Raw genomic sequence first — 57,671 nt, forward strand, 5'->3', positions numbered from 1 at the left:
GGTCTCATGCTGGGGAATTATAGGGAAATTTTCAAGACGTTAAGAGTCAGATTAGACTTGGGCTATTTGAGTGAAATTAAAAGCTTCATGAAGCGTACTCGAGGAGAGCTTTCGTTTCTGATACGGGCTTTCTTTTTTGTTTTTCTCGGACTCATCTATGGAGTCGGTAGAGGCGAATTTCCCATTTGGCTTGGTATTCTTATAGCCGTCTTGATTGTTGCAGTGAATTTAGTGTTTCGTCACGTCGCTACTACTGTTGCAACGTGGAGAAGCGATATGTTTCAGTATCGCCGTTTCATGACTTTTATGTGCGGGATAGGATTGGCGAACGCCACCCTAAGTATTCTGCTTTACAGAGAGTTGAGCCCAACTTTGTCTTATGCCTATCTTTACCCTGTCATAGCCACAAACGTCATCATAGTGACAAATATAATTACTTCAATCGCACCATTTTTAATCAAACTCCGCAAATAAACAAGCTGTGGCGATTATGAGTAAGGCAAATGCTTTCGTTAGGTTGATTCGACCTGTCAACTGTGTAATGATGGGTTTTGCAGTGATTGTTGGCGTTGCTCTAGCCGAAAAAGAAGTTCTCTCCCAACAGCCCCATAGCTTGTTGCTTGGCTTTGTAACTGGCTTTTTATTGACTGGTGCAGCCATGGCGATAAATGATTATTATGACAGGAAAATCGATGCAGTTAATGAACCTGAACGACCGATTCCAAGTGGTGCAGTCAGCCCGAACGGGGCTTTAGTGTTTGCTTCATTTTTAACGTTTATTGGTCTTACAGCAGCTTTGTTAACAGGGCTATCTCCGAATTGGCAATGCTTTGCCATAGCTTTTGTTTCTTGGGTTATTGTTATTATATACGTGACAAAAGGGAAAAGCACTGGTTTCCCTGGAAACTTGCTGGTCAGCGCTTGCGTTGCAGTACCCTTTGTGTATGGAGGCTTTGTGGTTGGAAAGGGCTTCTTGATGACGACTGGTCTTTTTGTTGCTATGGTTTTTCTTTCAAACACGGGGCGTGAAATTACGAAGGGAATCGTAGATGTTCAGGGCGACAAAGAGGCGAACATAAGAACGATTGCGGTGTTGTATGGAGATCGAAAGGCAGCGGCTATCGCTGCTATGTTCTATCTCTCCGCCGTCTCCATAACTCCTTTGCCATGGATTTTAGGAATTGTTTCTTTCTGGTTTCTCCCGTTTATATTCTGGACAGACATGGGACTAATTTTAACATCTATTCTACTTCTCTCGAATCCCTCAAGAGAAAACGCCAGGAGAATTAAGAATCGAAACCTATTTTGGTTCTTAAGCGGATTGCTGGCGTTTATCGCTGGAAGTCCAGGTTGAAGAATGCCAAGACTGTAAATATTTAGGTTAGAACTATGAAAGAGGAGAGGGATAACCATGTCCTTCACACCAATCCAAAACGTCCTTGCGGGCAAGCACGAGAGCGAACAAGTTAGCATTCGAGGGTGGGTCTACAGAAAACGAGAAAGCAAAAAAACCATCTTTCTACTAATACGCGACGCAACTGGAATAATACAGTCCACTGTCAAGGAGGGAACGCAAGCTTGGAATGAGGCAGAAAAAATAACTATCGAATCCTCCACCACGCTCAGCGGAACAGTAAAAAAAGACAAGCGGGCACCCGGCGGATACGAGATCTCTACAAATGAAATAACAATTATTGGTTTGGCTGAAACATTCCCAATTGCTAAGGATCAGAGCGAAGAGTTTCTCCGAGACGTTAGGCATCTGTGGCTACGCAGCAGAAAAATGAATCTTATCATGAGAGTAAGAAGCGAAGTCTTGTGGCTTACGCACAAGTTCTTCAGAGAGAAAGGCTTCATAGAAATCTCCCCGCCCATGTTCATAACCAGCGCATGCGAAGGCGGCGCCACTCTATTTGAAACAAAATACTTCGACCGAAACCTATTCTTGACACAGAGTGCCCAGCTGTATTCGGAGATTCTTATCCACTCCTTAGAGAAGGTTTACACATGTGCACCCTCTTTTAGAGCAGAGAAAAGCAGAACAATTCGTCATCTTTGCGAATACTGGCATGTAGAACCAGAGTGGGCATTTGCTGACATGGATGATGTCATGCGGATTGAAGAAGAACTCGTAAGCTACATCTGCCGAAAAGTGGCAAAACATTGCAAGCGAGAGCTGCAAGAGCTGGGGGTTGACCCGAAAAAACTATTGAAGATCAAGCCGCCTTTCCCAAGAATAACCTATAAAGAGGCAATTGAAAAACTGCGAAAAAAAGGTTTAGACATAAAGTGGGGTGAAGACCTGGGCTATGATGAAGAGAAGGCGTTGGCTGAAGATTTTAAGGGCCCCTTCTTCGTCCATGACTATCCAAAGAAGATAAAGGCGTTTTACTGCAAAACTTACAGAGACAAGCCGGAAATAGCTATGTCTGTGGACATGCTGGTGCCTAGAATAGGGGAGTTGACAACGGGTGGTGCCAGAGAAGATGACAAGGACGAGTTGATTAGAAGGGTTAAGGAGCTAGGCTTGCAAGTGGAAGATTACGACTGGTACATTGATATGCGAAGATATGGCACAGTTCCCCATGCAGGATTTGGATTAGGTGTAGAACGACTGCTTATGTGGATGCTTGACTTGGACAACATCATAGATACCATTCCATTTCCACGAACCTTGCGGAGAAGCTATCCCTAGCTGGCATGCGCATGCTAGAATTAGCAAATCTGTTTCAACTTTGTTTTTAAGCAGCCTATCTTCACTCTTAGTTTGAGTGCTTGAATGTGAAACGTCGATTCGGCAAAGCAAAGAAGCATGTCGTGGGTAAAGCTAATCCTTGGATATTAGATGTTCTTGATGACCAAAGCCTCAATGAGCTTAATAACAATAGAGATGTGTGGACCACAAGGCAGACCGATGCTAGTTTGTGCGTAGCATGCAAGGGCTCACGAATGTTGTGTGGCAAAACTCGTTGCCCAGTCATGGTTCGCGTAAATTCTTTCATTCGAGCGATGCCGCTTATCAAAAGTTTGGACATCGATGGATCTTCGCCACCCAGCGTTTTTGTAGGGCGCGTTGGATATCCCTACGTTTATGCAGGTCCCATGGTGCCACCAATTCACGAAGACACAAGCCTCTATGATTCGCCAGAGTTATGGTTTGGCAAAACAATTGACGAAATAGTTAGCTTCCGCTCCATGCTCATCCGGGGAAAATACCGAGTTCACGTTCGTCGCATTAAAGAAGCAGGCAAAATTATGGATCTGACTCGCGAGTTAGCTTTAGCCTCTGCAGCAACTGATGTAGAACTGGCTTTGAAAAAGCGACCACGCGGCTTTCTAGTATTAAACGACGACGTTCAGCCTTTTGGGCCATCCGCGCCAATCAGAGATTTGCGAGTGGATTCAGCACGTTGGGATCACCATGTTGAAAAGGCATATTATGACACGGATTTAAAAGCCAAACCAGCTGTTTTAGAGCTCTACGACAAGAATGTGATGGTGACAAGGATTCAAAGAGCTTTCAGCGTCGGAGCTTTCGGAGTTGAAAAGCAGAGACGTTTGGTGCCGACACGTTGGAGCATAACAGCAGTTGACAGCATGATCTCCAAAGAGTTAATGAATAAGGTGAAGACATTTCCATTAATTGACGAGTATCATCTCTTCGAGTCTTCTTATTTGGATAACCAGTTTGAAGTTTTGATGATGCCTGATGTTTGGAGCTACGAAGCCATTGAGGCTTGGTATCCGGGCACCGTTTGGAATCCTAGTGGCAAATATGTTGTGATGTATGGGGATTGGGAGGGCTTTGATGGACGAACCACCTATGCGGACATTGGAGGATGTTACTACGCGGCTAGGTTGGCTGTGTGCGAATATTTAATGAAAGAACGTCGTCAGGCAACCGTTATTGTGTTGCGAGAAGCGAGACCTGGCTATATTATGCCTGTGGGCGTGTGGCAGGTGCGGGAGAATGTGCGGAATGCTATGCGACAGCGACCACTGAAGTTTGCCACTTTAGAGCAGGCGCTGCAGAGGATTTCAAGCAGATTCAACATTCCAATACAACGGTGGATCGACAGGAGTAAGCTAATTATGAATGCTAAGATTCAGAGGAAGATAACGCAATACGCTTAGACACTTTCATGTTCTACTCGAGCTTTTTGCCGCACTTGTAACAGAACATGGCATCAGCACGATTCTCTTCTCCGCAATCGGAGCAGACAACTGGTTCTCTGGTGGTTGCTTCCTTAATCTTTTCTTTTGCTGTTTTGAAGGCTTTCTCCATTTCTTTGCCAGCTGTCGAAAATGCTTTCTCTATCTCTTCTCCCATTCTAGAAAAGGCTTCTCTCAACTCTTCCCATGGAGTGGAAATGCCTGCTTCTACGCCCTTTCTAGTTCTCACGCCGCATTTGGGGCAGAAATATGCGTTTTCAGGTAGCTCTTTGCCACAATTTGAGCAAAACACTTTGAATATCACCTAAGTCAAGAATGGAATAGAAGAATTTAAACGTATATCCTATAAGAGTTGCTTTCTAAGTTTCGTTAGTGCTTTTTGGTTTGTATCTTCTTTCCACATTTCGAACAGTATTTCAAGCTTTTTTCCACTTTTGTGCCGCACCGAGGACATACGTTTATTGGAGGAGGCTTCTCTTTTTTCTTCGTCTCCGTTTTTAGAGCCCTTGCATATTGCCACTTCAGAGTAGCGAGGAAAGAGGTTACGCTCGTGCAAATTATGAAAATCGTGAACCCTGGTACGAAGAGTGGTTCAAACATTAATAATCCTAGGACAATTAGGACTATGCCTATGATCAAACCTAATAACGCTATCCTCTTGAAGCGATCTGCCTCGGAGATTTTTTCTTGTAGTTCTTTTTTCTTCTTGCTCAACGTTAACCTGTTCCTCTGTTTTGACACAGTGCGAAATGATTCTCAAATGCGAGTTAGGTTGGAATTGTCAAGGATTCTAAATCTCTTGGGTAATAGGTAATCATTTCTGTGCTGTCTTCAGTGATTAGAACTGTGTCGGAATGTCTAAAGCCGCCATAACCGGGTTCGTAAATGCCTGGCTCGCAACTTACAATCATCCCTGGCTTTAGTACTACTTCGTTTCCAATGTCTAACCATGGCAGTTCATGTCCCTCTAACCCCAAGCCGTGACCAGTATGATGTCTCATCAGTCTACCCAAGCCAGCTTTCTTAAAAACTTTCGATGTCGCTTTGTCTACGCTGCTGCATTTTACGCATGGTCTTAAGGCTTTAAAGGCTGCTTCTTGCGCCTTCAACATGATTTCGAAGTATTTCTGTTGTTTCAAGGTTGGTTCGCCCAGTATCATAGTACGCTCAAGTTCACAGCTGTAGCCGCCTATTTCTGCTCCGGCTCCCGTTACAAGTACGTCGCCGTCTTTCATAGGTCGCTTTGTTGCTATCGAGTGGGGAATAGCAGACATTTCGCCAACCTGCCCTCGAAAGCCTGCGCCCGCTGGGAACCTCCCCCAACGTTGAGGCACATAGTTTGGTCCGAGAGCTTTTTTCATGATCACTGACGCTTCATGGCTGGCAGCTATAGCCACGTCAAAGTCCCATAACCCTGGCATAGTGTATTCTTGCAGCAGTGAATGTGCTAGGTTTGCCCATTTTGCGCTTTCTCGGATGAGTTCGATTTCTTCTTTGGATTTTATCAAGCGCATGCTTTCAATAATGTCTTTAGCAAGGATAAACTTGGCTTTTGGCAGCTTCTCAGTAATTGGAGGCCCACTATATCCCCAAATTCCCGCAGCACCTGCCATGTTGTCAGTGCCTATTCGTTTTCTTGCTAAGCCTATGTCTTTCATGAATTGGACGAAATGGTCAATGGGATGCTTCTTTCCTGGGTAGTCTGGGTAGGTTTTGATGCTTTTTACGAGACGTGTTTTTAATGGAATGTGGTCAGTTTCCAGTAGCGGTCCCATAAAGGTGATTTCGCCGTTCAGTGGAATGACCAGTGCTGCTGGGCGTTCAGTGGCGATGTAGGAATAACCCGTTAAGTAGAAAAAGCTGACACCACTTGTAAGGTAGAGGGCATCAAGTTTTCTTTTGGAAAGCGTTTCTTTAACGCGTTCTATTCGTCTTTTGTGCCCGTTTTCACTTATGGTTAACCTTACCATTTGACTCTCCTTAAACACCTTTTGAGTGAGCACATAAAGAGTTTACGACTATTCAGCACCCTCGAAGAAGTCAGCAAGCTTGCGTGTTTGTGATTTATGAAGGATTTCAGCGCATTTTCTTGGGTCTAAGGGCTTAAAGGTTAGCCCGAGTGTTACTAGTATCGTCTGTGTTCCCTTTGCAATGTTTGGAGCTGCAAGTATTCCTCTCACTTCCCGGTTGACTATGCCTTGCACAGCCTTCACGTATCTGGACAGTTGCAGCGCAGCATTCCGTCCAGCAGTTTTCCGTTTAATCTCCACAACAACTAATTTGCCTTCGCCATCTATTCCGTAAACATCCACAAAGCCAGGCTCAACTTTCTTCTCAAAGCTAATTGGCTTAAATCCTTCTTCTATGATTGAGGGCTTCAGTAGAACTGCCTTCTGCATGTCTTCCTCGCTTGCATGAAGCGAAAACTCGCCTGTGTCTTTTAGCTTCAGTGTTGAAAGTAAGTAGATGCGGTCAAAGTATATGCGTAGAGATTCTGCAGGCTTGCGACGTACAGCCGTAATCTGCAAGACACCATCTTTAACATGCGATTGAAAAATGCATCCAGGTGGTTGCCAGTTTACAGCCTCATAACCGCATGGGCGGTGAACTAAAACAGAGCCATCTTCCTTTATTATGACAATACGTTCTCCAGGTTCAAGCTTGCTACTGGCTCGCCCTTTATAGTTAACCCAGCAGTTTCCAACCAAAAGCAAGAGTTTACGTTGAGCAAGTGCTTCCTTTATCGACCTCTGTGTTTCTTCATCAATTCTTGGATTCTCAAGAACGAGAGCGTGCTTTCGACTAACCACTGTATTCGCCAACAAGTTTTAGTAAAACTCTTTTTACATAAGACTTCTGATATTAAATGACTGAGTGGAAGCAAAAACTCCAACACATACACTATTACAATCGCACTGCAAGCCTCTATAACCTCCGCTATACAGAGGAGCAGAATCTTAAGATTAAGGCTGCTGTAGAAAACCTGGACCTTGAGAAACAAGGTTCGATTCTCGACATGGGCTGCGGAACCGGGCTACTTCTTCCGAGAATACGAAAAATGGCGGAAAACGTTGTTGGTTTAGACATATCTAAGGGTATGCTAGGAGAGGCAAAATTCTCCATAAAGCGTTCAGCGAATGTTCATTTCGTTTTGGCCGACGCAGACAACACTCCTTTCCGTAACAACTACTTTGATATGGCTTTTGCCATAACCTTGCTGCAAAACATGCCTAACCCACGTCATACCCTTCAAGAAGTAAAACGCATCACAAAGCCCAACGCTACCATAATCGTTACAGCGTTGAAAAAGCGTTTCACTGAACATTCCTTTCTAAAGCTTTTAGAAGAAGCAGATTTAAAGCCTAAATTATTGAAGACGGGTCCCAATCTGAAATGTCACATTGCACCATGCAATAAGCGTAACTAAGATTTGCCCAAGGGCGTAAACCTAGGACCTTAGGTTTTGTCGAATTCTAACAAAGAAATCAGTTAAATCAATGTTTCCTCCACTGATTATTATCCCCACTCTTTTGGACTCCAACTCTATTTGCCTCGATAACACTCCTGCCAGTGAAACTGCTCCAGAAGGTTCAACCACCAGTTTCATTCTTTCCCAAATGAACTGCATTGCGCCAACAATCTCTTGTTCTGAAACCGTAATTATCTGATCAACATTCTCTCTTATTATTCTGAAAGTGTTGCTTCCAAGAGAGCTTCTTAAACCATCCGCTATCGTGTCTGGATTCTCAACTGGTATGATTTTCCCAGCTTTGAATGACTGATATGCGTCATCCGCGTTTTCGGGTTCAACGCCAATAACTTTAGCTGACGGAAGCAGGCCTTTGGTTGCAACTGCCGTTCCGCTCAGCAATCCACCACCGCCAACAGGACAGAAAACATAATCGAGTCTACCTATTTCCCTGACTAATTCATAAGCAGCGGTCCCAGCGCCAGCAATAATATCAAGATCATCAGATGGATGTATGAGAGTGTAGCCATGTTTTTCGATTAGTGGTTCAACGGCCCTTTCTCTGTCAGTTGGATGAGGACCGCAAGTAATTATTTCCGCCCCATAGCCTTTTGTTGCAGTCACTTTCACTTGAGAAGCATTTCTAGGCATAACAACAACTGCTCTAATTCGCAGAAGTTTAGCAGCTAAGGCGAGTGCCTGTGCATGATTCCCAGAAGAGTGCGTTATTACTCCTTTCTTCTTCTGTTCTAGAGATAGTTGTGACAGGGCATTGTAGGCACCTCTGAATTTGAAAGCCCCAGTTTTCTGGAAATTCTCACACTTCAAGAAACAGTAACTACCGGTTATTGTATCAAGGGTCGAGGAAGTCATTACTGGAGTAAGATTGACAACTCCTTTTAGTCGCTTGTAGGCTTCCTCTACTTCTTTGAACATTTAGACCGAGGAAGAATCATCACAACAGCTAAAAAAGTTAATGTGTGTGTCCCATGTGTGTTTTCTCATATTTCCATCTATTAAAAGCCCATTCTAAGCGTTAAGCAGAGAGTCCAATCTGGAAGGGACACATATCATAGGCTTTGTTCTAACGCAACAAACCCAGCGATTGTTTAAGTACCTTCACATTGACTTCTCCAACTTGGAAAACATTGCCCGTTGTAACATTGTTCACGATGAACTTTGCAGGGGCGAAAAGGTTTGGATCGATTTGGTAGAAGTCGTAGTTGGCTTCTTTGAAGATTTCTTTAAATGGTTTGCCATATTGTTTGGAGGCTGATGAAGGAGCCTTCTCTAATAGAGCCTTTAGTTTCTCATCATTTTTGTGTTTTAACGCGTAGTAGCTAACGCCGCCATATAGAATTGCGTCGTTCGTTTTTCCCATGGCTTCTGTAAATTTCGGACCAACTGGAGCGATAGGTGCATATCCCCATGCATGCTGAATAGATAATGGATCAACTCCCAACTTGAACAGCTTGTGTACACCTGTCTCTACAATTCTCCCAGAAATTTGTGTTGACCCTGCTGCACTTGTTGTGGGAACTAGGATAATGTATAGCTGGTTGGGTGCAACTTTACATTCAGAAGATAATTCTTTAATGAGTGATTCCGAGGGCTCTTTGCTGGTTTCTAGAACTATCACTGCAACGTCTGCTTTATCCTCATATTTTATCTTGTCAAAAATGTCGTGAGGCTTCAAAGCTAATGCGCGGGCTGGACCAGAACCTATTGCGAAGAAATCGCCAGATTTTATTTGCCATCCTGCGAATTGGGAACCTAAAGTGGCTACTGCGGGGTTGTCGGTTTGGACGAATATTGCGGGAAGTTCAAAGTTGTCGTAGCGTTTCGAAAATATGCGTGCTTCGCCAAGACCGCCCATGCAGATTTCTGTGATCGTTTTGCCTGCGTTGAAGCCGCCCTTTGAATGTATTCCTGCGTCAATTAATGTTGTTCCTGGCTTTGTTTTTTTGACTGATACGCAGTATTCGGCAGATTCCTCGCACAACGTCTGAACTAGTTCATAGGCTTTTTGGTTTACGCTCAACATGGGTGACTAGTTCCTTCAGATGTGAATATAAATCGAACGCATTGGTTTGTCAGAGTATTTCTTCGCAGTTTTTTAGATGTTCGTTTTTGTTTTTTGATACATAGAGCTTTCCGTTTCCATGTTCAGTGAGGTCGCCGATAAACAGGTAAAAGGGGCCTTTGATTTTTTCTTCTTCTGCTTTTGCTTTGCTCTTTATGCTGTCGATTGTAAATGTAGGTAGAACAGATGCAACGGAGCTGCATAAGATTATTTTTCCGCCTATCATGAATGCTCCAGCTCTTTCTTTGGCGTTGCCGTGAACAATTATGTTTCCCTTTCTCATGCGAATGCCTACAAATTGATCGACATCACCGTAGACTTTGATTAAGCCTTTCCTCATGTAGCACCCGACTTCTGTTCCGGCATTTCCGCGTATAATGATTGTTCCACCTTGCATGCCTTTGGTGCTTCCTCGATAGGCTCCGCCGATGTAGTCTCCTGCGTCTTTTTTCACTTCAATTGTTCCACCTTTCATTGCAGAACCAACCCAAGAATCAGCGTTGCCTTCTACTGTGATTTTTCCGCCTTTCATCTCTTCGCCAAGATGCATTCCAACGTCTCCTTGAACTTTTACTTCGCCGTCAGTCATACCTACACCTATTCTGTGAACCTTAGACAGATTCCCAATGAGACGGATGGTTACGTCACTAGGCGTTTTCCCGCAGTTTCCTTCTATCTCAAAAACATCGTTTATTCTTCGTTTGCGGTTTCCTTCCCAAAGCTGAAGCTTCGCTATTTCCTCTAATGACTTTCCAGCAAAGATGTTTGGGGAGAGACATTTTCCGCTAATTGGTACTTTTAGCTCCTTTTTTAGTCGCAGCGTTATAGCCATTTTTTACACCTTTGCTTGTATCGGAATTGGGGCTGCAGCTGCTAAGTGATGCTCTGGCACGAGATAGTTTTCATATTTAACCGTATAATATTCCTCGAAGACTTTCTGAAGCTCCGGCTCAAGCTCTAAAAGGCTTGGAGAAGCCTTTACATTAACCCAATACGTTTTCCCGCTAACGGATTTGACGATTTCTCCGTTTTTCACTACAACTTCTCCACCTTTTATAGTGTAAGCAGCGCTTTTGAAGGCACGTCTAATTCGTTTAGGATGCTTCGGCAGATTCGTTTTTTCTGGATCCATATCATAGATAGTTATGTCTGCGTCAGCCCCAACCCCTAGATGCCCCTTGTTCTTCAAGCCCAGAGCCTTAGCCTGACCAGCCCTGGTAACTACTGCAATTTCGTAGAGCGTGTATTCTCTGTCTATTGCAGGGAGCAGAGCTCTACGTCTTGCCCTCTTGCTTATTTTTTCCATAATTGCAATTCTTGCTTTTTGGCTCATGAGCCATGATATAACCTTCGGATATGCCGTGAATGGTCCAGCGTTGGGGTGATCTGTCGTTAGGAATACTTTCCATGGGTCTTTTATTTGAAGGGCAAGTTCTAGCCCTATTGTCCATTGAGTGGCGTGAACGTAACTTTTTCGTTTGTAATGGAATGGCACTATTCCAGAGGTAGTTTCAGCCTCTACATCGTTGTTTACCCATTTGTTGCCAGTCATTTGGTAGAGAATGAACTGGAATGGGCCGTCAGCTGTCATTGTTGTCGTGTTTGTGAAAATGATTTGTCCCATGTCTATAGTGACGTGTCGGTGAGAATTTACGTATTTAGAGATTTCTTCTGAAGCAGATTTGAAAGTGCGCCAGTTTTCGCCTGCAAAGGAGCTGAACTGACAATGAGTTAAGTGAATTACAGGCTTTTCGTCGGTTGCCAAGTTCTCAACGCATTTCATGGTTTCTAAGGTTGTGAGGTAGTTGCCTGGTTTTCCGAGATTGTTTGTGTGCACATGTATGGTGTGTGGCATGTTGAGAAGTTTATTCACTTTGCACAAGCCTTGGATGATTTCGCGTGGAGTTATGTCAAAGTTTGGCACAGTATCATCAATGTCGCGGACATTCCTGCCAAAGCCCCACGCTTCGAGTCCTCCAGGGTTAACGATTTTGATGGCGTATCCTTTGGTGGCGTTCATCATCCAAGCTACGTAGGCAGCGCATTCCTCATACTCCTTTGCTCTCAGATGTTCTAACACGAACCAGTTGCTGCCTAAGAGAGGATATGAGCCTTTGTCTATCATGGGTGTGTCATTCAATTCTTCATGTGTGTGTTTAGCTTTTAGTGGAGGCATTGCCGGGTCCATTACAGTAGTCCACCCCATTCTTGCGTAACGATAGCCCGTTGTAAAAGTTGAGGGAATTGAATAGCCAACTCCTGACCGCGTTTGAGTTGTTTTAGGCTCCACATCTTTGTAGTGGTCTTCTGGCCGTAGTAATCTGCCTAGGTTTACTTTAGCGCCCGCAATGTGAGAGTGCATGTCTACGCCGCCAGGCATCACAACCATTCCAGAAGCATCAATCACCTTAGCGTTTTCCGATTTCTCCACAATCTTGCCATTATAAACAGCAATATCCATTTTTTCTCCATCGATATTGTTCAACGGATCGTAGACAAAACCGTTCTTGATTAAGAGTCCTTTCATTCTATGCTTTTCTCCTCAGTCGCTTTACGCATCTAGCTTGCCGCAAAATTCTCTGTGGAGCTGGATGGACATGGTCTATGCATATATGAAAAACGGGCTGGTTCACTTCTTCCATCCTGCAAGCTAGTTTCTCTCCAGCATTTTATGCCACATTGATTTCTATTTAGCTTCAAGACTGTTTCAGTTCATCTATTGGCGTCGCACACCAGACAGTTTATTCTTTTCAAGGTCTATTTATTTGTTCTCTACTGCTTGAGTATGGCAAACGCTATAGACATTGATTTGACCACTGCAGTCTTGAATAAAATCGAGCAAAACAAAATGAAATACCCAGCAGCGGATTTCAAAGGTAAAGCCTACCTAGACGAGTGATCAGGGCGCGTTGTTAACGGGCGCGGGGTTCACTAGAAAGTGCGGGGGGTGGGATTCGAACCCAACCAACCAACCGCTTATGCGACTGCGCGTGCGTTGTAATGAGTGTATGTGAATTTTGAATTCACAATTCTTTTATGTTCTCGCGTTTACACGAACATTGGTTATAAAGATGAGAAATGGAACATGGAAGCTTTTTGCCATAGCATTAATTGTCGGACTATTTGCAGGTCTTATAGGAGGAATACTGAGCGCTCAATTCTTTATAAAACCAGGTCCAACTGGTCCTCAAGGTGAAAAAGGTGACAGAGGGGATACAGGAGCGATTGGTTCTCAAGGAATTCAAGGAGAGGATGGTTCTCAAGGAATTCAGGGAGAGGATGGTTCTCAAGGAATTCCAGGGATAAATGGAACTGATGCAATTCTCCAAGTAATCCAAAAGAGAAACACTACTGAGATAATTACTGCTGGTCTTAACTTAACGCAATGGTATAATATTTCTGACTTGGACTCATCAATGGAGATTGTAGTCAGCAGTCAACAGGAGTCCAGAATCTTCGTGCAATTCTCAACTTCTCACACACTAGAACCACCAGCATCAATTTGGGTAAGAATCGTTGTCGATGGCGTTCTTAATAGCAGTAAATATATATGTTCAATCGGACCACCAGCCAGCGGAACCTACAATATACCAGGTCACATAGAATTCTTAACAGACTCACTGGATGCAGGAGTACATACAATAAACGTGCAGTTTCTAGTGGAAACAGGATCTCCTACACTGCGTGAAAGAACACTCACCGTCACTGAAATCCTAGCTTAGAATTTCAGTTGAGCTACCAAAAGCTTCTCGCATTCCCTTTTTTGCAATTGATGAAGAAGCGGTAATTGATATTATTCAATACCTTTATTCATACACTACATTTCAGCAGTATGCGTTGAGTCAGCGTTTTTTGGGTTGATTGGTTGGGATTTGAACCCTCCCCACAAGAGAGATATCACCCAACCTCCTTTTTCTTTGCCATAGCGCGCGCGACAAGACGAAAGTAAGTGCTAAACGCTCCTGAAGGAATCTCTTGCTCATAGTTGCTAAAGCGTTTTATACAACCTTGAAGTGAATTTCATGCCATCAATTCTGGTATAAAGGGAGAGTTACCGTGAAGATCAATTTACTGAATCCTATGATTCTGGCGGAGAATTATGAAGAGCTTGCCGAGTGGTATGAAAAGACATTTGATCTTGCGATTAAGACTAGAGTTGAGGAAGGAGAAGAATATATGGAATTAGGCGCCCCGAGCAAGATTCTCTTTGGATTTGCCAGAGCCAAGGAAATGGGTGTAAAACCATCCACTCCAAGAAACAACACCGTCATAATTCAGCTTTCAGTGAACGATATCAATGAGTTGTTTGATAAAGTGAAGAAAGCAGGAGGAAAAATCCTGTTCGGTCCATCCATAGACGAAGAAGAAGGATACTTGTACGGGGGATTAGCAGACATCGAAGGAAACCAAATCTGGGTCATCGAAAAGAGAGGTGATTGAGAACTGTACATCGAAACTCATGTCTACAAAGTACCTAACGATAAAATTGATCAACACCTCGACATCCAGCGAAGAACCAAAGAGATCTATCTTAGATATGGATGCATAGATTATGAAATCTTTAAACTGATGATGACTGGTGCTTAGAAATTAGCAGATTCAAGGACAGAAAGCACTATGAAAATATCATGCGCGCGCGCATATCACAAGTCTGTAGACGTAGATCCTAGAATCAAAACTCTAAGGAAGGAATTCTGCTCAATTGTGCAAAAAGACAGATTAGGCACCAAGAAAAATGAAAAAATACTTTGATACCGCAGATGTGCTACGCTCAAAGCCAAGCTTTAAGTTGAGTTGCGTGCGCCCTCTTTAAAGAAGCTAGTTTCTTGTACACCTCGTCTGAGAGACTTATTGTCTTATGCTCCATACAACATCAACCTTATGCATAGATCATACACAGCTCAAAGCTTTCTCAAGGCTAAAAACGTCTTAAGCATTTATAATCCCTCCAGAGATATGTCTTGAGGAGTCGAGAAGCTTTCCTTAGCTACTTATCTACATCTCTGCTTATTTCACCGCGCGCATTCCAATTTGACAGGATTCCATTGTTAAACATACTTAATTTCTGCAAAAAGCTATCAGAAAAAATGCGCGCAGGGGAGTTAAATAATTAGTTTTTTTGGTTCTGTGTGGACTATCTGTAATCATTGACTTCATCCGTGTACATATCAAGATGAAAGATTCGACTCGACTTTTTCGGTGAAGTGGAAGAGAAGCACAATCTAATGATTTCTTACGCGAGATCTGTATGAAAGCATTTAGTGATGTTTGAACCTCTTCACGTCCTTAAGAATCCTTTGTAGAATTTCCTTGTCAGGTAGAACTCCTTCTGGCGGTTCAACAACTTTCTTGAGCGGTAGGGGCACTCCATCCATTCTGTAAGCGGTTGAGTTTCCAACCTCGATCCCTACGAAGGCGGAAGGAAGTACTACGTCGGCCATCATTGTTGTTGGGGAGATCACGGGGTCGATGGCGATTAAAGGGTTTTTCACTAAGTTTTGAACTGCTTCTTTTGGAAAATTGGAAACAGGGTCGGACGCCACAATTAGGCCTGCATCAGCGTCGTCACGACAAAGTATGTCCACTACAGATGTTTCGCCAGGGTTGTAACGTGGATAGCCTTGCGAGAAATCTACGGCGAAGGGATAACCTGTTTGCCAAGTAGAAACGATATTTGAACCTGCAACATTGAAGTGGCCTCGCATTGGCATGATAACGAATTTTGTGCGGTAGTTCAGGTCTCGCGTCAAAGCAATTGCGGCGTCAATATTTTGTAGTTTCCCGTAGCTCATGGTTAAACCAACTCCGAAGAACACGACGCCGAAGTTGCATTTTATCATCGTATCTGCGAGCTCTTCAAGCAGATCAACAGGCACGCCGGCGACTTCGTCGACTTCGAGTTCCTCATCCCTTACTAATAAACGGAGAGCTTGAAGGAGTTCAAAGTCTTTATTCGGTTCGACTTGAATGAAGAAATCGGCAAATTCTGCGGAACGAGTTTTTCGGACATCTACAACGACTAGCTTTCGCTTTTCCGTTTCAAACTCAGGTGGCAGTTTTTGTCCCGTGACAGCTGGCAATGAAATTTCCTTCGTTGACACCAGCTCTGAAGCTCTGCGTAGTCTTTTCTTGCCCAATATGCCCCGTAGACGCCCGACATAATGTTCCCATTCACTTTCTTGGAAGCGACCATCTGAAAAAGCCGTGTAACGTTCCATGTGGCGAGGGTGGGCACTGTAAGGGTCGCATCCCCAATAAATAATTAGGTCAGCGCGATGGCGGATTTGACCTAGGGTGCAGGTTGATATGCCGATATCTTGGATGCTTAGTATTGAGGGCCCGTGGCAGACGGTGGAAGTGTTGTCTATGACTCCTCCAACTTCTTCAGTCAGTTCTAGCCCTATCCGAATGGCTTCGCAACTCGTGCAGCTCCAGCCGTAGAGTATTGGGTATGATGCGTCGGCGAGGATCTTAGCGCTTTTTTCTACCGCTTCGTCTAAAGAAACCTCTCTCAGTTCTCCTCCTTTTCTTACAAGAGGTTTTAGGTTTCGATGTTCTGGGTTGGAGAAGTTCATGAATTTTGCTTCGCCAATTGCACATGCATTTTTAACATCGATTATAACGTTTTTCTCTACTGTAATTTCGAGATCGTCGCACAATGTTCCGCAAACTGGACATGTAACATTTTTGATTACTGACATTGCTATTCTTTCCCGTAAACTTGTCTCAGAAGTTCTGGAACACTTGGAACGTTTTCTGTTGGGGCAGGTTGTATTTCTGCAGGAATCCCCTTGAAAGAGGGCATACCTGTTCCGTGTGTCCGAGGGTTAACTATGATGTTTGCCCAAATTCCATAGGGCATGTAAACAATCTTCGGATGAGGCCCCCTTTTTGACTTTTTGGCTTTCACGACCACCGATCCTTGTTTCGTTGTCACACTCACGTTGGAGTTTTCCTTCACGCCCAGTTCCTTCAAATCGTCAGGATCTATTTCGCAGATGGCCACGCTTTCACGGTACTCGTTCGAGAGTTTGCTTCGTTCCTTTGCAGTGCCTTGATCTATTGTTCTTCCACTTAGAAGGGTGACTTGGAGCCTTGACATTGCCTCTCTCCTGTTGCTAGTATTATTTTGTAGTTAGAATGAAGTCCTTCTTAAGGAGTTTCCCGCCTTTTTGAATAATAACCTTGAGAACGTAATGCTTGTGGCTTTAACTAAACTTTGCAGTGATCAGCATTATGGAGTTTTTGTTGTAGAACGATGTTTGTAGTTGTTACAGAAGGCAATTGAAAAACTTCGTAAGGAAGGAAAAATACCCTACAGATATCCATTGTCACCGCATTTTGGACAACTAGGCATAAAGTATTGTCTGGTTCTACTGTGTCTCATACTTTTATTTTGGGCTTTTATCTTATGTTTTTTGTTTAAGTACTTCTGTCGAGGTTGTCTAGGGTTGGGTTTGAACCAGGCTCCGCAACCGCAAGCACATAAAATCTGCCCAAGCTTACTCACATTATGCCTTCTACATTATAGCCAATTGTATATCCAAACGTGTAATGACCTCACTCAATCCGTTGCCTATAACCTAGCAGAAATATGAAATCTATTCTATGAATTCTTGGTCAATAATTGTGGTGCAGGTGGAGATGATCCTCCACTTCATTTCCTTCCATTCATTAACTGTTGGTTCTCTCTTTCTACGTCATTCACTTTTTTGCTATGATAAACAATTTATTGTATTTCAATTCCTCTTTGCTTAATGACTTTCTTCTTGCAGTACAGAGAATTTTAAATTTGCAGGTTTGAATTTGTTAAAGGTTTTCTATGACTTCCCTATGTTCCTTCGGGAGGGCATATAGAAAACTTGAGGGATTATAGAACTTCAAGCCTCGAGCTGGTTTACCCTTAAGTGCCTTGCAATAACACAGGAAAAGCTCTTGTCTAGCTCTTGTCATTGCTACATAGCATAATCGTCTTTGTTCATTAAGATCCTGCGTTGGGTTTGGGAAGATTCCCTCTTCTAAGCCTAGAAGAAATGCGACTTCGTATGTAAGCCCTTTTGAAGAATGCATGCTCATTATAGTCACAGCTTCTTTTTCGTCTTCTGGTTCTGCAACCCCTCCCGCAAGATCGAGCCCTCGATTTCTATTTACCTCTCCCATAAAATCTTCAAGGTCCATTTCCTCTGTCAATGAAGCAGCGAACTTGTTTAAGCGGTCTACGGCACTCCCAGAGGCGCCGATTTCTTTTGCTATCATCTTTATTGTTTCGCTGACTCTCTGGTCTGACGACACATCCTCCATCTTTTGAATTCTGTTCACAAAACCCTCTATCGAATCCCGCCATCTCTGAAGCTTAGAATATTGATGAACGTTGAGCATTATTTCCCATAAGGAACATGAATGTTTCTCAGCCAAACGTCTAATAATCATTACTCCTCTCTTCCCAACACCCCGACCTGTGGGAGTGTCAACGCATCTTCGAAGTGCCAGGTTATCTTCCTTATCTACTATGAGTCGAACATGAGCAAGAATGTTCAAGGTTATCTCGTTCGTGAAGAGCCTGCTTGGTCTCCAATAAACTGTGTCTATTCCAACAATCCTCAGTTGTTCTCCTAGGAAATCAGCAAGTTTAATGACCTTGCACAAGATGACAATTTCTGAGGGTTTAAATTGACCTTTTGAAATGCTGTTGCCAATCCAATTAGCAATCCAAATTCCTTCAGCTGTCCAGCTTTTGGAAACCACTATGTGGATAGGAGAACCATCTCCTTTGACTGAATAGATAGGCTTGTATTGATATTGTGGATCTTTAGAAACAATGGCTTGGGCTCCTTCTAAGATATGGCCTGTACAACGGTGTGATTCCTCAAGAATTTCACCATGAGCACCGCTGAAGTCTTTCTTGAAACTTCGAATAATATTTGGGTCAGCACCTCGCCAGCCATAGATGCTTTGGTCATCATCACCTACGACAAAAAGACTATCTACATTTTGTGCAAGGATTTTGATAAACTGAAACTCTGCTTGATTGATGTCTTGGTATTCATCAACCAGCAGATGTCTAGTTTCGCTCTTGAAGTTGTTTTCACCAGACGATAGAGCTCCAACTGCTTTCATGATAAGCCCGTCTAACCCAATTGCATGGTTGAAGCTAAGGAGCTCCTCATAGCGTTCAAAAAGCTTCTTTAGATTTTTAGTTTGCTCATCAATACACAGAATGTGATTAGGGCCTTTGCAATTGGCCTTTAAGAGTCCGATGTCCCGTTGCAGCCTCTTTAGTTCCCTTGCCTTAACTTTGAGACCCAAGTCTAAGGCAGCGTCCATCAATAAAAGGCGAGTTTCCTCCCCTCCCAAAAGATATCTTTTGCTGGCATCTATATCGTTCATCACACGGAAAGCTTCTGCATGGAGCGTAGATGTCCTAGGCTGATTCTCTTCAAATCCTTCAAACTTTTCTAATCGTTCAGTCATTTCTCGGGTGGCTTTTCTGCTGAAAGTTATTGCCAGTATCTCTGCAGGGTTTACACCGCAACAATTAGTCAAAAATGCAGTTCGATGCGTTAAGACTTCAGTCTTCCCTGTTCCAGGACCTGCAAGAACAAGCAAAGGACCACCCTTGTGAATGACAACTTCTTTCTGTTTTGGGTAAAGTTTCTCAAATGGAATTGGCAAAGGGGCAACCTCCGTCTTCCATACTACGCACTTCAATGATATTTTTCGTATTAATACTTTTCAAATAGAAGCACTTTAGAGTTGTTGGTACTGCTTGGAGAGAGGGTGTTGGAAAGCTTCACCTTTTCAGTCTTTGACCAAAGCGCGCGCTTTTGCTCTTCTTCCTTGCACTGGTTTGGAAATCGCCTAAGCTAGATCACGTGTTAATCTGTAGAATCCTTTGACAGGTTCATAGATTATACCATCTCTTAGACAGTCTTTTATTAAAACGTCAGTTTCCAAGGGAGATATCTCCGCCTCTCTAAGTATGTCTTCTTTACTTACACCTGGAAGTCGAGTCGATTGATATCTCCTTATGATTCTGATGATATCTCGGTATTTCACTCGCAAGGATGCCAGTGGTTTTTTCCCAACTAAGGGGTGCGCTAATAGATCTTCCCAGATCTCATATACGTAATTAAAGTTCCACTTGAAGTAATCTTCAAAAACTTCCGAAACCAAGTTGTGGTCTACAACGCTAATATTTTGAGCACGAGCATAAGCTAGACTTTTACGTATGACGGATGTAGGTCTAGCATTGTAATTGGCGTTCAGAAATCCGTACTTTGTGAGGTGGTCAGGGTCTAGACCCCAACTTTCTGTAAGTTTCTCCAGACTATTCACAACATGGGTTAAGGACTTCTTGAAGTCTTTTACTACCGGAGTTTTCATATGGCTTACAATAATGTACTTGATAGCGTCGAATTGGTCCATGCTTGGTCTTTCACGGAGGATGGCTATTTCCTCAGGCACTACAGTGGGAATATCGCTGAAACTACAGGGAGGATCCTCTATTGTAATTGGTCTATCTTTTTTGCTAAACAGTGAAAGGGAAGCTTCGCTGTAATCTTTTATGTATTTAGAGGTTCTATGAGTAAGGAATGCATCTGTAGTTCTGGATAAAGGTTTGTCGGCGTCTTCTGCAATATGAGTATATTTGTATCTCATTCCAAATTTTCCGAATGGGGTTTCTATTGTGCAGAGTTTTCCTATATCTGTGGGGATGGCCCTTTTCAGTTCTCGAATCACGAGTCTAGGAATGCCAGATTTCGTTGAGTCATACAATGTTAGGTTTACTCCACCAATGTTCTCGAAAAACATTGGTGTGCTAATAACGGTGAAAGCAAGAAAATCTTCTATTTGGGGCTCTAATCCTTCAATTCGAAAGGTCAAGTTTCTTTTGAAATCTCCAAAATTGAGAACGGTTTTTGGGATTCTGAAATCCGTTTTGGCATTTTTCCAACCGTCAACTTCTACTATTATATGACCCTTGTACAAGGTTCCGTCAGTCTGCAGCCTATTCAGTCCAGCCCATCTCGTCGTTCCTGATACCGTAATATAAGAATTCTCCGTCGGCCTTCTCTCTGTGTTATTTACACACAAAAGGTGGATTTGATTCGAGAAAAGAGTAGGAACCAACGCAAACGATTTGTTGCTTATCCATTTCACGTAACCGCTGATCGTGATTCTCTCGTTTGCTTTCACTATGGAGAACTCGATGATCTTCTCGTGTTCAAACGGATCCCAGAGAGCCCCAAATTCACGTTTCCATAATCTAAGATTTGAGTGGTAAGGGGGCTTTTTCTTTGCTTCAACAAACATTTATTTACCTCTTAATGGCTGTTCACGTCAAACCTATTATTGCAGAGCAGATATAAGAACTGCAGTTTAAAAACTTAGATTGAAGAGTTTAAGAAAATTCGAGTTTACAGACAAAACAAAAATAAATTAATGAACCCTAAGGGACTCTTGGAGCAAGGTGAGGTCAAATGTCAAGGTTACCTAATACTGACAAAGATACGATACCCCTTATGAAGCGCTATAGAAAAAAAGGGTTTTGCAGGAGATATCTCTCCCTAGGGTCTTAAACCAAGCTAGATGACTACCTTGCGAAATGCCTAAGAAAAATGGGGACTAGTTTAAACCCTTCCAGAAGGACTCCAAATATGAATGGTTAAGAGAAGCTTAAAAGAGAAAGGGGGGTTGATGTTTATTTCTGTGGCTTGAAGTATTTGATGTCGTTTATGTTTCCGGTTCTTTCAGCTTGCGGCTTAAACGCAGCTTCTACGTGCATGCCTATTTTGACTTCGCAGGGTTCTATCTCGCCGAGTTTATGGACAAGGCCGCCTTCTGCGTTGCCAAATTTTATCAAGGCGTATATTACTGGTTCTTTCAGTTTGGCGCCATTAATGTCAACGTGGGCCACTGTGAACGTGTGCACTACGCCCTTTGTGCCTACATTTATCCACTCTGTGATTTTGTTGAAGCATTTTTCGCAGTAAATCCTTGGAGGCACAAAAATGTTGTCGCAACGTTTGCATTTGGCACCTAGGATTCTTCCGTTTTCTTTGATTTCCATGAAGAATTTTTCGTTAGCTATGCCCAAAGTGTAAATGTGGTCTGTTTCCATGTGTCCGGGCCAATGGGTCATTCGTCTTACGTCAATAATTTTTTCTGTTGCCATGTTTAGCCCTCCCTGAGGGGTCGGAAATACTTGATATCTGTGATTGCGCCAGTTCGTTCTTCTGGAGGCTTCCAGACAGCTTTGACTTTCATGCCGAACTTTATTTGTTTCCAATCGTCGATTTCACCTAGCAGGTGTAGTATTCCCATTCCTTTTGATGCCCCATGTAAATCAATGACTGCGACTAGTATTGGCTCCTTTATTCGGCTTGCGTCTCCTGCAACGTAGGAGGCTGACCAAGTGTTGATTGTGCCTGTATCCTTTACATATGTATATCCGTCGGTTGGCTTGAAGCATTGTTCACAGAAAGCTCTAGGAGGGACCATGGTCCGACCGCATTTCTTGCAGGTGGAGCCTACGATTTTGCCTTTTTTCATTCCTTCTAAGAATCGGCTCATTGCAACGCCTGCGCTCCACAAATACTTGATGTTAGGTTGATGCTTTACAGCTGGGATTTTGCCCTCTCTTATGTCGCTGCTTTTCAATGATTCGCCTGGAAAATGCTTAATCTTTTCACTCATGTTCTCTCAACTCCGCATTATTACGACGGAACCGTACTGCATTAGGTCACCCCAAGCCTGCGCTAATCCTGTTCTCGGATCACCTTTCACTTGTCTTTTGCCGGCTTCGCCTCGCAGTTGCCAGAAGATTTCACAACATTTCATTGTACCAGCTGCAGCAATAGGATTGCCAACACCTAGTAAGCCGCCTGACGGGTTTATTGGCAAGTCTCCGTCTCTTTGAGTCACGCCGTCTACTGTCAGTTTCGCGGCTTGTCCTTTGCGGCAGAGCATCAAGCCTTCCATGTGATGCAGTTCTTTGTAGTCGAATGGGTCGTAGACCTCTGCGACATCAATTTCTTTCGGTGGGTTTTTGATTCCTGCCATCTTGTAAGCCATCTGAGCCGCACATTGCACGTACTTAGGATAGTAAAGGTCGCGGTTTGTCCAGAAGGTTGAGTCAATGCACCAGCCCACACCGTCAATCCAAACTGGGTTATCCGTAAGTTTTTTGGCAACGTCTTCAGAAGCCAAAACTAACGCAGCTGCACCGTCGCTTGTCGGGCTGATATCAAGTCTCTGAACCGGCCAGCACAGAACCTCTGAGTTAAGCACGTCTTCAACCGTGATGTTAGCGCCCAACTGCGCACATGGATGATCTAAAGCGTTACGTTTGTTCTTCACTGAAACCAGCGCAATTTCCTCCTTTGTTATGCCATGAACATGCATGTACCTATTCATTTCAAGAGCAAATATCCAAATCAACGTTACACCTAGCGGTCTGCTGTAGATCGGGTCAAAGATCGTTGTGAAGGCGTATGCTGGATGTGGATAACAAGAAGACATTTTCTCCTCTCCCACAACCAAGCAAGTGTCAAACTGACCTGAAGCAACATGCCACCAACCAGCGTCAACCGCAAAGACTCCAGTTCCACCGCCAACAAACACTCTTGAGTAAGGTTTCCGCCACGCCCCTGCACCATCGGCCAAATATTCTCCCTTCATATGGACGCCGTCAAAAGCGTCTGGAGCTGTCCCCATGACGACACTTTGCATGTCCTTCAGCTCAAGCCCAGCCTGGTCCAAAGCCATCTTAGAGGCTTCCCAAGACAACTCTTTACCTGTTTCTTTCAAGTTTCGCCTAAACAACGTCATGCCTGCGCCTATAACTGCAACTCTTTTCTTTCCAAACATTTTCATTTTTCACCTCTAACAATTACTTAAAACCGCAACGGCACCAGTGGCTGTTGGAACTCCGCGCCACGATTGTGCTACCCCGACTTCCACATCTGCCAATTGCCTACTTCCTGCTTCTCCTCGGAGTTGCAGAACAACCTCCAGCAAACGTTGCAAGCCAGATGCCTCTAATGCCCAACCCATTCCCAGTGTTCCCCCTGAGGGGTTTATAGGAAGATAGCCATCAATCTGAGTTATGCCTTCTTCAGTTAGTTTACCTGCTTTACCAGTTCTACAGAGCTTAAGCGCTTCCATGTGCTGAAGTTCCTTGTAAGAAAATAGGTCGTCTACTTCGGCAAAGTCAACCTCTTTGCTCGGAGTATTTATTCCAGCCTTCTTGTACGCCATTTCCGCAGCGATTCGCGCATAAACTGCTTCACTCCAGCATCTGGTTTCTAGCGAAGGCGTCTCACATGCCCAGCCCACACCTCTCACCCAGACCGGGTTGTCGTTGAGTTTCGTGGCAACTTCATCTGACGCCAGCACCATTACGATGCCGCCATCTGCAGGTTGGCTAATATCAAGTCGATTCAAAGGATAAAAGTATGAATCAGAACGTAGTGCATCTTCAATATCGACGTCTGCACCATAAGCGGCAAACGGGTTGCCCAGCGCGTTTCTTTTGTTCTTTGACACGACCATTGCACATTGTTCTTTAGTGCTGCCTGTCGTGTAGAGGAAGCGGTTCATTTCCATACCTGCAACGTAAAACGGGTGTCCTCCAAGCGGTCTATTAAGTATAGGGTCCATTGCAAATGAAACAATATCATATAGAGTGAGTATGTCTGAAGGCTTGCCGTGTGATTCCAGCGCGACTACATCGAAGTATCCTGTTTTAATGAGCATGTAGGCCGTTGCCAACCCTATGATGCTGTCGCCTGAAACCGTAAACAAATGCCGCAGTACAGCGCCCATCTGATCTGGAACGAATTCGTCGAATATACTGAAGCCTTCCCAGTAGTCTTCAGCAACTGAAATGAAGGCGTCGATGTCTTTACGAGGACTAATGTTTCCAGCATCTTGATAAGCTCTTGTTGCAGCTTCGAACATCATTTCTTTGTAAGAAATGTCTGGCATAACCGACTTGAAACCTGTGCACCCGATACCAACAATAGCAACTTCTCCCAAATTTTCACCTCATTTTTAATGAAAGGAATAGTTTAATGGTAAGTCAATAAGTATAAGTTTTTTGCAGACATGTATGAGGCAGAAAAACTAGGAGAAAGATCCATGCACTTAGAAGAAATGAAGAAGAAAATAGAGGAACTAGTTTTGGAAAAAGGCTTCTACAACAAGCCTGAAGATATTCCAAAGAAGCTGCTTTTTGCTTTCGTAGAATTAGGTGAAGCAAGCGATGCTTGGAAAAAGGGTAAAAGCGAAGAGGAAATCGCTGAAGAACTAGCTGACGTAATATTCTACGTCCTAGACGCGAGTAGACTAGCTTGCCCCACGATTAATATGGACGAAATGTTCCTCAAAAAGCTAGAGAAAAACAAAAGAAGAACATATCAATACGGCGAAGGACATCGACTGAAATGCAAGTAGCGGATGCAGACAGAATGTTCAACTGTTCCCTAAACTAAGTGAAAGTATAGTTCAATCACGGAAAAACGCGCGCAAATGATTTAACTGGATAAGTTATTGAATCTAACGGTGGCAACGTGTATATTTGGTTTTTCATCTGCGTATTAGGTGCGATTGCAATAGTACCACTTCATTTTTTGTCAGTTGAGCACTTAAAACTTGAAAAGAGATACGGAAAGGAGAAAGGAACCGGAATCGGAGAGATTCTTGGTCTAATTTCAGGATGGGGCTTTTTCCTTTTCTGGATAGGAATCTGGGTTTCGCCTCAACCTAGATTTGTTGTACCGATTCTTCAGAATCTGTTAATCACGGTACCACTATTCAATTCCCTTATTCCTTCTATTCACCTGATAGTTTGCATGATTTTCCTCTTGCCAGGCGCTTGGCTAGCAATCAATGGTGTAAAGGAGATAACCCTGAAAGCAGCAGAAATTCATCGAACAGAGAAACTTGTCACTGAAGGCGTCTATTCCGTTGTTAGACATCCACAATATCTTGGCGGGCTGCTAGCACATGTAGGAATTTCATTTCTATTATCTTCATTATATTCTCAGCTCTCTACTCCCTTGATGATTGTGCTTATTTATGTCATCTCATGGAAAGAGGAGAAAGAGCTGATCAGAGAATTTGGCGAAGAATATGAAGCGTATAAGAAAAAGGTGCCAATGATAATACCAAGATTAAGAGGATGAACTTTCCCACCAGTATTTACGCGCGTGAGGATTGCACAGGCACGTAACGATTAAATGCATCAACTTAAGGTCAAAAGGCCGTCCAAAACATTATGGGAGAAAAGGCGATATGTCATCAACTTAATAAAGATTTGAGGTCCTGAAGAAATCACTCCATATTTATATATGTAAATATAACAATATTAATCATGAAACAGGAAATTAAGTTGCTAAAGTCTCTAGCAGATGAAACAAGAATAAAAATAATTCAGTGCTTGTTGGATGAAGAAAAATGTGCATGTTCAATTGTGCCGAGCGTTAATAGAGCCCAACCTACTGTTTCTCACCATCTCAGAATTTTGGAAGAAGCGGGAGTACTAGAATCGAGAAGGGTTGGTATCAATATCTGGTATAAAATAAAGAGTAAAGAAACAAAAGAGATCATGAAAATTCTGAATATCAGAAAAATCAAAACTAAGGCGAAATGTTAGTATGGAAAAAACTCTTGGAACCTTTGAAAAATATCTTTACATTTGGATAGCTGTATGTATGATTGTAGGTTTAGTTTTGTCACAAGTGTTCCCAGCACTCAGTATTGCAATCAATAATTGGCAAATATATGGAATCTCAATCCCTATCGGTATATGTTTGTTTTTAATGATGTATCCCGCTCTTCTGAATTTGCAAATGTCAGAATTGAAGAAATTATCTAAGAATCCTAAACCAGTTATTTTAACTATTTTTTCGAATTGGATTGTTGCCCCGATTGTCACAGTAGTTTTGGCTTACATATTTCTACAAGGACATGATCAACTTATTGTTTCCCTTATTTTGTTGGGATCTAGTCCTTGTACAGCAATGGTTTTAGTCTGGGGTTCTTTAGCTAGGGGAAATCAAGAGCAGAATATGATCAATACAACGCTAAATACGTTAACAATCATGTTCCTATATGCCCCTGTTGTCTCTTTATTGACTGGAATTCAAGACATTCCAATCGATAGAATTGCACTCTTGATTACAGTATTTGTTTTCATAGGAACCCCGTTAATACTTGGATATATCTCAAAAGAATACATTACTAAGAAAAGGGGGAAGAAATGGTTCCTTAATGTTTATAGACCAAGAGTTGGAAAAATAGCAATACTTGCATTATTGACGACCCTAGTCGTTCTATTTTCTCTGAATGGGGATGTACTGGTAAAACATCCAGAGGAAATGATTTTAGTTTCAATTCCTTTGTTGGTAGGTTTCTCCATCGTGGTTGGATATAACTTGATTGTTACGAAAATGGCGGGTCTCAAATATAGAGAGGGAATAATAACCGTAATTATAGGTTCATCTAGCCATTTTGAAATTGCAATTGCATCGGCAATCGGTCTATATGGGTTGGGTTCTCTAGCTGCCTTAGGAACTACTATGGGATTGTTTTGGGAAGTCCCCATCATGCTTGGTCTTGTTTACCTAGGCAAAAAATTAAACGAGAGGGGATTTTGGGTAAAAGAATAATCGACTTGACTTTTTGCGCGTGCCCTGAACTGCACTTTGACTATTCGCACTCACATAATTGATGCTTGGGAATAGAAGTCTATTCTATCAGATTTTCTGTGCCTCTTCAGAGAAGTATTGTAAGAGGAGATGGAAGATTTAGGAAAGAAATCTATCAAGAAAAAGGACGGTGTAGGTTGGCGAGACTTTACTTGAATTGCCGGGTCATTGGTGGTGGGTGGTAGTGGAGAGTTCTAGAGGAGAGCACCTTACTTGACCGAATTGGCTGTGTTGGTTCCTGAAGTGTTTGCGGTACATACTTTCTAACGGTTTCTCTAAGCTTGAGTAAGAGGTTAGTGTTTCTAACAGGTTCTTGGGTTCGTGTCTCAGCTTCTATGGACTTAATGAAGCCTTTTGCAAGCTTAACCATGGCTCTAGCTTGTTTTTTCGTTAACTCTTCAGCTTGTCCTTCCTCAAGCTCTTTCACATATTCGTTGAGAACTTGAATTGCGTCTTCTCCTTTCAAAACGAGAATTTCAGGTTTGTAGTAAGGCTGCATTTCCACCACCACAAGAATATAGAACTATTTTCTAGAAATAAAAGTAGACTTCTGAAGTTTGAAGTATATCAGTTTTCGATATGTGTGCACACTAAAACAAAAATGCAAAAGGGGAGGGGGGGGGGTCGGTAGCCTCTAATACTTGCCTTCAGAGAGTTTATCTCCAATGTAGTGAGCAAAACCAATTGCTACTAGAACGATTCCAAAAATGAATGCTAAAACACCCATTGCGGAGAACGGAAAGATTTCTACCTGCACTCTAACTTCCTCTGGTGTGAAAAATGCAAGATAACCTATAACTAAAGGAACAATGCCAGGTATAACTGCCATCCTATTACGTGTTTTCTTCTCTTTCCACCTCAGAATCTGTATCTTAGCGAATATGTCTTTTATGAATCTAAAATACATGAGCAACATGCGTGAGCAATTTCGCATAATTGATACTCAGGAAAAAAGAAGTGGTTGTTAGTGGCGAAAAGTCTCTAGTTTTTCTTTGACCGTTTAAGGCATCGCCAAGCGATGATTTTTCCCGTACAACCCCCATTTCCTGTACGTTTATCGTTCTATCAGTCTAAAGTAGAATAATTATTGAAATCGGTCTTGGTGTATGACGTTACTCAATTTTGAGTAAAAGAGGGGGATATGTAAAACCTTCCACTTATGTTTGTTTGATCTTCCAATTGCAGGGCTTTCACTCGACTCCCTGTTTATATGAACGGTGGTTTGTAGTAATCAAAGAGAAGATCGGCTTGGACTTTTAATCAACGACTCGGCAGTGAATTTTGTCTATATTTGTAGAAAGCATCATCCGAAAACTAGTAGATAAATTGGTGTTCTATGACTCGTGGATCTCATATATCAATAGAAAGATTTAAAAAAAACAGGAATAATATAAAATGGGTATTGTATACCTTATATACAAGGGAGAAAAGAATGAAATTTGAGGAAAATTACAGCTAGTCTTATGGCTATACTAATGATAATGAGTTCAAGCATCACAATGGTTTATGCACTAGGTTTCTCTGGATCCGTTAAGATTGCAATATTAGATGCTTTAAATGAGAACGTGCCAAACGCGAGCGATGTAGACATCTTGGTAATTGATGGTATATGGCTCGAAGGAAAGACAACATCTGGCGTGGAAGATCTTGAGAGCGGAATAAAGGAGATCACATCAGATGGAGTACCAACCATAATCATTGGTGGAAGCATCAATTTTGGCGAAATAGTGGATGATATCCTTGTACATACGGTAAACCAACCTTCAATAGTCAGCGCAATCAAAGTCTATCCGGAAAATCGGAAAAAACAAATTGACTTAATGCCAATGAGCCATAATCTTCGATTGCTGCAAAGTTCGGACAAAGGGTTTCTGCCAAGTGACCAACTTTTCATTAGTAGTAACCTATCCCTTCAAAGGGCATTAACAAAAGCTATGACTTGGGCTTACGATAGAGTCTGGAACACCCGTCTCCCAACACCTATCGCTACAGAAAATACTGCTCTGCCCTCAGTCTCTCCATCACCCTCTTCAATAGACGTTTTCCCCACATCAGGTGGCTCCGATCCCGAATGGCTTTTCTTTGGCACAGTTACGTACTCTGAGGAGTGGGTGGATTACGGAAAGCTCGACATTACACAGAAATGGTATGTACTTGATGATGATGACAGCAATACATATGACTGGTGGAATGTTGTTTTAGAAACGACATCTACCCCAGGCATTGTTGCATACACTGGCAGTGACTGGCGTACAGCAGATATATGGAATTGGATGGATGCTGGTTACTTTGGTGATCTGAACCTCCTTGTTGATTATGGCCCACTAACAACAAGTGGGGTAAGCACTGTGAACTATGATATCGGCGTTCAAGCAGGACAAGATGGTGCCCGGGTCACCTGCGAAATGCCCGTAAGCTACTCGGCACAAAGTGTTCACATCTACAATCAAAGTGAACCTTCAAGACAATTAGCCAAATGGTGGCACGATGTCCCAGAGCAAGAAGATAACGGAATGACCATTTATACAATAAAACCAGGCGCTACGGTAAGAGTGTTACCAATTGGACCTACGACTGTCTGCTCTTCATACAAAGTCCGATACATGAAACCTCGCCTTGGCTTTGGTTGGGTGTGGCCAGAAGAATTCACCTCAGACGAAATCCGATTTGGAACAATCCTGCCTTACAGTAGAAGCATCAATATATTTGTAGTAGAAGCTAGCGACTCGCCATTGTGGTGGGTCGGAGATGCCTTAAACGTTGAAGCCGGTGTAATAGATGCAATCATTGATGCCATGACTAACACGCGTGTGAAATTACCTAACGAGACTTTTAATGCTTGGGCAGTTTTGTCAAATGAGGTCTTATTGTCCTTAGTGGAAAATCCTCCACTTCGAGCTGTGTTTGTTAATGCTCATGGAGAGATTGTACCGATCCCGAGTCAGTATTTTGGTCCTTACGTGGAGATTACTTCACCTTCCGATGGAGCAACAATTTACTCAAATCCAACTGTAAACGCGATAGTTGTTCCACCTTCTGGACTGGGATTAGGAGGACAATGGCCATCATATCCAAGGTGTCGATGGTACCGTCCTAGCACTGGTGACTACGGTGCTTGGCTGCAAATGTACTCTAGCGGAGGCGACAATTATTATCGAACGCTTAGCCTACCAGCTCACGATACCTACATTATCTATGTGGGTGCAATGTCCGCAGAAAACATGCTTACTATAGCTCACATAACTGTAAACCATCAATACAGTGGAGGAGGTTGCCCCTACATAAGTACTTGGGATGGCACACATTACATAGTTGATAACAATCTATTGCCAAGTGGATATTCCGATACGGATGTTATGGATTATTATAAACTGCAACAGCCTTTGGTTCCCAATGGTGATATAGCCTCTCTCCAACTCAGTGAGTTAGAATGGGAACATGACTTTATCGACCAAGTCAAACTCCTAACAGTTGATCATAAAAGAAACGTTAAAGTCGCAGTGAGCCCGGAAGGGCAAATGTTAACATACCGCCGTCCCATTCTGCCTCTTACAGCCATTGATGACGAAGGCAATAATGTTCGCTACCTTATCAAGCGTATTGACAAGAAATACTATCAGGGACATAATGGAAGCCATATCTTGCTGGATTTTGGGAACTTGAACATCAGCAGTGGAGCAAAGCTTGTGTTGCGGACTGATAGACCACCACTTAAGGTGTCAATACATATTCAAGTCACCGATGAAGAAGGAAACTGGAACAATGTTGCAACGATAATGACGAGAGAATATTGGGCGACAGACATTATTGATATGTCAGAACATCTACCAGATGCAAATGGCAGATTAAGAGTTCGCTTATACTTCACGGCTGAACATAAGCTAGACTTTGTAGGGTTAGATAAAAGCCCACAAGCAGCAATTGAAGTGAATAATGCAGAATTTATCTCTGCAACACATAGTGCCGGAATAAGAACAGCATACCAAAACATGCTCTGCAGCGATAATATATACGCTGAATTGACTCCTGGCTACTCTATTCAGATGAACTTTGTTCTTCCAATAAAAGAAAATATCACCGATGTCAGAGACTACATATTTTTAGTTGAAGGACGTTACAAGAAAGCAAGTTCCCCAATTGCATGCCTAGCCAATTGGCAAGATTGGTTTGCCGAACTAGAGAATAACGCCCGACAGTATGGATGGATATGGGCCAGCGTTGCCGGCTACTCAAGTTATTATTTCGGAAACTCGTGGTATTGGTCAATGTTCTCAGGCTACAACCCAACAGCTGATGGTAGACAGCCGCATGAAGAAGGACTAAAACAGTTCTTGCAGAAAGACGTGACTTGCAATTACCTTGACGGGAACGAAGCGGAAAGGAAATACGACTTTAATAACGAAGGATTCCTTTTAACGTACACTGGTCTTGATGCCAATCAGTATGTAGGAGCAAGTCGACCACTCCCCTGGAATGCTCCCCTTCCATATGACGCCTTAGGCTACGTTGACACAAGCACTGGCGACCATGTAACCGAGGCTATAACTATGAATACGTCAATACAAGGTGAATTTACGCTAACAGGACACTTTATACATAGTGGTTTGTCAATCGATGCTGATCAAGATGGAACTGGAAACACCACACAAGATGATTGGCTTAAAGGTTACATTGCTACTGCCCTAGCTATAGAAGAATCCAGAGCTCTTGTTACTCTTCCACGCGTCTTCAGACGTCATCCAACTGACCACACCATGGCCCCCCTAGTAACAATGCGACCTGGAAGCTGGAAATTTGATTATGATGAGTACGGCCACTATACACGAGTCTGGCTTATGTTTACTATAGGGGCATATTACACATGGTACCAACCTTATGGCTCGGATATAACGTATTTCCTGTCTCATACCGATTTCGATTTAAGTAGTGCCAATACAGACATACGCTTCACTATCAACACGGAATCAACTGGACTTGATTTTGGTACAGGAAATGAACTAATGGATGACCTCAACTGGTGGGCCGCTGGAGTGTTGGTCGGATTGACTCCCGGCGTCGGTGTGTTTTTGGGAGGGGCTGTAGGTCTCATACCAATTATCAAAGAATATTGGAATCCAACTGAAGGCGACCAAACTGATTTAAACCATCATGTATGGGTAAATGGGACATGGGCAGATCCTGATTGGAACAATCGGGGGACGATGAGCTTCTTGGTAGAAGCAAGATTCTATGGATTAGAAGGACAAGGGGCAAGGTTGTACGAATTCGACACAAAAATGACTTCTTGGGTAGGTTGGGAAGAAGCTGGCTTCTTTAACCATAATTGGAGATATCGTGCGATCCCTCACTTCACACAAGTAACATATAATGTAACTTGGTAGACAATGACAAGCTCAAAGATTGCCGCATTAGTGTCTTTCCTCATTTTCCTCCTTTTTTTGAGCCTCGGTATGTATTTTAACTTTGAAGTGTTAAATGAAACCAGAAAATCCCTTTTAGTAAAAAGAATGAGCCTTCTACAGGTAAGTGACATTGGCGCATTTCGACATTTCGACTATATTCCCGCTGGCGGTTATCTCACCGAACTGGCATACGTTAACGCACCAATTACTGCAAAGGCATTAGCATCTCTTAAAGCTCTAAATGGGCTAGAATACGTGAACGTCAATGATTCCCTAGATTACATTTCTCTTAAACAACACCCGCAAGAGGGAGGATTCGGAATATATTATGGTTATGATGGCACTCACCTAGGACTGGATCTTGGTTCTACATACTTTGTTGTTCACAACTTAAATCTCATTAACAAATTGGACACGCTAAACCAGACTTCGTTAATAAATTTTGTTCTGGTTAGATATAACACTTCACTAGGCGCTTTCCACGAACTCGTGACAGAAGCTTACAATAAATCATATGCTCTTTCTGCTTTCGGCATGTCCTTTACTCATTATGAACATGAAATGGCTTATTCAATCCCGAATATCATAAGCACGTTCCTCGGAGTATCTATTCTAGCAGATCTAGACGCACTTCACAGGATAAATACAACAAGAACCCTTGAATGGGTCAATCAATGCAAGACATCAGATGGACTATTTGAACCATTCCCTAATGCCAGTTATTCCACTCTCCCACCATGGTCACCGCTGAAAACTAATCCTTTCGACATAGATGTAAAAGGAACCGGGACACCATACATTTATGCCGCAATTGGAACTTTGAACGCTTTTAACCGCCTAGATTCTCTAAGCCAACAAGATAAACAGAACATTAAAGAGTATTTAATATCATGCCAATCGAACAATGGCATGTTTTACATGCACTCAAATGAAAGATTTGACAAACACTCAAGATGGACTGAATATGCAATCATGTCTCTTTACCAAATCGACATGCTTAGCGAAGCAGAGGAAAACGTGCAAAAAACAGTAAATTACATCATCCAAAAGCAAATTCTAGAGCTTGATAATAAGCTCCTGTTTCCCGGACCACAAGACACGGCCTATGGTTTTTTCTCGTTAGGAGGAAGCGACTTATTGGGAGACACAAACATAGCCGTTCTCATTCTTAACACTACAAAAAGTCTCTCCACGCTCGACAAACCTACCCCAATATCCTTTCTAACTATACGCAACATTCTCCTACTCTCACTTATAGCGCCAAGTATCCTTGCGATTAGTCTAATATGGCGACGGTTTTACCAAAAAATCGGTAAGAACAATGAGGGTTGGAACGAACAACACGCAATTTTGCAGTGGTGCGCGTACTCTTTGAAAACGTATGCGGAAAGAGGGGTTTGATGTTCTTTAGAAAACATGAAATGTGCAGAAGAGAAGGCGTGAAGGCGGTAAAAACGACATTGTTGCTTTTCTAGTTCGGCAGTGGAGATATCTCCCGCACACCCCATTTTTTCTGTTTTGCATTCATCGAAATAGAACTTTCTTTCAAAAACAATAATAACTTCTCTTTCACATCTTACTTAGGGAGAAAGAGTGAAAAAAGGCGGTCTCAACTATTGTGTTCACTTCTCATTAGTGTGGGCACTTAGCATTCAACCAGTCAACACATTGACAAGAGCATTCGACGTTGGTACAGAGAACCCAAGTGCATTTGCCCCTTTTCTTCTAGGAATGCAGAATAATGTTCCAGAATCATTATTAACACACCAGAGACCCATTGTTATGTTGAGAAAGGAGAAAAAGGAATGAAACCGAAGATGGAGAAAGCTTTTAGCATATTGCTTACTTCGACTCTTTTGCTCAGTTTATTGATGGTAGCTACACCTAAAGTGTCTGCACAAACGACGGTTGTCAGATTCTATCCTCAACCATCACCACAAGCCGAAATTACGAGTAACGGTCAAGAGTTCACCGTTGCTTGTGTAATCGAGGACGTTTCAGACCTTGCAGGTTTGGACATTCAAATAGCGTGGAACACGACTTACCTTCAATACGTAAGTCACATCAAGACTATGTCTGTTGAAGACTATCCAACTGTTCAACCGCCATGCCCCTACGCAGGAATTATCCACGATCCGACATCGACGCTTAAAGACGTGGTTGAAAACGTACCAGGAACTTATTGGGCTGCCTTAGCCACCCTTGGAGGTCCATCCTTCGACGGTAGCGGAACAGCCTTCGTAATGACTTTCAGGGCAATCAACCTGCCCTTCGGCGATCCCACCGCGTTCTTCTACACGTACCTGAACCTCACAGCAGTCGACCTTGCCGCAGGCGCTGGTGGTTCCATCGACCACATAAGAGAGGATGGTGTGATTAAACACTGGTATCGGCAACCATGTATTCCTTCGTGGCCTCTGCTGAAGATAGACCCAGCATCCTACGAAGGCACTTCAGTTGGTGAAGTATTCACATATAGTGTATGGCTGCTAGGAGAAGGCGGCACCCACTTGGATCCCTTCTGGGACGTCGGCGGAATCGACGTGTACATGAACTTCGACCCAACCTTGATAGAGGCGATAGACGCAAGTGTTGACCCTGACGGAACGTTCGAGGCCTTCTGGCCTAACGGCATCTTTGAACTTGCGAAGGACATTGACAACGGTGTAGGAATAGTACATGTTAGCTTCTTAGGATATGGTGAACCCCACATTGCTCCATATGGGCAGATAAGAATGTTCAGCGTTGACTTCAACGTAACCTACGAGTCAACAGAGTTCCCGCCGTCAACTGCCCCCATCGCATTGAAGAACCCAACAATGTACACAGGCGCACATACATTCGACTCAATCGGTGGACCAATCATTATTGCAAACCCAGTGGGCACAACCTATTATGAACTGGCTCCAGACTACTTAGCTGGACCGTTCGAGATGCTCAGTTGGGAGGACAACGGCGACGGCGTGCTTAGCCCAAGCGACCAACTCATACTACTCGACACAACCACCGGCTTCTACTTCGACTACGACCTAGAAGAAATAACCGGCACCCTCAACCTTACACAGCAACCCTACCAAACAGTTGAAGACTACATTTGGCCTACAAGCTTCGGTCCAGACAACCTAGCCAACAACGGGTTGCCAGGAAGGTACGTGGGAACCGACGACCCGTACAACGGCTTCGGCGTCCCCTACTGGACAGGTAACTTCTCAATGCCAGGGCTTTCCTCTGTGAACAGCATTACTGTACATGCTCTGCCCTTCACAGCTGACGAGTACACTTACACTCTAACTGCAGGTGTAGACTACATTGCCTATCCTGATGAAGACCTAATTGAGCTGCTTACACCAGTTGACGTGCCAATAATCAACGAGCATTGGAAGGACGGTGTCAACAACACCCTACGCGGTTGGCCTTGGATCCTTTACTTAGCCAGCGGCATCGAGAATGTAACAGTCCACTTCCCGAACTGCACCACTAGACCAGCTCGTAACTGTGGCTACGCTCAGCCGCCACCATCTGAGTGGTGGTATGACCCTGACTGGGCGTGGGAGCTTGAAGGCTGGTGGTGTTTGGGATACTACCCAACTCTTTGGAGTTGGCCCACAGGCTCAGAATGGTGGATCAACTACACCGCCGCGTCGTACTTGTCAGTAGACTTCAACGCTGAACCAGACCCTAGCCAACGATACATACAGTTCCGCGGCAGCTACGAAAACTTTCTAGTGTGGCTCACACGCCCCATTGGTGGCGAATTTGACGAGGAGTATCCACATTCTTGGAGAGACTACGCTGTTGTAGGCTGGACCGACAGCGACACCAACACACTGGTTAATCCCTCCGACTACTTAGAATTCTTCGAACATGACATCGGTGAAAACCGAACATACCATGTGGAAGGCATCGGTATAGACTTGTACACCAGCAGAAACCCATGGATATGCGAAGACGATCCAACAGATCCGTTCTTCGGCGTGGTGCCCATAGTGCAAGTTGCCGGGTTCCCGCATCCAGAACGTGACTACTGCCCATGGCACAACAAAGAATATTCAGTACATCTACCGCACGTGGTAGAAGATGCTACATACACAGCACCCTACAAGGCTCTAGGCGGCTTCATCGACGTCTACACGCAATATCCAGCGCCATTCGGCGGACAAGGCAAAGACAAATCAAGCGACATGTTCTGGCCGCAGAAGAACGTAATGCTCTGCGCCAACGTAACGTACGCTGGCTGGCCCGAACAGAACAAGGACGTTGCCTTCGAGGTTAAATATCCAAACGGCGAAGTCTTCACAATCCTATACAATAGAACAAATGAATACGGTGTAGCCTGTGTCAAACTAAGACTACCATGGCCATGTGACGATCCAGAGACAATCTTTGGAAGATGGAATGTCTGGGCCACAGTTGACGTTGCCTGCATAATAGTAAACGACACTCTCGAGTTCAAGTACGACTACAAAGTCAACATATGGAACGTTGAGACAGACAAGGAAGAGTACATGCACTGTGAAAACATCGAAATCACAATACATTACGCAAGCTACATGATTCAAAAGGAACTATCCGGCAAACCCAACAACATAACGTTCACTGTTACAGTTGTTGACGCGTCAGGTGTACCATTCGGCTTCGATTACATTGTTGTCGCACTAGGAACAGATAACATGAATGACTGGTGTATGTACTTAAGCGGAACAGTCGTGCTCACTGTACATGTGGTGAAGTGGGCTCGTCCACCAATGGGAACAATATACGTTGGTGCTCTGAACGGCTTCCCGCAAGACGGTGGTTCAGCAGAAACACCAGTATACAGTCTAAACCTTGCCATACTAGCTTATGGCTGAGCCATAAGCTCGGAAACCGCTTAGGCTAACTCCATACCTCTTATTTTTTGTTTAACCCCCCTTCTTCTAGGAAGAAGGCTTCATGATTGCCAAGGAGAGAGACTGGGAGAGAAAGAGAAATTTCTGGGAGATCAAAACTTTATGGACAGCCCGACATCTTGAGGAATACAGAGATGAAGTTTTGAGAAAATTAGCTGATCTGACGCCTTAACGAAAGATTGAATTCAAAAAAACAGATTTTAAACGGAGAAATTCCGCCATGATGGACTCAAATTCATGTGACTCTTTACTTCTCTACTTACAGAGCGCTAATCCTTCCTCTGTAAAAGACTCTTGGAGGAGCCTTTGGCATGAGCGACTTGAATGAAAAGATTAAAACGTTAGCTTCTCTAATCGCTGAAAAACCTCTAGAACAACGAAAGACTCTAATCGAGAAACTCTGCCAAGAGCTATGTTTTCACACAGATAAAGACGGTTCAGTAAAATCGTATTGGTCGATACAAAACAAGATAGTCCTGTGCGCACAACGTAGTAATTTCAGCTGGTAACTACGGAGAAACCGGTAGCCGCAACTCCATTTCTGCAGTTTCATTCGTAAACAAGCGATATTCGTTTTCGGATTTTTTTCGGGTTATCTCTCGCATTTTCCCCATTTTTTCAGTATATTCTGTGCAACTATAGGAGGCTTTCGCCTAGGCTTTTGAATGAGAATTCTTTGATTTCACCCTCATCTGTTACCATGACAAAGCATTTAATATCCTCTAAATACTGCGCCCAATCTTGTCGGAACTTGGCTATTTTCTGAGCGTAATCTCTGTAGTCTTTGTGCAGAGACATTATAACCCCAGTCATGCCTAATCCCTGGCCCCGCGCGGCGAAAAATACGTTTGGAAACTTTGTCGCATATTTTTTTAGTTTTTTGAATAGTTCTTCAGACACGACTTCTGGATGCATCTTAACAAAAGTTAAAACCATTATTTCAAAGCCTAGTTTTCTCCAATCGGGCATAATGGTGTAGCTTCTGATGAGTCCTGCTCGTTCAATTTTGTTGCGAGTCCGAGTTATGGTTGGTTGTGAAACTCCCAGCTTTTTTGCTAGGCTTCTATCGCTTTCCTTAGAGTTCTTTAACAGTTCTATCAATAATTTAGTGGCTAGTTGTTTCCGCATAATTGAGAATGTGCTATAGTTAAATTTACGTTTTTTGGTTGAAAATACGCGTGGATTAAGAAAATACGCGTATGTTGCCTATCCAAGTGTTGGTAATGATATCTCCTATACGCGCCCCCATTTCTCATTAAGTTGAATGATACGCGTGCAAAAAACCTGATTTTCAACCTATCCTAGTTCTTCTTGTATCGCCTTTTTCACTTCTTCTTCAGATGCTGGACCAAATATTTTGATTTTACCGTTTATTAATGGGTCTTGGGTTCCATATTTTCGCAGTGTTTCAGGCGTTGTATCGATTTCAACTATTTTGACTTTGTCACCGAAACTTCGAGCAACCTTTTTTATCAAATAGTACATGTATGCGCCTACTGGGCAGAAGAAGTGGTTCTTGAATAAGGTTACTTCAACCTTGTCCTTTGAAGGAGTGTAGTTCAACTTCACAACTTTGACTGAGATGCTTTCTTGCGTTAAGGGAAAATACATAACTTTGTAGGGTGAATGCTCTTTGATTACTTTGAATCCATGTCTAAGAAAGAGTTCATAATGCATCCATTCTTTGAATTCTGTCGCTGGAATTAGTATGCCTTTAAACCCTTCTTTTCTGAGATCGTTCTTCATATAGTCAAACATCATTTTCCCGTATCCCCTGTGCATATAATCGCGTAGTATTTCTGTGCAATAAATGCAGGCTACCTCTGGCTCGATTTCAAATGGGATAAGCGCCTTCTCTGACGTTGCGAAATAAACATGACCAACAACTTTGACTCCGTCCAGCAAGTGATAGCCTTCTACATGTTTGCCCAAGTTAGCCCTAAACCACTGTCTCGACTCCGGCAAATATTCTGGCCAAGATACACTTGGAGGAACCTCGTTCATACAACAATAGGTCGTTTCCAAATCGTCAAGAGTCACCTTTTTGACTTGCATCTCTTCTACCTCCACCTTTGCTTCTTAATGCAATCTAACCTTATCTATTTTTGGAAATGAAGCATGCACAGTGAAGATGTCTCCCGCAACTTCCCCTTACTTGGTTATAAAGATAAGATCAAAAGAGAATTTGATATTGAGGTAATGACTCCTGAAGACTTCTTAATCTGATTTCTTGTTTCTACCTCAAAACTGCTTACCCTACATAAGACAAAGTGAAATCCGCGTTTGCGCGCACTAGTAGACGCGCACGTATGACAGGTTTTTCCATCAACTTATGATGGTCTCAGTGCTCAGAAAGGTTTAAAACTATCAGAACGTTTCCGATGTGATTTGAACGGGTGATACTTTGAAGAGAGCAATTGCCTTAGTGGCGCACGATAATAAGAAAGCTGACCTGGTAGAGTGGGTTGATTTTAACAAGGGAACCTTGGCTCTTCACAAGTTATATGCAACCGGAGGAACTGGGAGGAAAATCATCGACCAAACCGGACTAAACATTACTCTGCTTAAAGACGGTTCTCATGGTGGAGACATGGAAATCGGAGCTTTGATCGCTAACGAGAAATTAGACTACTTGATTTTCTTCTGGGATCCTCTAGAATCTCTCCCCCACGATGTCGACGTTAAAGCCCTTCTCAGAATAGCAGTCTTGTATAACGTGCCCACTGCATGTAATAGAGCAACAGCAGATCTAATAATTTCCAGTCCACTGTTTCAGAGTACAGAATACAAACGTAAAAAGAAATGACAGCGCGCACTATCAAGGCTTCTGGGTAGTGTTGGTAATATATGAAGCCTGAGAATCAGAGTGACGGATTTGGCAATTAGGAGAGGGATGATGATGGCGGCGATGGATAAGAAGAGGATTCCTCTCCACTCCTTTTAGTAATAGACTAGGATTTTAGAAGAACCAAAATTCTCCAGGTATATGTCTTAACAATGGGAAGGGAAGTTTATTGGAGCCTTCCCCTCTCTCTAAGAGTTAGACCAAAACGCTTGATTATTACTTCACAATATTTTAATTGGAACTGAAACAATATTCTACTGAAAGTGGACTTTGTGAAGTTAAAAAGGCCGACAGGGTTTATGGGATCTATACCTAGAGATTGGATAGACAAGAAATTACCTAAGTGCCCATTCTGTGGGCAAGTTCCAGTTTGGGAGTATGGCTTACAGATGAAAATGTTTGGTGCCAATAGATACCATTTTAGGTGTACCAAATGTAGAGGAATTATCTCTATACCTGTAGCAGTTGTTGGCGGAGGAGGAATGGGAGCAATGGGATTAGCCGGATTAGTAACCCATGCAGCGTCTGATAAAGAGTTTAAGATTGAAAGTGTTGGATCAAACTCTAATTTATCACATTTAGTAGGAGAAAAATTAAGAATATCGTAAGCCTTCTCACTTAATTTTTCAATGAGAGAACCAATTCGTAGACCTACCATACAAAACTATATTTCGATGATTTAAAGAGTAATAATTATGTCTGTAGAGACCAAGTTTCCACTAGGATTTCATGAGTTTTTTCGATACACTGTTCCTGGTTATATCTACTTACTAGTATTTTTTCCCCCAATCTTTCTAACAAGTTCTGAAACTGTCACCATTGAGTTACTTCTTTCACTCAACTCTTTTGTTTCTTCAGCCCTACTTCTTGTTGCAGGACCTATACTGGGGTATCTGATCTTCCACATATACTATCCTATATACCGATATTTCTTCTACAACTACGAGGAAACACGTCCGTTTCAAGTTATAAGAAATTATGCATCAACAAAGTTAAATGATGAGCATCTATCTGAAACATTGGTGAGAGCTTTAGAAGACCTTGCGTTCTATTCTGAGTCTGACCCTAATCTGAGACCATTTGACCCAGATTTTAAACCTTTAAAGGACCGAATGGAGTTTCTGTTCTCCAGCGTTCATTCGCTTGGAGCGACTATTACAGCTATTTGGTTGGGTATACTCAGTTGGGCAATCTGGGGACTGTTAGATAGCACCGTCTCAGACTATCATATAACCTTTAATATTTCTTGGGTAAACACATTTTTTACATTTGCTTTTTTTGCTGTTCTATGGTTTGCTACATCCATTATTCTCCTTTCATCATGGAGCTACAGAAAGAATTTGGCAATAATGGAGGAGTATCTAATTGTTTCAACTGGCAAGGCGCGGATAGACAAAGCAATTAAAGCATATGCAGAGGAAGAAGCAGAATTACCAAGACAAGCTTGGAAGGGTGTACGAAAAGTTGCAGACCGCATAATTCTAGGATTAACAGTTCTCTCTATAGGGATACTGATCAAGATAGGATTTTGGAACCTCTTATTACCAGTTCTATTTGCTTGGATTGGCGTACTAATTATAGTTGATGCTACAGTTCAGCTCTATATAATACTAAGACAGACCAAAAAGGCAGAAAAATAGTTAACTCTAAATGTAAGAAGTGTGGTGAGGTTATAGCAAAGCCTAAAGAACTGATCAGAATAGCAAAGTCTGCATACTTAGAGAGAGAATAATGAAGAAGGATAAAATTAAGGAGATAATTCTCAATAGGATAGAAGGGAAATTACGAGAGGAGTTAGATCGTACATTATTACAGGAAGGGCTAATGAAGAGATTCCATAAAATTCAAGATGATGAATCACAGAAATTAAAAGAGAAATATCCCAATTACCACAAGTTCATAGATTCTGTAGGATTCAAGATTACACTTGAAGCTAAAGGAGTACATAATGGATAGGAGAAAATAGCAAAGTCTACCAATAGGGAAATAGAATCTAAAAGGATTAAGAAGCTTATACTAGTCTAATATCTCTAATTCTATTTAGACTATCACCCAATCTCCTCCTTTTTTTGCAAGCTGAATCATACATATGTATGTGTGCATACTGAATACGTCCATCTAGGAAACATGCTGCTATGGAGAATATATCAATCTCCAAAACACACGCCTCTTTCTGCTTGGTTAAAGGTAAGACTTGAACCAGTCAACAGCTGCTCCGGCTGCCTCTACGATCCAAGGCTCAGTGTAATATCGAAATGCCTACAAGGCAAAATCTTGATGGACTTGCGGCGGAATGGAACGTGCTCCTTTTACTCCCCCCCTCTTCCCCTTCCCCCTCCTCCCTTCAGGGCTTGCTTCTAGCTGGTTTTCAAGGATAAGGCTTAAATTTTGCGTATCCCACGAACCATTATGTACGGAAACGATTGGAAATGGTTAGAAGAGGTTTGGTGTGGAGTGCTATGTCTGTAGAATCTTTCCACGCGCGTGTTCAGCGGCATATGCGTGTTCAGATTCCCAGGTTAATAAGGTGGCGTTATAAGCTCATCGCGGGTCAAGTTTTCCAAGCTAGTCTTAAAAGAGGTGGTAGTTATGGAGGCGAACAATTCTGGGTTCAGATGCAAAAGGGTGGTCGCTTCGCAATTCCAAAGCTCGTAGCTGAAGTACTTGAACTGAAGCCACATGACTTGGTTAAGGTCACATTGTGGCTGCCGAAAGCCGAAGTCTAACCCTCATACTCATTAACGAGCCTACCTCCCTGTGGGCCACAACCCATTGGCTAAAGAACCTTAAAGACCAAAGAGGATGCACGCGTAATGTCAAGTTGACATGTTTCGCAAGGTTCCGTGGCATTCTCTGAACATCCGTCTTTCCTCATTTGCCAAAAAACTTGGAAGATGCGAAGTTCGTAGGGTTCTCCTTAGTGCGGGGGGTTAGGTTCACATATAGGTTTATAATCCACTTTTTTTGGGGGAGAGCTAATCGTGAATGGAGTTGGCTGGGAGATGGAGTCCCCAAACCTCAAAAGATTAGAGCCGTAATCCTCTGTGGCATGCTACTGATGTGTCCTGCTTTAGAAGGGTGGACACAAAGTTAATTATCTGCCCTCATAAGGAATCATAGTGACTTTTGCAACCTATTCACTCATTTCCGCTATAGTTTCGCTCATTCTTGTAATTATCTCAGGGATATTCATCAAAAGTAAATACAGGGGGTTACTTGAAAGATTAGGTGTCTATCCCTATCAACTCTACTATTTTATACTTAGTCTGATGGTTTTTCTGAATAATTAATGATGCACGCGCTGAGTGTATGTAAGAGAGTAACAGAGTAAATAGTTGAGAGAGCGAATACGTTTGGGTTTGGGCTTGGGGTTAAATTTTAACGCACACACACACATTTTGCGAACTGAGGGCTGATTTGCTCGAATAAAAGTGCAGTGTCAAGGCACCGCGCAGTTTATATGCAACTCTAAGGTAAGCATTCTAGAATTAGTGTTCTGACGAAACTAGTTCTTTCAGCGAATCGGAGGTGTAGTCTAGATGTCGTATGGAAGTAGAGAACCAAGAGAAATGCATAAGGCAGTTTGCGCTGAATGTAAACAAGAATGTGAAGTTCCGTTCAAACCTGACGGAAGCAGACCCGTATACTGCCGAGAATGCTATGCAAAGAGAAAACCCCCAAGAAGAAATAGATATTAAGCTCACAAGCTGACTTCCTATTCTTCGTTCACAATCCCTTTTCTTTTTTTTTATCTTTTCTTTTTATTTGGTGTTTCTTGTAGAAGCGAAAAATTCTCATAGCAACTCGATCTTGTTGCTTGATGAACTTGGATTACATGTTCATGGAACTGCTCAGCAAAAAATTGTTAAGTTTCTAGAAAAGCTGTCTAACCAAAATCAGCTATTATATTCAACCCATTCCCCCTTTATGATTGATGGCGATCATTTAGAAAGAGTCCGTATTGTTCATAACGATAAGGAAGATGGAACAGCAAAAGTCTCAGAAGATGTATGGCCTAAAGACAAGGATTCTCTATTTCCACTGCAAGCTGGAGCTATCTCCCCACAATTGGACGTTGATTCTTTTTCCCATCACATTCCCTTTTTAGGGCAGCGCCTATGTGAGCATCATCACTAACTCACAATTATAAATAGTCAGAAGTTAATTTCTTGGTTTGAAACTTCCATGCTCGAGAAAACCGCGGAAAATGAAGGCATTTCGCAATTTCACAAAGTTAGTAGAAAGAGGTTTTTGAGCATTTCTTCTTTCCAAGTTCTCGCTATGTTTAGAAGAGGACTATTTTACAGCTATTTGTCGATATATCTACGGTTTTTCCTTGGTCTAAGTGTTACCGAAACAACACTCTTTGCTACATTCCCAATGATTCTAAATGTATTGTGTCAGACATTCATCTGGGGCGCCGTATCAGACAAATTCCAACTGCGAAGAACGTTGATAATTCTAGGGGAAATATCTGCCGCAATAAGCACATTCTTTGTATGGTTTATACATACTTTGCCTGAAAGCAGTAGCATTGCTGGTTATGCTATAATAATCGGTTTGTCGATTGTGGAGGTGTTTTGGTCAATGTCAAATGTGGGTTGGAGCGCACTTATCTCTGATCTATATCCTGAACGTCAACGAGCGGGTTTACAAGGCAAACTTCTGAGCATTGGTGCCATTGGAAGAATTGTTGGTGTGTGGGCAGGTGGAATCGCATACGATGGATTATCACATTTTTATGAAGGATGGGGGTTTGACAAAGGATTACTATTCTTTATTGCGTCTGCTGTAATGATTGTTTCCACTATCCCAATGTTTTTTGTGCCTGAAGGAGGGATTGGGAAAAAAAGAACATCACATAAGAGTAGAAAGATGCCAATCCCCAAAAAGTTTCTCGTGTTTTTACTTGCAATGCTATTTATCAATTTTGGAAGGAACAGTGTTGCAATTATGAAACCGCAATACCTTTCACTAAATGAGGGTTTTGATGTGTCCAGTGGTGCTCTAAGCTATATTGTGAACACAGGTTCCTTGGCCATTTTTATCGTAGGTTTTTTTGTAAGGCGACTTTCTAATTGTTTTAGAGACGAAAATTTGCTATTTGTTGGCACTATGATAGCAATTCTATATTTGGCAGGATTTGCTCTTGCAGAAAACCTTCCAGTGATTTTCGCCACCAATTTTCTTTCTGGCGTCTCTGATGTAGTTATTTTGGCTTCATCATATTCTTTTGCTTCAAGACTAATACCACCAGAGAAAAGAGGAAAACAGTTCGCGCTGTTTAATGCGACGTTTTTCTTAAGCTGGGGTATTCCAGGAACTCTCATCGTTGGTCCAATTGTTGATCAGCTGATTAGATCTGGAGCAACTCAGATATTTGCATACAAAATTTCATTTGTCATAGGAGCTATTTTGGTATTTGTAGGGGCATTAATATTGTCGTTTGTTATTAGGATGAACCGGAGTGTCCATAAAAAGAAATGACTTTACTCTATTTTGCACGCGCATGAGTGTTGAACGTTGATTGATATGTCCCATGCGTTATTCTATAATGCTTTCGTCTTGAAGATATGAATCAGTGATATTCATAATTCAGACTCAGAATCTAACTCCTGGCGCTTAAGTTGATTTAAGCCTTATCCAGAATGCGAACACGAACAGTAGTATCAGGTTAAATCCTTTGGTATCCTATTTCCACTCTTATACAATATATCCTCTTTAGGACGTACCTACTCCGCGTAGGCAGTTCATTTGAGATAAAGAACCATAACATTTCACTGTTGGATTCCAAATCTGAATCTAGAATATTGATAATCAGTATTTTGATTTCATAATTGTTAAAGTGTGCCAATGTTGAACAGATACTTGTTGTGTGAGAAGAATGGAATCCTCAACGCTGGCGTATCAGCAGGTTTCACAGCATCTTGGGCTGTCGGAATATGAGGCAAGGGTTTACGTGTCGCTGGTCACGGGAGGCATTTCTGAGGCTAGAAAACTGAGCATGAGGTGCGGAGTGCCTAGAACGAAGGTTTACGCCACATTGAAGAAGTTGATGGAAAGCGGTTTGGTTTCTGAACTGCCAGGGAAGCCTCGGAAGTTTGCTCCTACATCTCCTGCAGAAGCTTTTGAGCAGATTTTGTTGCATTTCAAAGAGAGGACTTCTAATAGTGTAATTTCGCTGATGGAATCCGACAAGGTTGTTTCATTGCTTGAAAAGACCTTTAGGAAAACGCACTTGACTAACGGACCTCAAAAGGAAGAAGTGTGGATTATTCAGGATCGGTCCGAGATTCTTGGAAAAATTAGAGAAACGTTGTCTGGAGCCAAGAAAAGCGTTGCTGTCGTAACAACGGAAAACGGCTTCGTATGGTTTTATAAGACTTTTAACAAATTGCTTGACAAGCTGGTTGAGAACGGTGTGAAGGTTCAGATAGGAACTCCAATTAACTCGCATAATGGTAATCTAGCACGGGAACTCAACTACATATACAAGGTCAAGCACGTCGATGTTGATTCGCCTTTGCTGTACTTGGGTGTTGATGACCAAACCTTCTTTTTGGCAAGGTTGAACCTAAACAATGTCAACTTGGAGTCTGAAAAGAATCTAGGAGTTTACTGTAACAGTTCGAATCTACGTGATTTGTTTTCTCTCCTACTTCCCAGATCAGCGAAGTAATTTTTGTTTGATGGCGTCGTTGAAAACGTGTAGGCTTTATCGACGGAGTTATTGAGTTGATGGTGCACGTGTTTTCGCAAGCTATTTCTGGCGTTCGTCTTCTAGTTTGCGTACTCTTGTTTTGATCCATTCGGTCACTTTTCCCTCTGTCATCTTCTCGGCTTTTTTCTGTTCTTCGAGTTTTTCTTTTATGAGTGCTAACAGCTTTGGGTGTTTGACGGGTTTTATGATGTATGCGTCTGCTCCCAGATTTAGGGCTTTGACGGCGTTTTCCAGTGAGGGGTATCCTGTGATCATGATTTTGACCACTTTGAGCAGGGTATTGTGTATTGTTGTGAGTAGTTCGGTGCCTTCCATATCTGGGAGTTTGATTTCTATCAGCGCCAGGTTGAAGAACTTGGCTTTTGACTTTTGTATTGCTTCTCGTCCGTTTCTCGCGGTGTCACCCAACTTCGTTGTTCATGGTTACAGTAGCCTTAGATAATGCCGAAGCTTAGTCTATGACAAGGAAACACGCTGTTGTTGGATGTGCTGAACGTGGCTGGGATAAAGCTGAAGCCTATTCGTCTTCGGAAGAGTTTGTATCTGCTGATTCCTATGGAGATTGCTAAGCTGATCGGCGTGACGGATAAAACAAAATTCGTTTTAACTCTTAAACATGGCGACGAATACGTCTTAATGTACCATAAAGCCGAGGCCTCGCCTAGCTAATGTTGGCGGAGGCGGATCTAAGGTGGCGATTGAGGAAAAACTTGCAAAAGTCTCTTCTGGGTCGATTGTGATTTTGGAGTTTCCAGCTGGAGAAAATCAGGTTAAGTTGGCAGCGGATTTTTTGAAGAGTAAGCAGAAAACTGGCAGTTGTGGCGTGTACGTGTCTTCCAACAGACCTGCAAACAATCTGATTGAGAAAATTAAGGATTATGGATATGATCTGAAGAAACCACTTGAGGAAGGTCGTGTGTGGGTGGTGGATCTGGTCTCAAAGAATGTTGGCGACGCGGAAGTGAATGGCGTTATCTATGTTTCCTCGGCTTCGGAGCTCTCGGCGACGCAGATGGCGATTGAAAAGGCTATAAACCGGATTAAAGGTAGAGATGGCCCAGGTTGGCTTCTCCTCGATTCTATAGCGACCTTGCTGGTTTTTAACAGTCCTGACTCGCTTCTTGAGTTCATGCACTTTCTTCTTGGCAGACTTAGGGTTTTGGGGTTTGACGGTGTCATCTTTACTGTGCGTGAGGGAATAGATGCGAAGGTGATCGCGACCATCAGGCAGTTCTGTGATGGAATTATAACATTGTAAATTTGGGCGTGGAAAGATGGTTAATAATAGAGAAAAGGTTTCGACCGGAATTTTAAGTTTGGACAAGATACTTAGAGGTGGTTTCAATAGGGGTGACACGATTCTTGTGGCAGGTCAACCTGGTGCTGGAAAAACAACGCTTGGGTTGCAGTTTTTGTACAGTGGTGCTACGAAATATGGGGAAAACGGCGTCTATGTTACGTTTGTTGAAAGCGTTAAGAAGTTGAAGAGGGATGCGTTGAAGTTCGGATGGGACTTTGATAAATTAATGAAGAAAGTTAATTTTCTGGATCTTATGCAGGCCACGGGAGAAAAAGGCTTGGAAGCGAACTTTGCGATTATGATGACTGAAATTGAGTTGGCGGGTGCAAAGCGTATTGTCATTGACAGTTTGTCGGCGATGACAATTTACATCGAGAATAAGGCAGAGGCTCGAACCTTCGTTGGAATGGTTAATAGGCTTCTTGAGAATGCTGGTTGCACGTCTCTTTTGCTTGTTGAGGTGCCTTGGGGGAAAAGTGATATTGGCTCTGGCTTTGAAGAGTTCTTGGGAGACGGTTTGATAGTGTTAGAATCTACAATCGATGGTTTTAGAGTTAGGAGAATGCTTTTTGTTCCTAAGATGCGTGGCGTTAACCATGATTTGAGTTGCTATGACTTCTTCATATCTACTGATGGCATCGCTGTGTCGCCGATACCAACATCTAGAAAGAGAAAATGGCTTTGAGGAGAAGTTGGAATGTCTGGAAAAAATAGTGTGATGTTGGATGCTGAGAAGGGTGAGGCAAGGGCACGTTTGGGAGAGGACTATCGGCGTATGGTGCTCATAGCGTCTGAGGCTTTCGTTAAGATGATGGAATCGTTGAATGCTTTCGGTTCTGCTGGGTTCACCATGTTTTATATGATGGGACAAGAAAAGGGACGCTATGATGTTTTGAAGGAAATAGAGACATTGCGGCAGCATGAAATTTCTTTTACCAAGCGTCAGTTGTTGGATAACATTATTCGTCAGTTTAGGGTTACTGGTTGGGGAGTGCCTAGGGTTCAGAAGTATGATGAGAAACGGGGGGCCTTGATGATTCTGGTGGAGAATAATCCATTAGTCATTGTGTTAGAAACGCAGGAAAAATCGGAGAAGCCTGTCTGTTATTATTTTAGGGGTTATTGGGTTGGTGTTGTTTCGGAGGTTTGGGAGAGAAAGGTAAGTTGTTCTGAGACTAAGTGTATGGGCATGGGAGACCCGTACTGCGAGTTCAAAATCACTCCTATTCAGTAACATTCAGTTGTAGAGAGATGTCCAGCGGGCGTTCCTTGTTCTTGGATGGCTCCCGTCCACTCAGTTTCTCAATTTATCTTTGAATGTTTTTTCGAACATCTCGATTATCTCAAGTAGCTCTCTGTGATGACTCTTCTCATCTCCAACCAATGCGCGAAGAAGTGCTATAGCTCTTGGATCTTTGATTTGTCCAGCCATCTCCTCATAGGTTTCCTTTAGTCCTTGCTCGAGTTCAAGATGGCTTTTCATTGCGTGATACGTTTCTTCTACATCCGTGAGGTATATGCGCGGCTTGGTGTTTTCCGGGATGATTACATGTGAAGATATGTGCACCGATTGGTCTATCTCTCCTGTCTCAGTTAAGATTTCTTTTGTGATTCCCAATATCTTTGTGTGGCGTTCCCCTGCTGAAGATAATCGTTCAAACATTACCTTTGCATGACGATTGCTTGTTTGGTTAGCTAATAGGCCGTATCTTTCTATTGTGTAACCTTCGATCTTGGTCCAATATTCAAGAATGTGGGAAATCTTTTCGTATTTGTCGGTGCTCGTGCTAGCGTTTCCAGAGATAATGTTCGTAATCTCTTTCGAAGCATCTTTCTCTGTTTCAATAAGTTCTCTAGCCATCTATGTTCCTTCCATTCTAGGATGTCATGATTAAGACTAAGTCGTGACTTTATCTAAAGCTGGTGTAACCCTCTCAGTAACTAGGACAGTGACATGTTGTGAAAAATCTTTGCGTGCGATATTTTCAAAGGCCTCGATACGAAAATCATGGCTTTCCCCCTAAGTCTAGAGAGGCGCAGGCTCTTGGGCGAAGGATAAGTGTTTTCAAGCTCCAAGAGTCACGCCTCGAATAGGAGGGAATGCCTCATATAAAATGGAACTTCGAAGAGACGTATAAGAATTATGTCCAGCAGCATATCAGATATACATGTTATTTATATGTTATTGTTGCGCACACAGGTTTTGCTGGAGAAGAAACACGAATTCGGTTGTTACGACATGTTGAATGTCTTTTTTATTAGCTCTGTTATTTTTGCGTCGTCGAATGGTTTAACGATGTAGCCGCTGATGCCTAATTTCTTGCATCGTTCGACTAGTGGTCCTTGTCCAACTGCTGAGACCACAATTATTTTGCTTTCTAAACCGTCTTTTCTCAAATTGTAAAGGACAGTTTCACCGTCAATATCTGGTAGGACTATGTCTAGGAGAATTAGGTCTGGCTTTTCTTTTTTAGCTATCTCCATTGCCTGTTTTCCGTTTGACGATTCAATAACCGATGTTTGTCCAAGAACTGATAGTTTGTCTTTCAGAATCCTTCGCATGAAAGAAGAGTCGTCCACAATCAATACTTTTTTCATTGTTACTCCCTTCTCATTCCCGATTTGCCTTTTTTATGAGCGATAGTGCACCCTTTATTCGTAGGAAGAAAAGGAACCAAACGTTCGCTTTGGCAATATCTTTTACGGCAAGTTCATTTCTGACTGCTAATACGGGACCTTCAATAGGTCGAGCCAACAGCACATCCAAGACTGCATCTCCGATTGTAGAAAACAGTTTGACATCTCCCAACTGCATCTTAATGTCCATGAAGTGTGCTATCGCTTCCAAATAGCACTCAAAAACAGTATTGCCCATTTGTAGGAGTGCTTTTTGGCCTTCTTCTGATAACCATTTTGTTGTTCCCGTTTTCTTATTCTGCAACAAATCTGCCATTTTCAATGCACTTTCTGAGCCGAAGACTAACATAACACTTCCAACAGTCTCACCTTTTAACTTAGCAAATGTGCAAACAGCAATTCCTTCTGGAGCTTCAGCATATTCTTTTATCTTGGCGTGAGAGATTATTGTGTAGTCGGGCACAGTTAACATGATTTCTTGTCCAGTCTTTTCTGAGAGAAGAGTGCTGGCGTTTCCAACAGCAATGTTCGTCATCTCCTTCAGAAAGTCTTTCTCTATTTCAGTAAGTTTTTCTACCATCCATGTTCCTTCCATTTTAGGATGTCTTGATTAGAACTATGCTATGGCTATATCTAAGGCTAGTGTAACCATCAACAACGGAAATGGGTGACACCTCTAACAAACCTTGCCACCTCAAATCTTTACTCTAACTGTTACGATTCCACTTGCTGTGTCAAACTCCACAGACCTGCCAACACTACCCCCCACGACCTCTCCAGCCAGAGAGATTCCTTCTTTCCTCAGCTTCTCCTTTACAGCCAGAACGTTCTCTTCACCAGTCTTCAAGCTTTTATGTCCAAGAGTCGGAAACATGTTTGCTCCACCGACAATCTTTCCGGTCATATTTCGTCTTTGAGAACCCAACGATTCCATTTTCCTAATCATATGATCTATAGCCAAGTCGGCAAACTTGAATGGATTACTAGTCAGCCCATGTTCTGTGCTGTCGGGCAGCATGGCATGGGCCATTGCTCCAACTTTGAGCATGGGGTCGTAGAGCGTTACGACTATGCAAGAGCCTACTCCAAGCGCCACTAGCCTGTTGGGCGTCTGGGTGGCTTTTACTTGAGCCGTGTCCACTACAATGTCTTCTAGGATGTTATGCAACTACCTTTGCCCCGAGTGCTCTCAGCATTGCGTGAGCTTCCTTCAATGAGAACAGGAGGAAGAAGTATCCCATGACCTTGATTTTTGCTCTAGTGCTTAACTCCACTTGTATTATCAATGCTCGCTCAGCTTTTTGCCCAAAGGCTACGGCTACGTTGTCGAGCAAGGCCCCGACCATACCATGTGCGAACTCGGGAACATGTTCAACAAGATGCATTCCCAATGTGTGCGACAAAGCAGTTAAACAGTTTCCAGCTAGAATATTCCCAGCTTCACTCAAAGCAGATTTGTCCATCTCATCAAGCTCCTTTGTAGTTCCCGGCTCCTTTTTCAACAGCACGTTCACTAGTATGAAAGCACTTTTCTCTGGAAAAATCATCAACAATGAACCCGAAAGGTCTCCAGTTACCGGAAGATATATCCCACTGACCAACGTTTCCCTATCTCCAACCAACTTCGGAAGGTCATCTAAAGAAGTCATCGTTGCCGTTAGTAGCTTCACCTTGACCGTTTGCCCAATCATCTTTGAAAGAGCCGTGCCTGCATGCTGCGCACCGATGTGCCCAACCTCTCTCAACGCATCTTCCTCCAATTTAGTCAATTTCGCCGTTCGTTTTCTCTTTCCTTTTGCACGAAGGGTCTCCTCCACAGTGTCCACTAACTGTCTTTCATCAAAAGGCTTAACAATGTACCCAGCGGAACCAAGTATGTTGCATGTCTTCATAGTCTTTGCTTGCCCTACAGCTGTAAGCATTATCACCTTTGCATTCTCATCTATGTTCATGATCCTTTTGAGCACTTCAGTTCCGTCTAAGCCAGGCACTATTATGTCCAAAAGTACCACGTCCGGCTTTTCTGTTTCATATTTCCTCAATGCTTCCTCGCCGTTCTCTGCTTCAATCACCTCTCGGAAACCCCGACCATTCAAAGCATTCCGTACAATCCGCCTCGTAAACGCCGAATCATCAACGACCAATATTTTCGTACCCATTTTTTCACCTCCTTGTTTTCCATCGCCTGTTTTCATGTCAAGAATTAAGCTGCGGCTTTATCTAAGGCTGGTGTAACCGCTTCTCTGCTCGAAGAGTGACATGCGCATACCTTCTCAGCTAACATTAGCTGCATACCTCTGTTCCTCAACCAACGAATCAAACAAACTATTCACATCCAAAATCAAAGCAGGCTTCCCATCCCCCAAAATCGTAAACCCGGCAAAAACCCTACTCTGCCTCACAAACCTGTCCAAAGGCTTAACAATAATATCTTGCTTATCCAAGAGAGCATCAACACCTAAACTGAGAAACTCGTTCTCACGATTCACAAGCACTATCAACACACTCTTCTCTCCCTCATGAGGAAAACCAAAAAAATCCGACAACCTCAACAACGGAACATTCCCCTCAGACAAAACAGCTACCTCACGACCAAGCATCCTCTTAACATCTTTAGCCTTCACCCTGACCGACCTCACAACACTGGTCAGAGGAACAGCATAGATTTCCTCTCCCACCTTCGTCAACAAAGCTGAGATAATGGCCAACGTAAGCGGAAACCTCAACGTAACCTTCATGCCCTTTCCAGCTTGAGTGCCCACTTGAACCGTTCCGCCAAGAGACTCAACCGTTCTCTTAACCACGTCAAGCCCAACACCCCTACCAGAAACCTCAGTAACCTTCTCAGCTGCACTAAACCTGTTATCAAACAACAATGCCACAGTTTCTTCATAACCTAAGCGTGCTGCTTCCTTTCCGCTTAGTATCCCCCTATCCACTGCAACCCTCTTCACCTTCTCCACACTGACCCCTCTACCGTCATCCTCCACTTCAATGAGGGCATAATCCTTCTCTCTTCTAGCGATCAACCTGACTGTTCCAACCGCTGGTTTTCCCAATCTCTCTCTTTCGTGTGGCACCTCTATGCCATGATTCACCGCGTTCCTCAGCAAATGAACAAGCGGCTCTCCCAACTTATCCACAATCTTTCTGTCAAGCTCAATCTCACCGCCCTCAAGCACTAAAATAACCTGTTTCTGCTCTCTTCTCGCCAAATCCCGAACCATTCTCGGAAACCTACGAAATATCTGCCCAACAGGAACCAAACGAGCCTGCATAACATTGAACTGCAAGTCAGAAACCATCCTGCCCAAAGCATCTAAAGCGCCGGGCATATCTCCAAACTTTTCTGAGGCATACAGCTGATCCAACAACATCTTGTTAACCAACAACTCCTCTACGAGACCCGCCAGCGTATCCAATGTCTCAACGTCAACCTTTATCTCACGAATCTTCTCAATAGACGAAGGCTTCTCAGCTAATCTTACACCCTCAGGAGCTCCTGAACCCAGTTTTTCACCTGGAGCAGACAAAAGACGATTCAGCTTCGACAAGGATCCAGCTACATCCGCTTCATCATTACCACCTGAAATCCTTCTGAGAGACAGCTCCAAATTATCAAAACACTCAAAGAAAACTTCAACCATCTCAGACGTCAGCTTTGCGTCCTTCTTTCTCACCTTATCCAGAACGTCTTCAATCGCATGACACAGCCCTGCAAGCTTATTATAGTTCATAGTGGCTGCCATGCCCTTCAAACTGTGAGCCGCCCTAAACATCTCATCAATAGACTTCAAGTCAGCCGGGTTCTTCTCCAACTTCAATAAGGACTCATTCAACAACTGCAGGTTCTCTTTCGCTTCGCTCAAGAACATATCTTTATACTTCGACACGTCCATAGTTGGCACTCACACCTTCTACAGAAGTTGAATTATCCCCTCGCTAATCTTAAACACGGGAAGAACATGATCTGCGTCTCCCTTCTCGATGACTTCCCTAGGCATACCGAAGATCAGAGATGTAGCCTCATCTTGCGCAATCGTCCTGCCGTTTCTTCGTTTAATAGCCCTCATACCCTCTGCTCCGTCCCTGCCCATGCCAGTCAAAATGATTCCAACAGCGTTTTCACCATAGACTTCTGCAACCGACTTCATGGTCACATCAACAGAAGGCCGCAGACTGTGAACAAGAGGACCCCTGTTTAAGCGGATAACGCCCTTCGTTACGCCATCTGTCATTGTTTTCTTCACGGTCATGTGAAAATCTCCAGGGGCAACGAACGCTTTTCCAAGCTCTATCAGGTCTCCTTCTTCGGCTTCTTTCACCTCGATTTCAGACATTCGATTCAACCGTTCTGCTAGGGATTTAGTGAATTTCGCAGGCATGTGTTGAACGATAAGGATTGCAGCTGGAAAGTTTGAAGGAAGCTCTGACAGAATCAGCTCCAAAACAGATGGTCCACCAGTGGATGATCCAATGACAAACACTTTCTCCCTAACGACGAGACCAGGCGCCAAAAACTGCTTGACTCGTTCTCTGGCAAGTATAGATTTAATCTTCCGAATGTTAACCGTTGAAGCTCTTTTTATCTTCTCTGTAAGCTTGTCTTTAACCTTTCCAATGTCAACGGAGACAGCGCCAGACGGTTTAAGAACAAAATCCACGGCACCAGCCTCCAGACACTCTATGGTTGCAGCTGTCCCCTCCTGGGTATAGGCGCTTAACATTATCACGAGAGTAGGAAATTCCTTCATGATACGCTTAAGGGTGCGCAACCCGCCCAAGCCAGGCATAAGATAATCCAAAGTGATCACATCCGGTCTTAAAGTCGACAATTTTTCCACGGCATCGTTGCCATCTTTTGCAACTCCAACAACCTCGATTTCAGGGTCAGAATTCAACATATCAGCAACTAACGTTCTCATGAAGAATGAATCATCAACTACCAGCACCTTTACCATTTCTGTTATCCCCCGAAAGCCTGTTGCTCATCTCGTAACCCCAACAAAAAAAGGGAAAATGTTGTCGATTGAAACCGCCCATTGAGAAAATATTTCTCACTTACCCTTTGGCTTTTCAACAGGTTTTTCCTTTGCAGCTCTGCGGGTTGCACGCTATAGAGGTTTACGTTCTGTTGTTTCTGCTACTTTCTTCTCTGGTTTCAACTGCTCTTCTTTTGGCAACGTTTCCTTAAGCGCTTGCCACTCTGTTGTTTCCTTTTCTTTTGGCAGCTTTTCCTCTGGCATTTCTTGTTTTGGTGTTAGTATTTCTATTTCCATCGATTTCTCTGTTTCTTCAGCCAGCTTTTCTTCAGGAGCCTTTTCTTTCTTCCTTGGCTTGACTCTGCGATATTCTCTTGCTGATGTCCTCGCTAACTCGATGAGTTCTTTTTCAGAGAGAACCTTTTCCAGGTCAAGCAGTATTATTAACTTCTCTCCTAAGGTTCCTATGCCCTTTACGTAGTCAATGCCTATTTTTTTGGTTATCATCTCTGGAGGCAGCTTGATGTCTCCTTTGGGCAACCTCAGTACGTCGGTTACTTCGTCTACGAGCAACCCAAAGGTGCCATCGTCAATCATTGCTATCACAATGTGCTTACCCGTGTGTTCTTCGTCTTCTCTTTTCAGCAGGAACCTCTTTTCGAGGTCTATCACACCGACGATTTTGCTCCTAAGATTGATGACGCCCTTCAAAAAATCTGGAGAGTTAGGGATCATCGTTATCGTTCCTGTTTTGACGATTTCCCTAACATCTAGGATCCCGACGCCGTATTCTTCGTTGCCGAGGGTGAAGACCACGAACTGAGTTGTGTCTCTTTCTTCGATTGCTGGTTCTTCCACGATTGCCGCTACTTCTTGCTTCGTCCTTGCTACCGTCCTCGACATTCTAGTCAGCCTCTATCTTTCTCTTCTTCGCCATTTTCCTAGAGCTGACCCTTTCCGCCACCCTTGCCTCTCCAGCCTCTTGGACTACCTTAAACAGTTGCAGTGATCCGCTGAGTTCCTTTGCCATAGCACCCAATTCTTGGGAAGACGAAGTCATCTGTTGCATAGCAGCGGTTTGCTGTTGCATGGAGGCAGACATTTTTTGTGCACTTGCACTGTTCTGTTCGGATATAGACGCTACTTCGTCTATTGCCTTTGTTACCTGCTGGGACCCAGCTGATTGTTGTTGACTGGCGGCGCTTATCTCTTGAGCTTTAGCCGTTATCTCTTGTGCTCCAGCGGAGATCTGGTCTAGGATAGACAGAGCGGTATCAACGATTTTGAGGCTTTCACCAACTTGTTCTGTTCCCTGTGTCATGCCAGACACTGCGCTACCTGACGCCTTTCTTACACCACCGACTAGTCCCTCGATTTCGCCAGTCGCCGTCTTTGACCTTTCAGCCAACTTCCTAACTTCATCCGCAACAACTGCGAATCCTCTGCCCGCTTCTCCTGC

At 43.0% G+C, this 57,671-nt stretch carries 58 protein-coding genes (1 of these 58 running past the window's edge); 28 read left to right on the forward strand and 30 right to left on the reverse strand.

All coding sequences use genetic code 11. The features are described from left to right. The 4 genes from NWE91_00105 to NWE91_00120 all read left to right on the forward strand — a co-directional run. Positions 1 to 474, forward strand: a 474-nt coding sequence (locus NWE91_00105) for a hypothetical protein (GenBank protein MCW3984808.1), incomplete at its 5' end; no start/stop codon positions are given. A gap of 16 nt (positions 475 to 490) precedes the next feature. Then, positions 491 to 1,354, forward strand: a complete 864-nt coding sequence (locus NWE91_00110; GenBank protein ID MCW3984809.1) for a geranylgeranylglycerol-phosphate geranylgeranyltransferase — start codon at positions 491 to 493, stop codon at positions 1,352 to 1,354. Between the two features lie 57 nt (positions 1,355 to 1,411). Further along, a complete protein-coding gene (gene asnS / locus NWE91_00115) occupies positions 1,412 to 2,695 on the forward strand; it encodes an asparagine--tRNA ligase (protein MCW3984810.1) in 1,284 nt (427 codons plus the stop codon). Between the two features lie 86 nt (positions 2,696 to 2,781). After that, positions 2,782 to 4,134 (forward strand): Nre family DNA repair protein, encoded by a 1,353-nt coding sequence (locus NWE91_00120; protein MCW3984811.1) that lies wholly within the window; start codon positions 2,782 to 2,784, stop codon positions 4,132 to 4,134. A gap of 13 nt (positions 4,135 to 4,147) precedes the next feature. On the opposite strand, the gene NWE91_00125 is transcribed toward NWE91_00120, so the two are convergent. From NWE91_00125 to nucS, 4 genes are all read right to left on the reverse strand, one after another. Next, entirely contained in the window at positions 4,148 to 4,465 is a 318-nt protein-coding gene (locus tag NWE91_00125) for a zinc-ribbon domain-containing protein (protein MCW3984812.1), read from the reverse strand. A 77-nt stretch (positions 4,466 to 4,542) separates the two neighbouring features. Beyond that, complete coding sequence (locus NWE91_00130; protein MCW3984813.1) at positions 4,543 to 4,887, reverse strand: zinc ribbon domain-containing protein; 345 nt, start codon at positions 4,885 to 4,887, stop codon at positions 4,543 to 4,545. A gap of 53 nt (positions 4,888 to 4,940) precedes the next feature. Further along, a complete protein-coding gene (locus tag NWE91_00135; protein ID MCW3984814.1) occupies positions 4,941 to 6,143 on the reverse strand; it encodes a Xaa-Pro peptidase family protein in 1,203 nt (400 codons plus the stop codon). Between the two features lie 48 nt (positions 6,144 to 6,191). Continuing rightward, positions 6,192 to 6,983 carry an endonuclease NucS gene (nucS, locus tag NWE91_00140; GenBank protein ID MCW3984815.1) on the reverse strand — a complete coding sequence of 264 codons (792 nt, stop codon included), beginning with the start codon at positions 6,981 to 6,983 and terminating at the stop codon, positions 6,192 to 6,194. Between the two features lie 56 nt (positions 6,984 to 7,039). On the opposite strand from nucS, the gene NWE91_00145 reads away from it, so the two are divergent. Continuing rightward, positions 7,040 to 7,600, forward strand: coding sequence for a class I SAM-dependent methyltransferase (locus NWE91_00145; protein ID MCW3984816.1), 561 nt, complete (start codon positions 7,040 to 7,042; stop codon positions 7,598 to 7,600). 21 nt (positions 7,601 to 7,621) lie between these two features. Here the strand turns inward: NWE91_00145 and NWE91_00150 are convergent, their stop codons facing one another. From NWE91_00150 to NWE91_00165, 4 genes are all read right to left on the reverse strand, one after another. Continuing rightward, positions 7,622 to 8,578, reverse strand: a complete 957-nt coding sequence (locus NWE91_00150) for a pyridoxal-phosphate dependent enzyme (protein MCW3984817.1) — start codon at positions 8,576 to 8,578, stop codon at positions 7,622 to 7,624. A 148-nt stretch (positions 8,579 to 8,726) separates the two neighbouring features. Beyond that, positions 8,727 to 9,686, reverse strand: a complete 960-nt coding sequence (gene mch / locus NWE91_00155; GenBank protein MCW3984818.1) for a methenyltetrahydromethanopterin cyclohydrolase — start codon at positions 9,684 to 9,686, stop codon at positions 8,727 to 8,729. 49 nt (positions 9,687 to 9,735) lie between these two features. Beyond that, the gene (locus tag NWE91_00160; protein ID MCW3984819.1) at positions 9,736 to 10,557 is read right to left on the reverse strand and encodes a formylmethanofuran dehydrogenase subunit C; all 822 of its coding nucleotides are present in this window, start codon (positions 10,555 to 10,557) and stop codon (positions 9,736 to 9,738) included. A 3-nt stretch (positions 10,558 to 10,560) separates the two neighbouring features. Then, positions 10,561 to 12,252, reverse strand: coding sequence for a formylmethanofuran dehydrogenase subunit A (locus NWE91_00165; GenBank protein ID MCW3984820.1), 1,692 nt, complete (start codon positions 12,250 to 12,252; stop codon positions 10,561 to 10,563). Positions 12,253 to 12,796: 544 nt separating this feature from the next. On the opposite strand from NWE91_00165, the gene NWE91_00170 reads away from it, so the two are divergent. Next, positions 12,797 to 13,447: a collagen-like protein gene (locus NWE91_00170; GenBank protein MCW3984821.1), complete on the forward strand. Its 651-nt coding sequence runs from the start codon at positions 12,797 to 12,799 to the stop codon at positions 13,445 to 13,447. 334 nt (positions 13,448 to 13,781) lie between these two features. Further along, a complete protein-coding gene (locus NWE91_00175; protein MCW3984822.1) occupies positions 13,782 to 14,165 on the forward strand; it encodes a hypothetical protein in 384 nt (127 codons plus the stop codon). 818 nt (positions 14,166 to 14,983) lie between these two features. Here the strand turns inward: NWE91_00175 and NWE91_00180 are convergent. The 8 genes from NWE91_00180 to NWE91_00215 form a co-directional block, all read right to left on the reverse strand. After that, positions 14,984 to 16,426, reverse strand: coding sequence for a formylmethanofuran dehydrogenase subunit B (locus NWE91_00180; protein ID MCW3984823.1), 1,443 nt, complete (start codon positions 16,424 to 16,426; stop codon positions 14,984 to 14,986). A 2-nt stretch (positions 16,427 to 16,428) separates the two neighbouring features. Continuing rightward, on the reverse strand, positions 16,429 to 16,827 hold the full coding sequence (locus tag NWE91_00185) for a molybdopterin dinucleotide-binding protein (protein ID MCW3984824.1): 399 nt from the start codon (positions 16,825 to 16,827) through the stop codon (positions 16,429 to 16,431). A 707-nt stretch (positions 16,828 to 17,534) separates the two neighbouring features. Beyond that, entirely contained in the window at positions 17,535 to 19,397 is a 1,863-nt protein-coding gene (locus NWE91_00190; GenBank protein MCW3984825.1) for an ATP-dependent helicase, read from the reverse strand. A 186-nt stretch (positions 19,398 to 19,583) separates the two neighbouring features. Then, positions 19,584 to 21,038 (reverse strand): hypothetical protein, encoded by a 1,455-nt coding sequence (locus NWE91_00195; GenBank protein MCW3984826.1) that lies wholly within the window; start codon positions 21,036 to 21,038, stop codon positions 19,584 to 19,586. 388 nt (positions 21,039 to 21,426) lie between these two features. Further along, positions 21,427 to 21,900, reverse strand: a complete 474-nt coding sequence (locus tag NWE91_00200) for a Zn-ribbon domain-containing OB-fold protein (GenBank protein MCW3984827.1) — start codon at positions 21,898 to 21,900, stop codon at positions 21,427 to 21,429. A 2-nt stretch (positions 21,901 to 21,902) separates the two neighbouring features. Beyond that, the gene (locus NWE91_00205) at positions 21,903 to 22,421 is read right to left on the reverse strand and encodes a Zn-ribbon domain-containing OB-fold protein (protein MCW3984828.1); all 519 of its coding nucleotides are present in this window, start codon (positions 22,419 to 22,421) and stop codon (positions 21,903 to 21,905) included. 6 nt (positions 22,422 to 22,427) lie between these two features. Then, positions 22,428 to 23,594, reverse strand: coding sequence for a thiolase domain-containing protein (locus NWE91_00210; GenBank protein ID MCW3984829.1), 1,167 nt, complete (start codon positions 23,592 to 23,594; stop codon positions 22,428 to 22,430). A 15-nt stretch (positions 23,595 to 23,609) separates the two neighbouring features. Then, complete coding sequence (locus tag NWE91_00215; GenBank protein ID MCW3984830.1) at positions 23,610 to 24,764, reverse strand: thiolase domain-containing protein; 1,155 nt, start codon at positions 24,762 to 24,764, stop codon at positions 23,610 to 23,612. A 102-nt stretch (positions 24,765 to 24,866) separates the two neighbouring features. On the opposite strand from NWE91_00215, the gene NWE91_00220 reads away from it, so the two are divergent. From NWE91_00220 to arsB, 3 genes are all read left to right on the forward strand, one after another. Then, positions 24,867 to 25,181, forward strand: coding sequence for a hypothetical protein (locus NWE91_00220; GenBank protein MCW3984831.1), 315 nt, complete (start codon positions 24,867 to 24,869; stop codon positions 25,179 to 25,181). 116 nt (positions 25,182 to 25,297) lie between these two features. Next, positions 25,298 to 25,912 (forward strand): isoprenylcysteine carboxylmethyltransferase family protein, encoded by a 615-nt coding sequence (locus tag NWE91_00225; protein MCW3984832.1) that lies wholly within the window; start codon positions 25,298 to 25,300, stop codon positions 25,910 to 25,912. Positions 25,913 to 26,383: 471 nt separating this feature from the next. Then, positions 26,384 to 27,397, forward strand: coding sequence for an ACR3 family arsenite efflux transporter (gene arsB, locus NWE91_00230; protein ID MCW3984833.1), 1,014 nt, complete (start codon positions 26,384 to 26,386; stop codon positions 27,395 to 27,397). Between the two features lie 187 nt (positions 27,398 to 27,584). Here the strand turns inward: arsB and NWE91_00235 are convergent, their stop codons facing one another. Together NWE91_00235 and NWE91_00240 are read right to left on the reverse strand one after the other, a co-directional pair. Beyond that, positions 27,585 to 27,935 carry a hypothetical protein gene (locus NWE91_00235; GenBank protein MCW3984834.1) on the reverse strand — a complete coding sequence of 117 codons (351 nt, stop codon included), beginning with the start codon at positions 27,933 to 27,935 and terminating at the stop codon, positions 27,585 to 27,587. A gap of 135 nt (positions 27,936 to 28,070) precedes the next feature. Further along, complete coding sequence (locus tag NWE91_00240; protein MCW3984835.1) at positions 28,071 to 28,370, reverse strand: hypothetical protein; 300 nt, start codon at positions 28,368 to 28,370, stop codon at positions 28,071 to 28,073. 505 nt (positions 28,371 to 28,875) lie between these two features. Between NWE91_00240 and NWE91_00245 the strand changes: the two genes are divergently transcribed. From NWE91_00245 to NWE91_00265, 5 genes are all read left to right on the forward strand, one after another. Further along, positions 28,876 to 32,817, forward strand: a complete 3,942-nt coding sequence (locus NWE91_00245) for a hypothetical protein (GenBank protein ID MCW3984836.1) — start codon at positions 28,876 to 28,878, stop codon at positions 32,815 to 32,817. Between the two features lie 3 nt (positions 32,818 to 32,820). After that, complete coding sequence (locus NWE91_00250; GenBank protein MCW3984837.1) at positions 32,821 to 34,239, forward strand: hypothetical protein; 1,419 nt, start codon at positions 32,821 to 32,823, stop codon at positions 34,237 to 34,239. A gap of 404 nt (positions 34,240 to 34,643) precedes the next feature. Continuing rightward, positions 34,644 to 37,688, forward strand: a complete 3,045-nt coding sequence (locus tag NWE91_00255; GenBank protein ID MCW3984838.1) for a cohesin domain-containing protein — start codon at positions 34,644 to 34,646, stop codon at positions 37,686 to 37,688. An 82-nt stretch (positions 37,689 to 37,770) separates the two neighbouring features. Further along, positions 37,771 to 37,899 carry a hypothetical protein gene (locus tag NWE91_00260; protein ID MCW3984839.1) on the forward strand — a complete coding sequence of 43 codons (129 nt, stop codon included), beginning with the start codon at positions 37,771 to 37,773 and terminating at the stop codon, positions 37,897 to 37,899. A gap of 139 nt (positions 37,900 to 38,038) precedes the next feature. After that, positions 38,039 to 38,236, forward strand: coding sequence for a hypothetical protein (locus tag NWE91_00265; protein ID MCW3984840.1), 198 nt, complete (start codon positions 38,039 to 38,041; stop codon positions 38,234 to 38,236). A 127-nt stretch (positions 38,237 to 38,363) separates the two neighbouring features. Here the strand turns inward: NWE91_00265 and NWE91_00270 are convergent, their stop codons facing one another. Both NWE91_00270 and NWE91_00275 read right to left on the reverse strand, forming a co-directional pair. Continuing rightward, entirely contained in the window at positions 38,364 to 38,855 is a 492-nt protein-coding gene (locus NWE91_00270) for a winged helix-turn-helix transcriptional regulator (protein MCW3984841.1), read from the reverse strand. A 168-nt stretch (positions 38,856 to 39,023) separates the two neighbouring features. Beyond that, positions 39,024 to 39,782, reverse strand: a complete 759-nt coding sequence (locus NWE91_00275) for a GNAT family N-acetyltransferase (GenBank protein ID MCW3984842.1) — start codon at positions 39,780 to 39,782, stop codon at positions 39,024 to 39,026. A gap of 349 nt (positions 39,783 to 40,131) precedes the next feature. On the opposite strand from NWE91_00275, the gene NWE91_00280 reads away from it, so the two are divergent. From NWE91_00280 to NWE91_00320, 9 genes are all read left to right on the forward strand, one after another. Beyond that, entirely contained in the window at positions 40,132 to 40,533 is a 402-nt protein-coding gene (locus NWE91_00280) for a methylglyoxal synthase (GenBank protein ID MCW3984843.1), read from the forward strand. 311 nt (positions 40,534 to 40,844) lie between these two features. After that, positions 40,845 to 41,180 carry a hypothetical protein gene (locus NWE91_00285; protein ID MCW3984844.1) on the forward strand — a complete coding sequence of 112 codons (336 nt, stop codon included), beginning with the start codon at positions 40,845 to 40,847 and terminating at the stop codon, positions 41,178 to 41,180. A gap of 87 nt (positions 41,181 to 41,267) precedes the next feature. Beyond that, complete coding sequence (locus tag NWE91_00290; protein ID MCW3984845.1) at positions 41,268 to 42,212, forward strand: hypothetical protein; 945 nt, start codon at positions 41,268 to 41,270, stop codon at positions 42,210 to 42,212. Between the two features lie 91 nt (positions 42,213 to 42,303). Beyond that, positions 42,304 to 42,528 (forward strand): hypothetical protein, encoded by a 225-nt coding sequence (locus NWE91_00295; GenBank protein ID MCW3984846.1) that lies wholly within the window; start codon positions 42,304 to 42,306, stop codon positions 42,526 to 42,528. Between the two features lie 503 nt (positions 42,529 to 43,031). After that, positions 43,032 to 43,298, forward strand: a complete 267-nt coding sequence (locus NWE91_00300) for a hypothetical protein (GenBank protein MCW3984847.1) — start codon at positions 43,032 to 43,034, stop codon at positions 43,296 to 43,298. A gap of 813 nt (positions 43,299 to 44,111) precedes the next feature. Continuing rightward, positions 44,112 to 44,270, forward strand: a complete 159-nt coding sequence (locus NWE91_00305; GenBank protein ID MCW3984848.1) for a DNA-directed RNA polymerase — start codon at positions 44,112 to 44,114, stop codon at positions 44,268 to 44,270. Positions 44,271 to 44,289: 19 nt separating this feature from the next. Next, positions 44,290 to 44,709 carry an AAA family ATPase gene (locus NWE91_00310; protein ID MCW3984849.1) on the forward strand — a complete coding sequence of 140 codons (420 nt, stop codon included), beginning with the start codon at positions 44,290 to 44,292 and terminating at the stop codon, positions 44,707 to 44,709. A gap of 48 nt (positions 44,710 to 44,757) precedes the next feature. Next, on the forward strand, positions 44,758 to 46,059 hold the full coding sequence (locus NWE91_00315) for an MFS transporter (GenBank protein ID MCW3984850.1): 1,302 nt from the start codon (positions 44,758 to 44,760) through the stop codon (positions 46,057 to 46,059). Positions 46,060 to 46,456: 397 nt separating this feature from the next. Further along, positions 46,457 to 47,251: a hypothetical protein gene (locus NWE91_00320; GenBank protein ID MCW3984851.1), complete on the forward strand. Its 795-nt coding sequence runs from the start codon at positions 46,457 to 46,459 to the stop codon at positions 47,249 to 47,251. 81 nt (positions 47,252 to 47,332) lie between these two features. On the opposite strand, the gene NWE91_00325 is transcribed toward NWE91_00320, so the two are convergent. Continuing rightward, positions 47,333 to 47,701 carry a response regulator gene (locus NWE91_00325; protein ID MCW3984852.1) on the reverse strand — a complete coding sequence of 123 codons (369 nt, stop codon included), beginning with the start codon at positions 47,699 to 47,701 and terminating at the stop codon, positions 47,333 to 47,335. Between the two features lie 69 nt (positions 47,702 to 47,770). Between NWE91_00325 and NWE91_00330 the strand changes: the two genes are divergently transcribed. The 4 genes from NWE91_00330 to NWE91_00345 are packed head-to-tail and all read left to right on the forward strand — an operon-like array spanning position 47,771 to position 49,827. Beyond that, positions 47,771 to 47,962 carry a hypothetical protein gene (locus NWE91_00330; GenBank protein MCW3984853.1) on the forward strand — a complete coding sequence of 64 codons (192 nt, stop codon included), beginning with the start codon at positions 47,771 to 47,773 and terminating at the stop codon, positions 47,960 to 47,962. A 22-nt stretch (positions 47,963 to 47,984) separates the two neighbouring features. Then, positions 47,985 to 48,551 carry a hypothetical protein gene (locus NWE91_00335; protein MCW3984854.1) on the forward strand — a complete coding sequence of 189 codons (567 nt, stop codon included), beginning with the start codon at positions 47,985 to 47,987 and terminating at the stop codon, positions 48,549 to 48,551. A gap of 16 nt (positions 48,552 to 48,567) precedes the next feature. Next, a complete protein-coding gene (locus tag NWE91_00340) occupies positions 48,568 to 49,278 on the forward strand; it encodes an AAA family ATPase (protein ID MCW3984855.1) in 711 nt (236 codons plus the stop codon). Between the two features lie 12 nt (positions 49,279 to 49,290). Then, complete coding sequence (locus NWE91_00345; protein MCW3984856.1) at positions 49,291 to 49,827, forward strand: 4-vinyl reductase; 537 nt, start codon at positions 49,291 to 49,293, stop codon at positions 49,825 to 49,827. A 60-nt stretch (positions 49,828 to 49,887) separates the two neighbouring features. On the opposite strand, the gene NWE91_00350 is transcribed toward NWE91_00345, so the two are convergent. The 9 genes from NWE91_00350 to NWE91_00390 all read right to left on the reverse strand — a co-directional run. After that, positions 49,888 to 50,454, reverse strand: coding sequence for a hypothetical protein (locus NWE91_00350; protein ID MCW3984857.1), 567 nt, complete (start codon positions 50,452 to 50,454; stop codon positions 49,888 to 49,890). Between the two features lie 371 nt (positions 50,455 to 50,825). Beyond that, positions 50,826 to 51,191, reverse strand: coding sequence for a response regulator (locus NWE91_00355; GenBank protein ID MCW3984858.1), 366 nt, complete (start codon positions 51,189 to 51,191; stop codon positions 50,826 to 50,828). A gap of 13 nt (positions 51,192 to 51,204) precedes the next feature. Next, positions 51,205 to 51,810, reverse strand: coding sequence for a chemotaxis protein CheC (locus NWE91_00360; GenBank protein MCW3984859.1), 606 nt, complete (start codon positions 51,808 to 51,810; stop codon positions 51,205 to 51,207). A gap of 114 nt (positions 51,811 to 51,924) precedes the next feature. Continuing rightward, entirely contained in the window at positions 51,925 to 52,398 is a 474-nt protein-coding gene (locus NWE91_00365; protein ID MCW3984860.1) for a chemotaxis protein CheD, read from the reverse strand. Then, entirely contained in the window at positions 52,391 to 53,389 is a 999-nt protein-coding gene (locus NWE91_00370) for a response regulator (protein MCW3984861.1), read from the reverse strand. The genes NWE91_00365 and NWE91_00370 overlap by 8 nt, the downstream gene beginning before the upstream one ends. Before the next feature lie 114 nt (positions 53,390 to 53,503). Next, positions 53,504 to 55,099 carry a chemotaxis protein CheA gene (locus NWE91_00375; GenBank protein ID MCW3984862.1) on the reverse strand — a complete coding sequence of 532 codons (1,596 nt, stop codon included), beginning with the start codon at positions 55,097 to 55,099 and terminating at the stop codon, positions 53,504 to 53,506. Positions 55,100 to 55,147: 48 nt separating this feature from the next. Further along, a complete protein-coding gene (locus NWE91_00380) occupies positions 55,148 to 56,191 on the reverse strand; it encodes a chemotaxis response regulator protein-glutamate methylesterase (GenBank protein MCW3984863.1) in 1,044 nt (347 codons plus the stop codon). A 153-nt stretch (positions 56,192 to 56,344) separates the two neighbouring features. Beyond that, positions 56,345 to 57,115, reverse strand: a complete 771-nt coding sequence (locus NWE91_00385; GenBank protein MCW3984864.1) for a chemotaxis protein CheW — start codon at positions 57,113 to 57,115, stop codon at positions 56,345 to 56,347. A gap of 1 nt (position 57,116) precedes the next feature. Continuing rightward, positions 57,117 to 57,671 carry the 3' portion of a methyl-accepting chemotaxis protein gene (locus tag NWE91_00390; GenBank protein MCW3984865.1) on the reverse strand. Its footprint extends 1,755 nt past the window's final position, so 555 of the gene's 2,310 nt are visible here — the last part of the coding sequence; the start codon falls outside the window, past its right edge — the gene reads right to left on this strand; its stop codon occupies positions 57,117 to 57,119.

The organism is Candidatus Bathyarchaeota archaeon, from assembly GCA_026014805.1.
Classification (GTDB): Archaea; Thermoproteota; Bathyarchaeia; order Bathyarchaeales; family SOJC01; genus JAGLZW01.

Coding starts and splice junctions, on each gene's coding strand:
- arsB (MCW3984833.1), top strand. CDS start 26,384: ATGGAAAAAACTCTTGGAACCTTTGAAAAATATCTTTACATTTGGATA.
- NWE91_00380 (MCW3984863.1), bottom strand. CDS start 56,191: ATGGTAAAGGTGCTGGTAGTTGATGATTCATTCTTCATGAGAACGTTA.
- NWE91_00240 (MCW3984835.1), bottom strand. CDS start 28,370: ATGCGAAATTGCTCACGCATGTTGCTCATGTATTTTAGATTCATAAAA.
- NWE91_00150 (MCW3984817.1), bottom strand. CDS start 8,578: ATGTTCAAAGAAGTAGAGGAAGCCTACAAGCGACTAAAAGGAGTTGTC.
- NWE91_00370 (MCW3984861.1), bottom strand. CDS start 53,389: ATGGGTACGAAAATATTGGTCGTTGATGATTCGGCGTTTACGAGGCGG.
- NWE91_00135 (MCW3984814.1), bottom strand. CDS start 6,143: ATGGTAAGGTTAACCATAAGTGAAAACGGGCACAAAAGACGAATAGAA.
- NWE91_00205 (MCW3984828.1), bottom strand. CDS start 22,421: ATGAGTGAAAAGATTAAGCATTTTCCAGGCGAATCATTGAAAAGCAGC.
- NWE91_00165 (MCW3984820.1), bottom strand. CDS start 12,252: ATGAAAGGACTCTTAATCAAGAACGGTTTTGTCTACGATCCGTTGAAC.
- NWE91_00340 (MCW3984855.1), top strand. CDS start 48,568: ATGGTTAATAATAGAGAAAAGGTTTCGACCGGAATTTTAAGTTTGGAC.
- NWE91_00145 (MCW3984816.1), top strand. CDS start 7,040: ATGACTGAGTGGAAGCAAAAACTCCAACACATACACTATTACAATCGC.
- NWE91_00320 (MCW3984851.1), top strand. CDS start 46,457: ATGGAATCCTCAACGCTGGCGTATCAGCAGGTTTCACAGCATCTTGGG.
- NWE91_00265 (MCW3984840.1), top strand. CDS start 38,039: ATGAGCGACTTGAATGAAAAGATTAAAACGTTAGCTTCTCTAATCGCT.
- NWE91_00290 (MCW3984845.1), top strand. CDS start 41,268: ATGTCTGTAGAGACCAAGTTTCCACTAGGATTTCATGAGTTTTTTCGA.
- NWE91_00220 (MCW3984831.1), top strand. CDS start 24,867: ATGCACTTAGAAGAAATGAAGAAGAAAATAGAGGAACTAGTTTTGGAA.
- NWE91_00385 (MCW3984864.1), bottom strand. CDS start 57,115: ATGTCGAGGACGGTAGCAAGGACGAAGCAAGAAGTAGCGGCAATCGTG.
- NWE91_00260 (MCW3984839.1), top strand. CDS start 37,771: ATGATTGCCAAGGAGAGAGACTGGGAGAGAAAGAGAAATTTCTGGGAG.
- NWE91_00180 (MCW3984823.1), bottom strand. CDS start 16,426: ATGTCAGTAATCAAAAATGTTACATGTCCAGTTTGCGGAACATTGTGC.
- mch (MCW3984818.1), bottom strand. CDS start 9,686: ATGTTGAGCGTAAACCAAAAAGCCTATGAACTAGTTCAGACGTTGTGC.
- NWE91_00350 (MCW3984857.1), bottom strand. CDS start 50,454: ATGGCTAGAGAACTTATTGAAACAGAGAAAGATGCTTCGAAAGAGATT.
- NWE91_00185 (MCW3984824.1), bottom strand. CDS start 16,827: ATGTCAAGGCTCCAAGTCACCCTTCTAAGTGGAAGAACAATAGATCAA.
- NWE91_00200 (MCW3984827.1), bottom strand. CDS start 21,900: ATGGCAACAGAAAAAATTATTGACGTAAGACGAATGACCCATTGGCCC.
- NWE91_00315 (MCW3984850.1), top strand. CDS start 44,758: ATGCTCGAGAAAACCGCGGAAAATGAAGGCATTTCGCAATTTCACAAA.
- NWE91_00295 (MCW3984846.1), top strand. CDS start 42,304: ATGAAGAAGGATAAAATTAAGGAGATAATTCTCAATAGGATAGAAGGG.
- NWE91_00360 (MCW3984859.1), bottom strand. CDS start 51,810: ATGGTAGAAAAACTTACTGAAATAGAGAAAGACTTTCTGAAGGAGATG.
- NWE91_00345 (MCW3984856.1), top strand. CDS start 49,291: ATGTCTGGAAAAAATAGTGTGATGTTGGATGCTGAGAAGGGTGAGGCA.
- NWE91_00300 (MCW3984847.1), top strand. CDS start 43,032: ATGTCTGTAGAATCTTTCCACGCGCGTGTTCAGCGGCATATGCGTGTT.
- NWE91_00255 (MCW3984838.1), top strand. CDS start 34,644: ATGAAACCGAAGATGGAGAAAGCTTTTAGCATATTGCTTACTTCGACT.
- NWE91_00305 (MCW3984848.1), top strand. CDS start 44,112: ATGTCGTATGGAAGTAGAGAACCAAGAGAAATGCATAAGGCAGTTTGC.
- NWE91_00110 (MCW3984809.1), top strand. CDS start 491: ATGAGTAAGGCAAATGCTTTCGTTAGGTTGATTCGACCTGTCAACTGT.
- NWE91_00160 (MCW3984819.1), bottom strand. CDS start 10,557: ATGGCTATAACGCTGCGACTAAAAAAGGAGCTAAAAGTACCAATTAGC.
- NWE91_00210 (MCW3984829.1), bottom strand. CDS start 23,594: ATGTTTGGAAAGAAAAGAGTTGCAGTTATAGGCGCAGGCATGACGTTG.
- NWE91_00235 (MCW3984834.1), bottom strand. CDS start 27,935: ATGCAGCCTTACTACAAACCTGAAATTCTCGTTTTGAAAGGAGAAGAC.
- NWE91_00270 (MCW3984841.1), bottom strand. CDS start 38,855: ATGCGGAAACAACTAGCCACTAAATTATTGATAGAACTGTTAAAGAAC.
- NWE91_00355 (MCW3984858.1), bottom strand. CDS start 51,191: ATGAAAAAAGTATTGATTGTGGACGACTCTTCTTTCATGCGAAGGATT.
- NWE91_00170 (MCW3984821.1), top strand. CDS start 12,797: ATGAGAAATGGAACATGGAAGCTTTTTGCCATAGCATTAATTGTCGGA.
- asnS (MCW3984810.1), top strand. CDS start 1,412: ATGTCCTTCACACCAATCCAAAACGTCCTTGCGGGCAAGCACGAGAGC.
- NWE91_00250 (MCW3984837.1), top strand. CDS start 32,821: ATGACAAGCTCAAAGATTGCCGCATTAGTGTCTTTCCTCATTTTCCTC.
- NWE91_00195 (MCW3984826.1), bottom strand. CDS start 21,038: ATGTTTGTTGAAGCAAAGAAAAAGCCCCCTTACCACTCAAATCTTAGA.
- NWE91_00275 (MCW3984842.1), bottom strand. CDS start 39,782: ATGCAAGTCAAAAAGGTGACTCTTGACGATTTGGAAACGACCTATTGT.